Source organism: Streptomyces sp. NPDC048643, assembly GCF_040650615.1.
Classification (GTDB): Bacteria; Actinomycetota; Actinomycetes; order Streptomycetales; family Streptomycetaceae; genus Streptomyces.
Genome location: NZ_JBEZHO010000032.1, coordinates 1 through 56,438 on the forward strand (window position 1 = coordinate 1; position 56,438 = coordinate 56,438).

At 72.6% G+C, this 56,438-nt stretch carries 53 protein-coding genes and 1 riboswitch; of the genes, 22 read left to right on the top strand and 31 right to left on the bottom strand.

All coding sequences use genetic code 11. The annotated features are described in order from the left end of the window. Nucleotides 1–131: 131 nt before the first annotated feature. Together AB0C62_RS27020 and AB0C62_RS27025 are read right to left on the bottom strand one after the other, a co-directional pair. A complete protein-coding gene (locus AB0C62_RS27020) occupies nt 132–1,583 on the bottom strand; it encodes a penicillin-binding transpeptidase domain-containing protein (protein ID WP_362977361.1) in 1,452 nt (483 codons plus the stop codon). Between the two features lie 96 nt (nt 1,584–1,679). Continuing rightward, entirely contained in the window at nt 1,680–2,453 is a 774-nt protein-coding gene (locus tag AB0C62_RS27025; RefSeq protein ID WP_081223720.1) for an IclR family transcriptional regulator, read from the bottom strand. Between the two features lie 132 nt (nt 2,454–2,585). Here AB0C62_RS27025 and AB0C62_RS27030 point away from each other — a divergent pair, with 132 nt between their 5' ends. The 5 genes from AB0C62_RS27030 to AB0C62_RS27050 all read left to right on the top strand — a co-directional run bounded on the left by AB0C62_RS27030 (nt 2,586) and on the right by AB0C62_RS27050 (nt 7,406). Further along, nucleotides 2,586–4,115, top strand: a complete 1,530-nt coding sequence (locus tag AB0C62_RS27030) for an aldehyde dehydrogenase (NADP(+)) (protein WP_362977363.1) — start codon at nt 2,586–2,588, stop codon at nt 4,113–4,115. Between the two features lie 99 nt (nt 4,116–4,214). Next, the gene (locus tag AB0C62_RS27035; RefSeq protein WP_362977365.1) at nt 4,215–4,823 is read left to right on the top strand and encodes a DUF1349 domain-containing protein; all 609 of its coding nucleotides are present in this window, start codon (nt 4,215–4,217) and stop codon (nt 4,821–4,823) included. A gap of 125 nt (nt 4,824–4,948) precedes the next feature. Further along, complete coding sequence (locus tag AB0C62_RS27040) at nt 4,949–5,452, top strand: GNAT family N-acetyltransferase (RefSeq protein WP_362977367.1); 504 nt, start codon at nt 4,949–4,951, stop codon at nt 5,450–5,452. 78 nt (nt 5,453–5,530) lie between these two features. Next, complete coding sequence (locus AB0C62_RS27045) at nt 5,531–6,259, top strand: DsbA family oxidoreductase (RefSeq protein ID WP_362977369.1); 729 nt, start codon at nt 5,531–5,533, stop codon at nt 6,257–6,259. 97 nt (nt 6,260–6,356) lie between these two features. Beyond that, on the top strand, nt 6,357–7,406 hold the full coding sequence (locus AB0C62_RS27050) for an aminotransferase class V-fold PLP-dependent enzyme (protein ID WP_362977371.1): 1,050 nt from the start codon (nt 6,357–6,359) through the stop codon (nt 7,404–7,406). Nucleotides 7,407–7,499: 93 nt separating this feature from the next. Here AB0C62_RS27050 and thpD read toward each other — a convergent pair whose 3' ends face one another. The 5 genes from thpD to AB0C62_RS27075 form a co-directional block, all read right to left on the bottom strand. After that, complete coding sequence (thpD, locus tag AB0C62_RS27055; protein ID WP_362977373.1) at nt 7,500–8,387, bottom strand: ectoine hydroxylase; 888 nt, start codon at nt 8,385–8,387, stop codon at nt 7,500–7,502. Between the two features lie 7 nt (nt 8,388–8,394). Further along, complete coding sequence (locus AB0C62_RS27060; RefSeq protein ID WP_362977375.1) at nt 8,395–8,799, bottom strand: ectoine synthase; 405 nt, start codon at nt 8,797–8,799, stop codon at nt 8,395–8,397. Nucleotides 8,800–8,849: 50 nt separating this feature from the next. Further along, nucleotides 8,850–10,121 (bottom strand): diaminobutyrate--2-oxoglutarate transaminase, encoded by a 1,272-nt coding sequence (ectB, locus tag AB0C62_RS27065; protein ID WP_362977377.1) that lies wholly within the window; start codon nt 10,119–10,121, stop codon nt 8,850–8,852. Between the two features lie 58 nt (nt 10,122–10,179). Beyond that, the gene (gene ectA, locus AB0C62_RS27070) at nt 10,180–10,719 is read right to left on the bottom strand and encodes a diaminobutyrate acetyltransferase (protein ID WP_356174017.1); all 540 of its coding nucleotides are present in this window, start codon (nt 10,717–10,719) and stop codon (nt 10,180–10,182) included. A 493-nt stretch (nt 10,720–11,212) separates the two neighbouring features. Then, complete coding sequence (locus AB0C62_RS27075) at nt 11,213–12,313, bottom strand: aminotransferase class V-fold PLP-dependent enzyme (RefSeq protein WP_362977379.1); 1,101 nt, start codon at nt 12,311–12,313, stop codon at nt 11,213–11,215. A 174-nt stretch (nt 12,314–12,487) separates the two neighbouring features. On the opposite strand from AB0C62_RS27075, the gene AB0C62_RS27080 reads away from it, so the two are divergent. The 5 genes from AB0C62_RS27080 to AB0C62_RS27100 all read left to right on the top strand — a co-directional run bounded on the left by AB0C62_RS27080 (nt 12,488) and on the right by AB0C62_RS27100 (nt 17,340). Next, on the top strand, nt 12,488–13,336 hold the full coding sequence (locus tag AB0C62_RS27080; protein ID WP_362977381.1) for a basic amino acid ABC transporter substrate-binding protein: 849 nt from the start codon (nt 12,488–12,490) through the stop codon (nt 13,334–13,336). Continuing rightward, nucleotides 13,333–14,163: an amino acid ABC transporter permease gene (locus tag AB0C62_RS27085; protein WP_362977383.1), complete on the top strand. Its 831-nt coding sequence runs from the start codon at nt 13,333–13,335 to the stop codon at nt 14,161–14,163. Before AB0C62_RS27080 ends, AB0C62_RS27085 begins: the two co-directional genes overlap by 4 nt. Further along, nucleotides 14,160–14,948, top strand: a complete 789-nt coding sequence (locus AB0C62_RS27090) for an amino acid ABC transporter ATP-binding protein (protein WP_362977385.1) — start codon at nt 14,160–14,162, stop codon at nt 14,946–14,948. Before AB0C62_RS27085 ends, AB0C62_RS27090 begins: the two co-directional genes overlap by 4 nt. A 78-nt stretch (nt 14,949–15,026) precedes the next feature. Then, on the top strand, nt 15,027–16,118 hold the full coding sequence (locus AB0C62_RS27095) for an amidohydrolase family protein (RefSeq protein ID WP_362977387.1): 1,092 nt from the start codon (nt 15,027–15,029) through the stop codon (nt 16,116–16,118). A 286-nt stretch (nt 16,119–16,404) separates the two neighbouring features. Continuing rightward, nucleotides 16,405–17,340, top strand: coding sequence for an SCO1860 family LAETG-anchored protein (locus AB0C62_RS27100; protein WP_362977389.1), 936 nt, complete (start codon nt 16,405–16,407; stop codon nt 17,338–17,340). A gap of 100 nt (nt 17,341–17,440) precedes the next feature. Here the strand turns inward: AB0C62_RS27100 and cobC are convergent, their stop codons facing one another. From cobC to cobM, 6 genes are all read right to left on the bottom strand, one after another. Beyond that, nucleotides 17,441–18,520: an Rv2231c family pyridoxal phosphate-dependent protein CobC gene (gene cobC, locus AB0C62_RS27105; protein WP_362977391.1), complete on the bottom strand. Its 1,080-nt coding sequence runs from the start codon at nt 18,518–18,520 to the stop codon at nt 17,441–17,443. After that, a complete protein-coding gene (locus AB0C62_RS27110; RefSeq protein WP_362977393.1) occupies nt 18,510–19,442 on the bottom strand; it encodes a sirohydrochlorin chelatase in 933 nt (310 codons plus the stop codon). The genes cobC and AB0C62_RS27110 overlap by 11 nt, the downstream gene beginning before the upstream one ends. Beyond that, nucleotides 19,439–20,092: a precorrin-8X methylmutase gene (locus AB0C62_RS27115; protein ID WP_362977395.1), complete on the bottom strand. Its 654-nt coding sequence runs from the start codon at nt 20,090–20,092 to the stop codon at nt 19,439–19,441. The genes AB0C62_RS27110 and AB0C62_RS27115 overlap by 4 nt, the downstream gene beginning before the upstream one ends. Then, entirely contained in the window at nt 20,089–21,795 is a 1,707-nt protein-coding gene (gene cobJ / locus AB0C62_RS27120; RefSeq protein WP_362977397.1) for a precorrin-3B C(17)-methyltransferase, read from the bottom strand. The genes AB0C62_RS27115 and cobJ overlap by 4 nt, the downstream gene beginning before the upstream one ends. Then, complete coding sequence (gene cbiE, locus AB0C62_RS27125) at nt 21,792–23,051, bottom strand: precorrin-6y C5,15-methyltransferase (decarboxylating) subunit CbiE (RefSeq protein ID WP_362977534.1); 1,260 nt, start codon at nt 23,049–23,051, stop codon at nt 21,792–21,794. Before cbiE ends, cobJ begins: the two co-directional genes overlap by 4 nt. 62 nt (nt 23,052–23,113) lie before the next feature. After that, nucleotides 23,114–23,950 (bottom strand): precorrin-4 C(11)-methyltransferase, encoded by an 837-nt coding sequence (gene cobM / locus AB0C62_RS27130; RefSeq protein WP_362977399.1) that lies wholly within the window; start codon nt 23,948–23,950, stop codon nt 23,114–23,116. 108 nt (nt 23,951–24,058) lie between these two features. On the opposite strand from cobM, the gene AB0C62_RS27135 reads away from it, so the two are divergent. Further along, nucleotides 24,059–24,787 carry a ZIP family metal transporter gene (locus tag AB0C62_RS27135; protein ID WP_362977401.1) on the top strand — a complete coding sequence of 243 codons (729 nt, stop codon included), beginning with the start codon at nt 24,059–24,061 and terminating at the stop codon, nt 24,785–24,787. A 50-nt stretch (nt 24,788–24,837) separates the two neighbouring features. Here the strand turns inward: AB0C62_RS27135 and cobI are convergent, their stop codons facing one another. From cobI to AB0C62_RS27185, 10 genes are all read right to left on the bottom strand, one after another. Further along, nucleotides 24,838–25,569 carry a precorrin-2 C(20)-methyltransferase gene (gene cobI, locus AB0C62_RS27140; RefSeq protein ID WP_362977403.1) on the bottom strand — a complete coding sequence of 244 codons (732 nt, stop codon included), beginning with the start codon at nt 25,567–25,569 and terminating at the stop codon, nt 24,838–24,840. Further along, nucleotides 25,566–26,987, bottom strand: a complete 1,422-nt coding sequence (locus tag AB0C62_RS27145; RefSeq protein ID WP_362977405.1) for a cobyrinate a,c-diamide synthase — start codon at nt 26,985–26,987, stop codon at nt 25,566–25,568. Before AB0C62_RS27145 ends, cobI begins: the two co-directional genes overlap by 4 nt. Beyond that, nucleotides 26,981–27,580, bottom strand: a complete 600-nt coding sequence (gene cobO / locus AB0C62_RS27150; protein WP_362977407.1) for a cob(I)yrinic acid a,c-diamide adenosyltransferase — start codon at nt 27,578–27,580, stop codon at nt 26,981–26,983. Before cobO ends, AB0C62_RS27145 begins: the two co-directional genes overlap by 7 nt. Next, on the bottom strand, nt 27,580–29,610 hold the full coding sequence (locus AB0C62_RS27155; protein WP_362977409.1) for a putative cobaltochelatase: 2,031 nt from the start codon (nt 29,608–29,610) through the stop codon (nt 27,580–27,582). The genes cobO and AB0C62_RS27155 overlap by 1 nt, the downstream gene beginning before the upstream one ends. After that, on the bottom strand, nt 29,607–33,260 hold the full coding sequence (cobN, locus tag AB0C62_RS27160) for a cobaltochelatase subunit CobN (protein WP_362977411.1): 3,654 nt from the start codon (nt 33,258–33,260) through the stop codon (nt 29,607–29,609). Before cobN ends, AB0C62_RS27155 begins: the two co-directional genes overlap by 4 nt. Continuing rightward, nucleotides 33,257–34,819, bottom strand: coding sequence for a cobyric acid synthase (locus tag AB0C62_RS27165; protein ID WP_362977413.1), 1,563 nt, complete (start codon nt 34,817–34,819; stop codon nt 33,257–33,259). Before AB0C62_RS27165 ends, cobN begins: the two co-directional genes overlap by 4 nt. Continuing rightward, a complete protein-coding gene (locus tag AB0C62_RS27170) occupies nt 34,816–35,787 on the bottom strand; it encodes a cobalamin biosynthesis protein (RefSeq protein WP_362977415.1) in 972 nt (323 codons plus the stop codon). Before AB0C62_RS27170 ends, AB0C62_RS27165 begins: the two co-directional genes overlap by 4 nt. A 103-nt stretch (nt 35,788–35,890) precedes the next feature. Next, a riboswitch (cobalamin riboswitch) is annotated at nt 35,891–36,035 on the bottom strand. A gap of 137 nt (nt 36,036–36,172) precedes the next feature. Then, nucleotides 36,173–36,391, bottom strand: a complete 219-nt coding sequence (locus tag AB0C62_RS27175; RefSeq protein ID WP_081223696.1) for a hypothetical protein — start codon at nt 36,389–36,391, stop codon at nt 36,173–36,175. Nucleotides 36,392–36,411: 20 nt separating this feature from the next. After that, the gene (locus AB0C62_RS27180) at nt 36,412–37,650 is read right to left on the bottom strand and encodes an inorganic phosphate transporter (RefSeq protein WP_362977417.1); all 1,239 of its coding nucleotides are present in this window, start codon (nt 37,648–37,650) and stop codon (nt 36,412–36,414) included. A gap of 178 nt (nt 37,651–37,828) precedes the next feature. Continuing rightward, nucleotides 37,829–38,638 (bottom strand): lysozyme, encoded by an 810-nt coding sequence (locus tag AB0C62_RS27185; RefSeq protein WP_362977419.1) that lies wholly within the window; start codon nt 38,636–38,638, stop codon nt 37,829–37,831. Nucleotides 38,639–38,983: 345 nt separating this feature from the next. On the opposite strand from AB0C62_RS27185, the gene AB0C62_RS27190 reads away from it, so the two are divergent. From AB0C62_RS27190 to AB0C62_RS27200, 3 genes are all read left to right on the top strand, one after another. Further along, nucleotides 38,984–39,787: a class II aldolase/adducin family protein gene (locus tag AB0C62_RS27190; protein ID WP_362977421.1), complete on the top strand. Its 804-nt coding sequence runs from the start codon at nt 38,984–38,986 to the stop codon at nt 39,785–39,787. 230 nt (nt 39,788–40,017) lie between these two features. Further along, the gene (locus tag AB0C62_RS27195) at nt 40,018–41,157 is read left to right on the top strand and encodes an alpha/beta fold hydrolase (RefSeq protein ID WP_362977423.1); all 1,140 of its coding nucleotides are present in this window, start codon (nt 40,018–40,020) and stop codon (nt 41,155–41,157) included. 224 nt (nt 41,158–41,381) lie between these two features. Further along, on the top strand, nt 41,382–42,785 hold the full coding sequence (locus AB0C62_RS27200; RefSeq protein WP_362977425.1) for a hypothetical protein: 1,404 nt from the start codon (nt 41,382–41,384) through the stop codon (nt 42,783–42,785). 150 nt (nt 42,786–42,935) lie between these two features. Here the strand turns inward: AB0C62_RS27200 and AB0C62_RS27205 are convergent, their stop codons facing one another. Both AB0C62_RS27205 and AB0C62_RS27210 read right to left on the bottom strand, forming a co-directional pair. Next, the gene (locus tag AB0C62_RS27205) at nt 42,936–43,349 is read right to left on the bottom strand and encodes a VOC family protein (protein ID WP_362977427.1); all 414 of its coding nucleotides are present in this window, start codon (nt 43,347–43,349) and stop codon (nt 42,936–42,938) included. Between the two features lie 140 nt (nt 43,350–43,489). Next, entirely contained in the window at nt 43,490–44,380 is an 891-nt protein-coding gene (locus AB0C62_RS27210) for a neutral zinc metallopeptidase (protein ID WP_362977429.1), read from the bottom strand. Between the two features lie 323 nt (nt 44,381–44,703). Between AB0C62_RS27210 and AB0C62_RS27215 the strand changes: the two genes are divergently transcribed. From AB0C62_RS27215 to AB0C62_RS27225, 3 genes are all read left to right on the top strand, one after another. Further along, the gene (locus AB0C62_RS27215; RefSeq protein ID WP_081223691.1) at nt 44,704–46,302 is read left to right on the top strand and encodes an ABC-F family ATP-binding cassette domain-containing protein; all 1,599 of its coding nucleotides are present in this window, start codon (nt 44,704–44,706) and stop codon (nt 46,300–46,302) included. Between the two features lie 361 nt (nt 46,303–46,663). Continuing rightward, entirely contained in the window at nt 46,664–46,885 is a 222-nt protein-coding gene (locus tag AB0C62_RS27220; protein ID WP_006123601.1) for a helix-turn-helix domain-containing protein, read from the top strand. 143 nt (nt 46,886–47,028) lie between these two features. Next, nucleotides 47,029–47,832, top strand: coding sequence for an enoyl-CoA hydratase/isomerase family protein (locus AB0C62_RS27225; RefSeq protein WP_362977431.1), 804 nt, complete (start codon nt 47,029–47,031; stop codon nt 47,830–47,832). A gap of 123 nt (nt 47,833–47,955) precedes the next feature. On the opposite strand, the gene AB0C62_RS27230 is transcribed toward AB0C62_RS27225, so the two are convergent. Beyond that, entirely contained in the window at nt 47,956–48,705 is a 750-nt protein-coding gene (locus tag AB0C62_RS27230) for a nucleopolyhedrovirus P10 family protein (RefSeq protein WP_362977433.1), read from the bottom strand. 88 nt (nt 48,706–48,793) lie between these two features. Here AB0C62_RS27230 and AB0C62_RS27235 point away from each other — a divergent pair, with 88 nt between their 5' ends. The 5 genes from AB0C62_RS27235 to amaP all read left to right on the top strand — a co-directional run bounded on the left by AB0C62_RS27235 (nt 48,794) and on the right by amaP (nt 51,234). Further along, nucleotides 48,794–49,276: an Asp23/Gls24 family envelope stress response protein gene (locus AB0C62_RS27235; RefSeq protein ID WP_362977435.1), complete on the top strand. Its 483-nt coding sequence runs from the start codon at nt 48,794–48,796 to the stop codon at nt 49,274–49,276. Between the two features lie 88 nt (nt 49,277–49,364). Then, a complete protein-coding gene (locus AB0C62_RS27240) occupies nt 49,365–49,550 on the top strand; it encodes a hypothetical protein (RefSeq protein WP_362977437.1) in 186 nt (61 codons plus the stop codon). A gap of 45 nt (nt 49,551–49,595) precedes the next feature. Next, nucleotides 49,596–49,976: an Asp23/Gls24 family envelope stress response protein gene (locus AB0C62_RS27245; RefSeq protein ID WP_362977536.1), complete on the top strand. Its 381-nt coding sequence runs from the start codon at nt 49,596–49,598 to the stop codon at nt 49,974–49,976. Then, entirely contained in the window at nt 49,973–50,650 is a 678-nt protein-coding gene (locus AB0C62_RS27250; RefSeq protein ID WP_362977439.1) for a DUF6286 domain-containing protein, read from the top strand. Before AB0C62_RS27245 ends, AB0C62_RS27250 begins: the two co-directional genes overlap by 4 nt. After that, the gene (gene amaP, locus AB0C62_RS27255) at nt 50,647–51,234 is read left to right on the top strand and encodes an alkaline shock response membrane anchor protein AmaP (protein ID WP_362977441.1); all 588 of its coding nucleotides are present in this window, start codon (nt 50,647–50,649) and stop codon (nt 51,232–51,234) included. The genes AB0C62_RS27250 and amaP overlap by 4 nt, the downstream gene beginning before the upstream one ends. Before the next feature lie 9 nt (nt 51,235–51,243). Here the strand turns inward: amaP and AB0C62_RS27260 are convergent, their stop codons facing one another. From AB0C62_RS27260 to AB0C62_RS27280, 5 genes are all read right to left on the bottom strand, one after another. Beyond that, on the bottom strand, nt 51,244–51,999 hold the full coding sequence (locus AB0C62_RS27260; protein ID WP_362977443.1) for an SDR family oxidoreductase: 756 nt from the start codon (nt 51,997–51,999) through the stop codon (nt 51,244–51,246). A gap of 68 nt (nt 52,000–52,067) precedes the next feature. Further along, nucleotides 52,068–53,891, bottom strand: coding sequence for a glycoside hydrolase family 15 protein (locus AB0C62_RS27265; protein ID WP_362977445.1), 1,824 nt, complete (start codon nt 53,889–53,891; stop codon nt 52,068–52,070). Nucleotides 53,892–53,974: 83 nt separating this feature from the next. Then, on the bottom strand, nt 53,975–54,772 hold the full coding sequence (locus AB0C62_RS27270; RefSeq protein ID WP_362977447.1) for an SURF1 family protein: 798 nt from the start codon (nt 54,770–54,772) through the stop codon (nt 53,975–53,977). An 88-nt stretch (nt 54,773–54,860) separates the two neighbouring features. After that, the gene (locus AB0C62_RS27275; protein ID WP_362977449.1) at nt 54,861–55,094 is read right to left on the bottom strand and encodes a hypothetical protein; all 234 of its coding nucleotides are present in this window, start codon (nt 55,092–55,094) and stop codon (nt 54,861–54,863) included. Between the two features lie 117 nt (nt 55,095–55,211). Beyond that, nucleotides 55,212–56,210, bottom strand: coding sequence for a DEDDh family exonuclease (locus tag AB0C62_RS27280; RefSeq protein WP_362977451.1), 999 nt, complete (start codon nt 56,208–56,210; stop codon nt 55,212–55,214). Between the last annotated feature and the right edge of the window lie 228 nt (nt 56,211–56,438).

Consider the following 56,438-nt stretch of genomic DNA (forward strand, 5'->3'; position numbering starts at 1 on the left):
GGCGGGGTGTTCCCAGTTGAAGTCGGGCTGCTCGGGCGCGAAGAGGTGCAGGTACCACTCGCCCCGCACCAGGAGGTGCGGGGCCGTCCTGTCGTCGGAGGGCCTGTCGTGCGCCGGCCGTGGCCGTCGGCTCAGTTCCTCAGGGCCGCCTGCATCATCGCCTTGGCGACCGGGGCCGCCAGGCCGTTGCCGCTGACCTCGGAGCGGGCCGCGTCCGACTGCTCGACGATCACCGCGACGGCGACCTCCTTGCCGGTCGAGTCGGACTTCCCGAACGAGGTGAACCAGGCGTACGGCGTCTTGCTGTTCTTCTCGCCGTGCTGGGCCGTACCCGTCTTGCCGCCCACGGTCGCGCCGGGGATCCGGGCGTTCGTGCCCGTGCCCTGCTCGATGACCGTCTGCATCGCCGACTGGAGCCCCTGGGCGGTGTCCGAGCTGACGATCCGCCTGCTCTCGGTGTCGTCGTCGTAGTTCTTCAGCACGTCGCCGTCGGCGTCGCTGGTCTGCGCCACCATGTGCGGCGAGACGAGCTTGCCGTCGTTGGCGATCGCGGCGGACACCATCGCCATCTGGAGCGGGGTCGCGGTGACGTCGTACTGGCCGATGCCGGTCAGGGCCGTCGACGACTTGTCCATGTCCGAGGGGTACACGCTGGTGTAGGCGCGCACCGGCACGTCCTGCTGCGTGTCGTTGAACCCGAACTTCTCCGCCATCGCCTTCACCTTGTCCTGCCCGAGGTCGACGGCCATCTTGCCGAAGACGTTGTTGCAGGAGTACTGGAGGGCGACCCGGATCGAGGCGTTCTCGCACGGGGCTGACGCGCTCTCGTTCTTCAGGGGGGTGCGCGTGTTCGGCAGGGTGTACGGATTCGGGCTGTCCGTCTTCGCGTCCACGTCGTCGTACAGGCCGCTCTCCAGCGCGGCGGACGCCACGACCAGCTTGAACGTCGAACCCGGCGGCAGCGGCTGCCGCAGCGCGCGGTTGACCAGCGGCTTGTCGGGGTCCTCGGTCAGCTTCTTCCAGAGGCTGCCGTTGCCCGCGCTGATCGACGTCGGGTCGTACGACGGGGTGGAGACGACGCCGAGGATCTTGCCCGTCTTCGGGTCGATCGCGACGGCCGCGCCCTTCTTGTCCCCGAGGGCCTCGAACCCGGCCTTCTGCACCGCCGGGTCGATCGTCGTGACCACGTCACCGGGGTCGGCGCGCTTGTTGGTCAGGCTGTCCAGGGGGTTCTTCAGCTGGATGTCCGAGCCGTCCAGGAGGTCCTGGTAGATGCCCTCCAGCTGCGTCGCCCCGTACACCTGCGAGCTGTAGCCGGTGACCGCCGCGTACAGGCTGCCGTCCTTGTACGTCCGCTTGTACTTGAGGTCGCTGCCTTTCGTCTGTGTGGAGCCGGTGATCGCGTCGCCGGCCACGATGATGTTCCCGAGCGGGTTCGCGTACAGCGAGATCGCGTTCCGTCGGTTGTCCTTGTCGTCCGCCAGTGCCTTGCCGTCGTAGAACTGCACCCAGGTCGCCCTCACCAGCAGGGAGAGGACGAGCAGCAGTGTGAAGACGGCGGCACGCCTGATCGTCTTGTTCATGCCGTACGGAAAGACGAGCGGAAGGGCGTGATTCGTTCCCTCCCGCACCCATTTCTCATGCGCCCTTCATCGAACGGGCACACGCGCGCGGAGCCGTCAGAGCCGGCGGGTGGCCAGGGTGAGCCGGTCACGGGCGTCGAACAGGGCGTCCTTGACCATCTGCTCGTGCGCGGGTGTGAGCCGGGCCACCGGCACCGAGCAGCTGATCGCGTCACGGGCCGGCGTGCGGTACGGAATCGCCACGCCGAAGCAGCGCAGCCCCAGCGTGTTCTCCTCGCGGTCCACGGCGAAGCCCTGCTCGCGCACCTGGCGCAGCTCCTCGATGAGCTTCTCCCGGTCCGTGATCGTGTGCTCGGTCAGCGCGGGCAGCGTCTCGGGCAGCATCTTGCGGACCTGCTCGTCGGTGTGCGTGGCCAGCAGCGCCTTGCCGAGCGAGGTGGAGTGGGCGGGGAGCCTGCGGCCGACCCGGGTGAAGGGGCGCAGGTAGTGCTGCGACTGGCGGGTGGCGAGGTAGACGACGTTCGTGCCGTCCAGGCGCGCGAGGTGGATGGTCTCCGTGGTGTCGTCGGAGAGGCGGTCGAGGGTGGGGCGGGCCGCGGCGACCACCTCGTCGCCGTCGATGTACGAGGTGCCGACCAGCAGGGCCCGGACGCCGATGCCGTACCGCGTGCCCGTCGCGTCCGTCTCGACCCAGCCGAGCTCGACGAGCGTGCGCAGCAACATGTACAGGCTGGACTTGGGGTAGCCGACGGCCTCCTGGACCGCGGCGAGGGAGTGCATTCCGGGGCGGCCGGCGAAGTACTCGAGCAATTCCACGGTCCGTACCGCGGACTTGACCTGTGCCCCGCCGCCTGTCTCGCCTGCCGACATCGCCCTTGACCCCTTCGTTGGACGGGAAATAGTCTCCAACAGCATATTCACCATCAGAGACAGCGTTCAGCATATCGAACGCCCCTGGTGAGTGACACAAGAAGTGCGGCATCACATCTGGAGGGACCCGCGGTGGCAGCAGCACCAGTCTGGAGTGTCGACCCCCGTACCGGGAAGCAGCGGGAACAGGTTGCGGTGGAGGCCACAGCCCAGGAGGTGGACGAGGCCGTCCGTGCCGCACACGCCGTGCGCCCCGCCCTCGCCGACCGCACCGTCCGCGCCGCGTTCCTGCGCACCGCCGCCGACCTGCTCGAAGGCTCCAAGGAACACCTCGTCGAGGTCGCCGACGCGGAGTCCGCGCTCGGCCCCGTCCGGCTGAACGGCGAACTCGCCCGCACCTGCTTCCAGTTGCGCGCCTTCGCCGGGATCGTCGACGAGGGCGCCTTCCTCGACGTCGTCATCGACCACCCCGACGCCACGGCGACCCCGCCCATCCCGGACCTGCGCCGGTACAAGGTGCCCCTGGGCGTCGTGGCCGTGTACTCGGCCTCCAACTTCCCCTTCGCCTTCTCCGTCGCGGGCGGCGACACCGCGAGCGCGCTGGCCGCGGGCTGCCCCGTCGTCGTCAAGGCGCACCCCGACCACCCCGCCCTGTCGGAACTGGTCGCCTCCGTGCTGCGCCGGGCCGCCGCCCGGCACGACATCCCCGCCGCGGTCGTCGGACTCGTCCACGGCTTCGAGGCGGGCGTCGAACTGGTCCGGCACCCGCTGATCGCGGCGGCCGGGTTCACCGGCTCGGTGCGTGGCGGCCGGGCCCTCTTCGACGCGGCCGCACAGCGCCCGGTGCCGATCCCGTTCCACGGCGAGCTGGGCTCCCTCAACCCCGTCGTGGTCACCGAGGCCGCGGCCGCCGAGCGCGCCGAGGAGATCGGCGCCGGCCTCGCCGGCTCGATGACCCTGGGCGTCGGACAGTTCTGTGTGAAGCCGGGCCTGGTGCTCGCACCGGCCGGCGCGGCGGGTGACCGGTTCCTGAAGTCCCTGACCGACGCGGTGAGCGACACCGACGCCGGGGTCCTGCTGGACCACCGGATGCGGGACAACTTCATCGCCGGGGTCGCCGAGCGGGCCGGGCTGCCGGAGGTCGAGTCGCCCGTCACCCCGGGCGCCGGCGGCCGGCACACGGTGAGCCCCGGTTTCCTGACCGTGCCCGCCGAGCGGCTCACGACGGAGGGCGAACACGACCTGCTCCTGGAGGAGTGCTTCGGGCCGCTCACGGTCGTGGCGCGCTACACCGACGCGGCCGAGGCGGGCGCCGTCCTGTCCCGGCTGCCCGGCAACCTCACGGCCACGGTGCAGCTCTCCGCCGAGGAGGCGGCGGGCGAGGGCCGCGGCGCCGAGATCCTCGCCGAGCTGACGCCGCTCGCGGGCCGGGTGCTGGTCAACGGCTGGCCGACCGGCGTCGCCGTCGCGCCCGCCCAGCACCACGGGGGTCCCTACCCCGCGACGACCTCGACGTCCACCTCGGTCGGCGGCACCGCCATCGAGCGGTGGATGCGGCCGGTGGCCTACCAGGGCGTGCCCGAGGCACTGCTGCCGCCGGAGCTGCGCGACGACAACCCGCTGGGCCTGCCCCGGCGTTACGACGGACGCCTGGAGCGCTGAGAACCACGCGGGGACGGGCCGAGCCCGTCCCCGCACCTCTGCCCGCCCCTCCCCGCCACCCCTTCCCCGGCGCCGCGGCCCACCTGAGAGACTCGGACCATGGACGTCTCACTCCCCGAACTGCCCTTCTCCCTGCGCACGTACGGCCCCGACGGGCACTGGTCGTACGAGGACGACGTGCTCACCGGCTGGGCCGGCCCGCGACAGGACCGCTTCGTGCCGCCCACCGGCGAAGGGCTCGACCCGGCGTCGGACGCGCCCCGGCTGCTCGGCGCCCCGGAGGGCGACTTCCAGCTCATCGCCCGCGTGACGGTCGGCTTCGGGGCCTCCTTCGACGCGGGCGTGCTCTACGTCCACGTCGGCGAGCGCGCCTGGGCGAAGCTCTGCCTGGAGTACTCCCCGGACGTGGCCACCGTCTGCACGGTCGTCACCCGCGGCCACTCCGACGACGCCAACTCCTTCACCGTGGACGGCAGTTCCGTCTGGCTCCGGGTGAGCCGCACGGGCCGCGCCTTCGCCTTCCACGCCTCACGCGACGGCAAGCGCTGGACCTTCATCCGCCTCTTCACCCTGGCGGACGAGAAGGAGAGCGGGGCGGCACTGGTGGGCTTCATGACGCAGTCCCCGATGGGGGAGGGCTGCGTGGTGACGTACGACGACATCGAGTTCCGCCCGACCTGGCCCCGCGACCTGCGCGACGGAAGCTGAGGGCCGCCCCCGCAGCCGCCCCCGACTCACCGCCCCGACTCACCGCCCGGGCTCACCTCCGACGTGTACCGCGTGCGGTTCGGACGACGCGGAACCGCGTCGTCCGCCGAGACGTCCTCCGCTGTGTGATCGAGGACCGTGTGCGCCCCGGGCGTCGGATGATCAGGACCGTGCTGCCCGCCGAGGCGGACGTCGTCGCCGGGTTGCACGCGAGGTCCCGGGCGACCTACCACCCCGACGGCTTGCCGGAGGACGGCACGGACCGGGTCGCGGCCTGGCGGGGTGCGATCGAGCGGCGCGAGGGGCATGTGCTGTGTCTCGTGCTGGACGGCCGGATCGTCGGCGTCGCCGCGTTCCGTACGGCCGAGGGCGCGCCCTCCGACACCGTCAGGCTCTTCCAGTTGCACATCGAGCCCGGCCGCCGGCGGGCCGGCCTCGGCTCGGCGCTGCACGCGGCCTGTGTGGAGGAGTGGCAGGCGGACGGGAAGCGCACGGCGACGCTCGACGTCCATGGCGACAACGGGCGCGCGCGGGCCTTCTACGCCCGCCTCGGCTGGCTCCCGGACCCGGAGCACCGGCCCGCCGAGGACGGGCGCCACCTGCCGCTGCGGTACACGGTCGGGGAATGAAGCCCGCAGATTGAACGTTCACACACCGACGACCCCGGAGGGTGTCCCGTATCCGCACGACCTGGAGAGAGCCGAAGAATGCGCGTCGAGATCTGGTCCGACATCGCCTGCCCGTGGTGCTACGTCGGGAAGGCCCGCTTCGAGAAGGCGCTCGACGCCTTTCCGCACCGTGACGAGGTCGAGGTCGTGCACCGCTCGTTCGAGCTGGACCCCGGCCGCGCCAAGGGCGACATCCAGCCCGTGCTCACCATGCTCACCAAGAAGTACGGCATGAGTGAGGCGCAGGCCCAGGCAGGCGAGGAGAACCTGGGCACCCAGGCCGCCGCCGAGGGCCTGGACTACCGCACCCGGGACCGCGACCACGGCAACACCTTCGACATGCACCGCCTGCTCCACCTCGCCAAGGAGAAGGGCCGCCAGGACGAGCTGATCGGCCTGTTCTACCGCGCCAACTTCGCCGAGGAGCGCAGCGTCTTCGGGGACGACGAGCGGCTCGTCGAGCTGGCCGTCGCCGCCGGACTCGACGCGGACGACGCCCGTCGCGTCCTCGCCGACCCGTCCGCCTACGCCGACGAGGTCCGCACCGACGAGCGCGAGGCCGCCGAGCTGGGCGCGAACGGCGTCCCCTTCTTCGTCCTCGACCGGACGTACGGCGTCTCCGGCGCCCAGCCCGCCGAGGTCTTCAGCCAGGCGTTGGCCCAGGCGTGGGGCGAGCGTCCGCAGCTCACCCTCATCCAGGACGGGAAGAGCGCCGAGGACGGTGCCGAGGTCTGCGGCCCGGACGGCTGCGCCGTACCCCAGAACTGAAAGACGCAGGTCGGGGGCGATCCATAAGCGCCTCTTGGGTGAACCACGCAGAAATCAGCAATGGACCTGGACATCCTCCGGGCCCAGAGTGGTCCCCATGGAGACCTTCGAGACCCTCGTCCGTGCCGAGTTCGCCGCGAAGAACACCTATCTGAACACCGCGAGCACCGGTCTGCTTCCGGCCCGCACGGTGACCGCGATGCGGGCCGCCGTGGACTCCGTGGCGGCCGGGCAGCCCGCCGACATGTTCGCCGATGTCGAGGCCGCCCGCGCGTCGTTCGCGCGGCTCGTCGGCGTGCCCGGCCGCCGGGTCGCGGCGGGCGCCTCGGTCGCGGTGTACAGCGGACTGATCGCGGCCTCCCTGCCGCCGGGCGCCGAAGTCCTCACCGCCGAGGCCGAGTTCAGCTCGGTCGTGACCCCCTTCCACGTCCGCGGTGACCTCAAGGTCCGGGCCGTACCGCTGGAGCGGATGGCCGAGTCCGTGCACTCCGGCACCGCGCTCGTCGCTGTCAGCGCGGCCCAGTCCGCCGACGGCCGGACCGCCGACCTGGACGCGATCCGGGAGGCCGCACGGGAACACGGCGCCCGGACCTACGTGGACGCCTCCCAGGCCGCCGGATGGCTGCCGCTGCGCGCCGGCGCCTACGACTTCGTCTCGTCCGTCGCCTTCAAGTGGCTCGTCTGCCCGCGCGGAGTCGCCTTCCTCGTCGTCCCCGAGGACTTCGGCGGACTCACCCCGGTGTTCGCCGGCTGGGTGGCGGGCGAGGCACCCTGGGACAGCTGTTACGGCCCGGTCGAGGAACTGGCCCACTCCGCACGGCGGTTCGACGAGAGTCCCGGTCTCTTCGCGTACGCGGGGGCCCGGCACTCGCTGGAACTCCTCGAACAGCTGGGCGTGGAGCGGATCCACGCGCACGACCTCGCGCTCGCCGACCGGTTCCGCGCGGGACTGCGGGAGCGCGGACACACGCCGATCCCGGCCCCCGATTCCCCGATCGTCTCGGTGTCGGGACTCGGCCGCCTCCAGGGCGAGTTGAGCCGCGCCGGGGTGGAGGTCTCCGACCGCGCGGGCAACCTGCGGGCCGCGTTCCACCTCTACAACACCCCGGCCGACGTCGACCGGCTCCTCGACGTACTGCCCGGCTGACCCCGCGCGCGGCGAGGGCCGGGGCCCCTCCTCCCGTACGTGATCCGTACGTGGGGGAGTGGCCCCGGCCCATGACCCGAGCGGCGAAGGAGGTCAGCGCACCGGGGTGAAGTCCCGGGCGCCGATGAACTCAGGCCTGCGCACCGGAGCAGCGAAGGGCTCCACCGCGGCGTTCTCGACGCTGTTGAACACGATGAAGACGTTGCTGCGCGGGAACGGCGTGATGTTGTCGCCCGAACCGTGCATGCAGTTGCAGTCGAACCAGGTCGCCGAACCGGCCTTGCCCGTGAAGAGCTTGATGCCGTGCCGGGTGGCGAGCTGCGTGAGCGCCTCGTCGGACGGCGTGCCGGCGTCCTGCATCTGCAGCGACTTCTTGTAGTTGTCCTTCGGCGTGGCCCCCGCACACCCGAGGTACGTCCTGTGCGACCCCGGCATGATCATGAGACCGCCGTTGGTGTCGTAGTTCTCGGTCAGCGCGATCGAGACGGACACCGTCCGCATGTTCGGCAGACCGTCCTCGGCGTGCCAGGTCTCGAAGTCCGAGTGCCAGTAGAAGCCGCTGGCGCCGAAGCCGGGCTTGACGTTGATCCGCGACTGGTGCACGTACACGTCGGAGCCGAGGATCTGCCGGGCGCGGCCCACGACGCGCTCGTCACGGACGAGCCCGGCGAAGATCTCGCTGATCCGGTGCACCTCGAAGACGGACCGGATCTCCTGCGTCTGCGGCTCGATGATCGAGCGGTCGTCGGCACGGATCGCCGGGTCGGTCACGAGCCGTTCCAGCTCCTGCCGGTAGACGGCGACCTCGTCATCGGTGATCAGTTCCTCGACGGGGAGGAAGCCGTCGCGCTCGTACGTCTGGAGTTCGGGCACGGTGATCGGGCCGGGTTCGCCCGGCGCGCCCCACAGGACCGGGTCCTGTCGGGGCACGGCCACTTCGGTGGCGCCTCGGCTGGGGTACAGATCGGTGAGCGTGGTCATCGGTGTGTCACACCTCCTCGGGTTCGGTGAGCAGCGGGTAGACGCCGTTCTCGTCGTGGTCCTCCCGTCCGGTGACGGGCGGGTTGAAGACGCAGACACAGCGGAAGTCGGTCTTGGGACGAACGGTGTGGCGCTCGTGGCCGTTCAGCAGGTACATCGTCCCGGGCGTGATCCAGTGCTCCTCGCCGGTCTCCCGGTTGACGAGCTGGGCCTCACCCTCCACGCAGAGCACGGCCTCGATGTGGTTCGCATACCACATGTCCGTCTCCGTACCCGCGTACAGGATCGTCTCGTGCAGGGAGAAGCCGACCTTCTCCTTGGCGAGGACGATGCGCTTGCTCTCCCAGGTGCCGGTCGCCGCCTTCACATGCCGGTCGGTGCCTTCAACATCCTTGAACGAACGGACTATCACGGTGGTGCGATGCCTCTCTCTCGTGTTTCTCGTGGTGTGCGGCGGTCTGGTCAGACGGTCTCGCGGACGGCCCGGGCGAGGGTGCGCAGACCCTCGTCGAGCTCGTCGGGGGTGATGGTGAGCGCGGGCAGCAGTTTCACGACCTCGCTCTCGGGGCCGGACGTCTCGATGAGCAGGCCGAGTTCGAAGGCGCGCTTGGCCACGCGTCCGGCGCGGTCCTTCTCCTTGAACTCCAGGCCCCAGACGAGCCCGCGGCCCCGGTACTCCTTGACGTCGGCGAGGTTCTCCTCGGTGATGGAGATCAGCGCCTGCTCGACCTGCTCGCCGCGGGAGCGGGTCTGCTTCTCCATGGCGGAGCCGTCGGCCCAGTAGGCCTCCAGGGCGGCGGCGGCCGTGACGAACGCCGGGTTGTTGCCGCGGAAGGTGCCGTTGTGCTCGCCCGGCTCCCAGATGTCCAGCTCCGGCTTGAACAGGCACAGCGACATCGGCAGGCCGTAACCGCTGATGGACTTGGACACCGTGACGATGTCGGGCACGACACCGGCCTCCTCGAAGGAGAAGAACGCGCCGGTCCGGCCGCAGCCCATCTGGATGTCGTCGACGATCAGCAGCATGTCGCGGCGCTTGCACAGCTCGGCGAGGGCACGCAGCCACTCGGGCCGCGCGACGTTGATGCCGCCCTCGCCCTGCACGGTCTCGACGATGACCGCGGCGGGCTGGTTGAGGCCCGAGCCCTGGTCCTCCAGGAGCCGCTCGAACCACAGGAAGTCCGGGACCTGGCCGTCGAAGTAGTTGTCGAACGGCATCGGGGTGCCGTGCACCAGCGGGATACCGGCGCCGGCCCGCTTGAAGGCGTTGCCGGTCACGGCGAGCGAGCCGAGCGACATGCCGTGGAACGCGTTGGTGAACGACACGATCGACTCGCGGCCCTTCACCTTCCGCGCGAGCTTGAGCGCGGACTCGACGGCGTTGGTGCCCGTCGGGCCGGGGAACATCACCTTGTAGGGCAGGTCACGCGGGCGCAGCACCAGGTTCTGGAAGGCCTCCAGGAAGCCGCGCTTCGCGGTCGTCGACATGTCGAGACCGTGGGTGACCCCGTCACGCTCCAGGTAGTCGATCAGGGCCCGTTTGAGCACGGGGTTGTTGTGCCCGTAGTTCAGTGACCCGGCACCGGCGAAGAAGTCGAGGTACTCGTGGCCGTCCTCGTCGTACATGCGGCTGCCCTGGGCGCGGTCGAAGACGGTGGGCCAGTTGCGGCAGTAGCTGCGGACCTCCGACTCCAGGGTCTCGAAGACGCTCAGATCGGGCTGGGTGATGGTCACGAATCGCTCCTCGAAGCGTGGGGGGCGGAAGAAGAAGGGGGCGAAGGGGAGAAGAAGTTCAGAGGGAGAACGGGCCGATGCGGTACAGCACCTCGGGGTCGTGCGGTCCGTCGGGGAACTGGTCCGTCTCGAACAGCACCTCGCGCTCGACGGCCGCGCCATGACGCTGTGCGTACGACAGGAACAGGCGCTCGGAGGCGGTGTTGCCCGGGGAGATGGTCGTCTCCAGGACGGACAGTCCGCGCTCGGCGGCCACCCGTGCCGTCAGCCCGTCGAGCAGCCGCGCGGCCAGTCCGCGTCCGCGGTACGCGGCGTCGACGGCCACCTGCCACACGAGCAGGGTGCGCGGACGCTCCGGGCGTACGTACGCGGTCACGAAACCGACGGGGCGCCCTTCGGCGTCGCGGGCCACGGCCGAGGTGCCGGCGAAGTCACGGCACCACAGCAGGTAGCTGTACGAGGAGTTCAGGTCGAGAGTTCGGGAGTCCTTGGCGATGCGCCAGAGGGCGGCCCCGTCGGCCACCTCCGGACGGTCGATCCGAAGGCCCTCCGGCATTTCCAGGAATTCCGCTGACAGGTCTGGGTGTGCGGCGGTCATGCGGATTGAATTTACCGATGGAAAGCTGAAATTGCATCGTCGGACCGGGTTACGTGCGGCGTCCTCGTGTGTTATCGCGCGCCTGTGAGAACGTGGCAGCGCACACAGCTTTATGACCGCTTTTGCGCGGAAAATACCGGAGAAAACGGGCGGGTTGTGGAGTGCGTCACAGCAACGTAACGTGCTGGAGATCCGCCCGAATTACGTCGGTTGGCGTTCGCGAAATCTTTGCGTTTAGGTACGGAGATCGCGGGCAGAAGAATGCGGGAAGCTATTCCGAAGCAATTCGGCATTCGAATGAACAGCAGGATAGGCGCGTGGAGAGGATGTGCAATTCCCGGGGCGCCGGTGATGCGGGCGGCCTCGTGCGGCCCGCCGGCGCGCGCCCGCCCCGACCGCGGGTCACGGAGCCCGCGGGTGACGCCCGGAGCCGTCGGAGCGCCGGCGGAGACGCGCACGCCCCCCGCCGGTCGACTCCGACGCGGCGCCGGGATCAGCCCCAGGCCTTCGCCACCGCGCGGCGCGCGGCCTCCAGGTCCACCGGGAAGCCGGACTCGGCCAGTGCGGCGCCCAGGCCCGCGAGGCTGGAGTGGACGGCGCCCCGGGTGGCGTCGGGCCCGTAGTGGTTCACGCGGATCATCGACTGCGCGAGCGCGCCGCCGCCCGCGGCGAGCGGCAGCACAGGATCGGCGGCCAGCGCCCTGGCGACCAGCTCGGACGCGTCCGCGCCCTCCGGCACCCGCAGCGTCGTGGCGACGGGGGCGGCGTCGGAGGCCTCGTGGACGTACGGCTCCAGGCCGCCGCCGAGGGCCACGGCACCCGCGCGGGTCGCCGCGGCCGCCGAGGCGTGGCGGGCCATCACCGCGTCGAGACCCTCACCCTCGATCCGCTCGACACACGCTTCCAGGGCCAGCATCTCCAACTGTGCCGGCGCGTGCAGCAGCGCCTTGCGTCCCGCGTCGACCCAGCGCTCCTTCCAGTCCAGCAGGGAGAGGTAGGAACGACGCGGCGCCGCCGGGTTCGCGGCCATCCGCGCCCACGCCCGCTCGCTCACGGACACCGCGGACACGCCCGCCGGGCCGCCCATCGCCTTCTGCGCCCCGATCACGCACAGGTCGACGCCCCAGGCGTCCGGCAGGACGGGCTCCGCGCCGATCGACGCGACGGCGTCCAGGTAGAAGAGCGCGCCGTGCTCCCGTGCGACCTCGCCGATCTCCGCGACCGGGTTGGTGTTGCCGGTGGCCGCCTCGGCGTGCACGAGCGACACGAAGTCGATCTCCGGGTGCTCGGCGAACGCGTCACGGATCTGCGCGGCGGTGACCGCCGTGTGGAAGGGCACCGCCAGATCGATCACGATGGCCCCGCAGTCCCGCAGCCAGTTCCCGAAGGTCTGCCCGTACGGGCCGGTGGCGACGTTGAGGGCGGTGGTGCCGGCGCCGGCGGTGCCGCGGATGGCACCTTCCAGGGGCAGCAGCGCCTCGCCCTGCATGATCACGACGTCCTGCTCGGTGGAGAGCAGCCGGGCGACGCGGTCCTCGATCGACGCGAAGTGCGCGGCGCTCAGCGGCGCCAGGTCAAGAAAGGGGTGGGTCACGGCGGTGCTCTCTTCGCTCTCAGGGGTCGGTGATCAGAGCGTATCCGGCGGCGGTCGGAGCCCTCGGACCGGAGAGTTCCGAGGCCGGACGGCCCAATGGCCATCGGATTGATTTGAGGAACCCAAACATCTCCTTATAATCGGAACCCTCCGCTCCCCCCACAGGAGGTCCCCGTGAACCCCGTCCTCGGGCGCAGGCCCCGCATTCTGGCCGCCACCACCGCCACGGCAGGGCTGCTGCTCGTGGCCGGCTGCTCCTCGGACAGCGGGGGCGGCAAGACCACCACCGCCTCCGGCGGGGTCCCGCTGGTCAAGGCAGGTCAGCTCACCACCTGCACCCACCTGCCGTACCCGCCCTTCCAGTCGGAGATCGACGGGAAGGTGCAGGGCTTCGACGTGTCGCTCATCGACCTGGTCGCCAAGGACCTGGGTGTGAAGCAGGACATCGTCGACACCCCCTTCGAGAACTTCAAGACGGGCGCCTTCCTCAACTCCGAGCAGTGCGACCTCGCCGCGGCCGGCATGACGATCACGCCCGAGCGCGCGAAGAACGTCGACTTCTCGGACCCGTACTTCGACGCCACCCAGGCCGTCCTCGTCGACAAGAAGAGCGGCATCGGTTCCTTCGCGGACCTCAAGGGCAAGAAGGTCGGCGCCCAGGCGCAGACCACCGGCGAGGAGTACGCGAAGAGCAAGGGGCTCGACCCCGTCTCCTTCGAGTCCTCCGACGCCGTCCTCAACGGCCTGCGCACCGGCCAGGTCCAGGCCGTCGTCATCGACTACCCGGTCGTCCAGGGCTGGCTCAAGGACAAGGCCAACGCGGACGCCTTCAAGGTGGTGGACAACCTCAACACCGGTGAGCAGTACGGCTTCACGGTGAAGAAGGGCAACACCGAGCTGGTCGCCGCCATCAACAAGGCGATCAAGGACGCCAAGGCCGACGGAACCTACAAGAAGCTGTACGAGAAGTGGATCGGCCCGTACGACGCGGCCGCGGCCTCCGCTTCGCCCTCCGCCTCATGAGTGATACCGACACCTCGGTCCAGCCCCGCCGCTCGGGCATGAGCAGGCGGCAGAAGCGCTCGCTTTCGCGCGGCGCGCAGTACGTGGTCTTCGTCGCCGTCGTGGTCCTCTTCGCGGTCACGGCGGACTGGGGCCGTCTGAAGAACCAGTTCGCCCAGTGGGACCTGGTCAAGCAGATGTTCCCGGACGTCATCACGCTGGCGCTGAAGAACACCGTCCTCTACACGGTGTCCGGCTTCGCCGTCGGACTCGTGCTCGGCATGGTCATCGCCCTGATGCGACTGTCGTCGGTGGGTCCCTACCGCTGGGTCGCCGGGATCTACATCGAGATCTTCCGCGGCCTGCCGACCCTGCTGATCTTCGTCTTCGTGGGCGTCGCGGTACCCCTCGCGTTCCCGGGCACGGAGATCCCCGGCGGAACGTACGGCAAGGTCGCCATCGCGCTCGGTGTGGTGGGGGCCGCGTACATGGCGGAGACGTTCCGCGCGGGCATCCAGGCGGTGCCCAAGGGGCAGATGGAGGCGGCCCGTTCGCTGGGCTTCTCGCACGCCCGGGCCATGGTCTCGATCATCATCCCGCAGGCGTTCCGGATCATCCTCCCGCCGCTCACCAACGAACTCGTGACCCTCTTCAAGGACTCCTCGCTGGTGCTGATCCTCGGCGTCACACTGGAGGAGCGCGAACTGTCCAAGTTCGGCCGCGACCTGGCGAGCACGTCGGCCAATTCCACGCCCATCCTCGTCGCCGGCCTGTGCTACCTGCTGGTGACCGTGCCGCTCGGATTCGTCGTCCGGCGACTTGAGGCCAAGGCCGGGGAGGCCAAGTGAGCACACCCGAGATCCAGGTCAAGGACCTCCACAAGTCCTTCGGCGACAACGAGGTCCTGCGCGGCATCGACCTGGAGGTCGGACAGGGCGAGGTCATCTGTGTCATCGGTCCGTCCGGCTCCGGCAAGTCGACCCTGCTGCGCTGTGTGAACCTCCTGGAGGAACCCACCAAGGGCCAGGTGTTCGTGGGCGGCGCGGAGGTCACCGACCCCGATGTCGACATCGACGCCGTACGCCGCCGTATCGGCATGGTCTTCCAGCAGTTCAACCTCTTCCCCCACCTGTCGGTGACCGAGAACCTCACGCTGCCGCAGCGCCGGGTGCTCCGCCGGGGCAAGACGGAGGCGGCCCGTGTCGCCGCCGAGAACCTCGACCGGGTGGGGCTCGCGGCGAAGGCCGACGCCTACCCGGCCTCGCTCTCCGGAGGCCAGCAGCAGCGCGTCGCCATCGCCCGGGCGCTCGCCATGGGTCCCCAGGTGATGCTCTTCGACGAACCGACCTCCGCCCTCGACCCGGAACTCGTCGGGGAGGTGCTCGCCGTCATGCGGATGCTCGCGAACGACGGCATGACGATGATGGTCGTCACCCACGAGATGTCGTTCGCGCGCGAGGTCGCCGACCGCGTCGTCTTCATGGACGGCGGCGTGATCGTCGAGGACGGCACCCCGGCACAGGTCATCGGCAACCCGGCCCACGAGCGGACGCGGCACTTCCTGTCCCGGCTGCTCGGCCCGTCGATGGCCGAGGTCGAGGAGGACACGAAGGACTCGTCGGACACGCCCTGACGAGAGCCGTCCCGCGGAAGCGGACACTCCCGGGGGCGACCCGCCTCGCCGGGATTCCGCTTCACTAGGGTGCGGTGCATGAGCGAAGACGCTGTGCTGCACGTGAAGGGGCGGGTCCTCGTCGGACCGGAGGACGTCCGCGACGAGGTGTGGGTCGTCGGCGGCCGGATCTCGTACGAGCGTCCCGGCGGCGCCCGTGACGTCCGCGCGGTCGAGGGCTGGGCCCTGCCGGGTCTGGTCGACGCGCACTGCCACGTCGGGCTCGACGCGCACGGCCCGGTCCCGGACGAGGTCTCCGAGAAGCAGGCGCTGACCGACCGCGACGCCGGCACCCTGCTCGTGCGCGACGCCGGCTCGCCCTCCGACACCCGCTGGGTCGACGACCGCGAGGACCTTCCGAAGATCATCCGGGCCGGGCGGCACATCGCCCGCACCCGCCGCTACATCCGCAACTACGCCCACGAGATCGAGCCCGAGGACCTCGTGGCGTACGTCGCCCAGGAGGCCCGGCGCGGCGACGGCTGGGTGAAGCTCGTGGGGGACTGGATCGACCGCGGCACCGGCGACCTGAGCGCCTGCTGGCCGCGCGAGGCCGTCGAGGCGGCCATCGCCGAGGCCCACCGGCTCGGCGCCCGTGTCACCGCCCACTGCTTCGCCGAGGACTCCCTGCGTGACCTGGTCGAGGCCGGCATCGACTGCGTCGAGCACGCCACCGGCCTCACCGAGGACACCGTCCCGCTCTTCGCCGAGCGCGGCGTCGCGATCGTGCCCACCCTCGTGAACATCGCCACGTTCCCGCGGCTCGCGGACGGCGGCGAGTCCAAGTTCCCCACGTGGTCGGCCCACATGCGCCGCCTGTACGGACGCCGCTACGACACCGTGCGCGCCGCCTACGACGCCGGGATCCCGGTCTACGTCGGCACCGACGCGGGCGGCACCCTCCCGCACGGCCTCGTCGCGGCCGAGGTCGCCGAACTCGTCACCGCCGGCATCCCGCCCGTCGAGGCGCTGTCCGCCACCGCGTGGGGAGCGCGCCGCTGGCTCGGCCGTCCGGGACTCGACGAGGGCGCGCCCGCGGACCTCGTGGTCTACGGCGAGGACCCGCGTGCCGACGTGCGGGTCTTGGCGGCTCCCCGACGGGTGGTCCTCAACGGACGGATCGTCGGCTGACGGGGTTCATGTGAACGACGTGCGAGCGCGGTTGACGGAACGTGACGATCCGGACGCCGCGCTCGTTACGCACTTTTAGCCGCTCCGGCGCGTGGCGCGGCGCGTCAACCAGCGCGTTCCTCCAGTGCCGTTGACCGAGTGACGACGGGGAACAACCGTGCCGTCGGATTCGAAGGCGTGCGCGGGAAACCCACGTACGGGTGAACTCACGCCAGGTTGCTGACTGTTCACTCTCAGTGCGTAATTCTTTCGGGGTCCCAGGCTTTCTCTTATGGGGGTCCCACCCTTGAACAGCACCAACTACCGTATGCCCGCACGCCGTTTCGCCGTCACGGCGGCGGCCACCGTCCTCGTCGCGGGTCCCACCGCGCTGGCCGGTGCGGGATCCGCCCACGCGACCACCGACCAGGGTCGCGCGAGCGCCGTCGTGCTCCGCACCGGACTCGACGTCTCCCTCCTCAACAAGACCGTGAACGTCCCGCTCGCGGTCTCGCTGAACGAGGTGCAGGCACCGCGGAGCGCCGAGAAGACCGCGCTCACCGCGCAGTTGGACGGCGTCGACCGCGGCCGCCCGTTCAGTGTGCTGCGCGCGGACGTCGCCAGCGCCAAGGCCACCGTCGCGGACGGGAAGGCCGAGGGCTCCACTCGCCTCGCCCACGCCGCGGTCCATGTCCCCGGACTGCCGCTCCTGTCGCTCATCGAGCTGGAGGCCGTCTCCTCCAAGGCGACCTGCGAGGTGGGCAAGAAGCCCGTCGCCACCGCCAACCTGCTGGGATCGGTCAACGTCCTCGGCAAGAAGGTGACGTTGACCGCGGGCGGCCCGACGGAGGTGAAGGTGCCCGGTGTCGGCGAGGTGCGGCTCGACCTGTCCAAGACGGAGACCACGACCCGTACGGCCGCCGCGTCCGCGCTCGAACTCAAGGTGTCCATCAACCCGTTGAAGCTGAACGTGGCCGAGGTCGAGGGCACCCTGACACTGGCCGGGGCCACCTGCGAGACGCCGGCGGCGCCGGCCGCCGAGCAGGCGGAGCCGTCCGAGCCCGCGAAGCCCGCGGACTCCGCCGAGCCGGTGACCGAGGTGAAACCGCAGGGCGCCCCCGCGGAGGCAGGCCTCGCCGAGACCGGTGGCAGCTCGACGACGCCCTACATCGCGGGTGGCGCGGTGGCGCTGCTCGCCGCGGGCGGCGGAGCGGTCGTCCTCTCCCGCCGTCGGCGCGGCTGACCTCTCCCGAACGGGGCCCGGCCCCGGACCCCGCTCCTCGACTGCCGGAGAGGCCGAGTCCCCGCCTCCGCGGTGGTCGGGGTGCGGGAACCGTCCAGGATCAGTCCCCGCCGGCCGTCACCGCCCGGTCCAGGGCCTGGAGGAAGCGGTTGACCGTCGCACGGTCGCGCACCGCGATCCGCAGCCACTCCTCGCCGAGCCCGGGAAACGTGTCCCCGCGACGCACCGCGAACCCGAGGTGGCGAAGACTCCGCCGCACCCCCGCGGCGCGCGGCAGCCGGATCAGCACGAAGGGACCCTCCGCGGGCTCCACCACCCGCAGTCCGTCGGAGCAGCCGAACTCCCGCAGCCCCGCGACGAGATGGGCCCGGTCCGTGGCGATCCGGTGCGCCGCGTGCGCCGCCTCCGCGAGCGCCTGCGAGGACATGCACGCGTCGGCCGCGGCGAGCGCCGGGGTGGACACCGGCCAGAGCGGCTGCGCACGTTCCAGCGCGTCGATCGTCTCGGGATCGGCGAGCGCGTACCCGATCCGCAGGCCGGCCAGCCCCCAGGTCTTGGTGAGGCTGCGCAGCACGACGAGGCCGGGCACGTCGGTGCGTCCGGCCAGCGCCTCGCGCTCCCCGGGCACCGCGTCCATGAACGCCTCGTCGACCACCAGGACCCGCCCGGGACGCGCCAGTTCGGCGACGGTCGCGGCCGGGTGCAGCACCGACGTCGGATTGGTGGGGTTGCCGATCACGACGAGGTCGGCGTCCTCGGGGACGGCGGCCGGGTCGAGACGGAAGCCGTCCTCCGCGCGCAGCAGGACGCGGCCGACCGTGTGCCCGGCGTCCCGCAGGGCGGCCTCCGGCTCGGTGAACTGCGGGTGCACGACGACCGGCCGGCGTACCTTCAGGGCGCGGGCGAGCAGCACGAACGCCTCGGCGGCGCCCGCCGTGAGCAGCACCCGTTCCACCGGCAGAGCGTGCCGCGCGGCCACCGCGGCCCGCGCGGCCCGTCCGTCTGGGTAGGCCGCGAGCCCGGTCAGGGAATCGGCGATCCGCTCACGCAGCCACCGGGGCGGGGTGTCCGCCCGGACGTTCACCGCGAGGTCGGTGAGCGCGGAGCCGTCGTCGCGCACCTCGGCGTCCCCGTGGTGCCGCAGATCGTGCCCGCCCTCGGCGGCCTCGTCAGTGCGCATGGGAGTGTGCGTGGCCGCCGTGGTGGTGCCCGTGGCCGTCGTGGTGGCCGTCGTCGTCCGGGTGGAAGTGCGGCTGCTGGGGGAGCCCCACCTTGTCCTCGAAGCCGGGCAGCGCGATGCGGTAGACGCAGGAGTCGCAGTTCATCCGCAGGTCGCCCTGGACGGCCTCCCGGTAGCGCTCCATGACCAGGTCCAGGAGCTCCGGCTCGGGGCCGATCACGTCGGCGGAGCGCACCTCGACGTCCGGGTGGGCGGCGGCCCAGCCCTCGGTCTGCTGCCGCACGCGCTCCGGGAGGATGCCGGTGAACAGGAAGTAGGGCAGGACCACGATCCGGCGCGCCCCCAGCTTCACGCAGCGGTCGAGGCCGGACGGCACGTCCGGGGCCGCCAGCGACACGAACGCCGTCTCGACGCCCGCGTATCCGCGGCCCTCCCACAGCAGCCGGGCCGCCTTGTGCACCTCGGCGTTGGCGTCCGGGTCGGTGGAGCCGCGGCCGACGAGCAGCACCGTCACGTCGGCGCGGTCCGCGGGCGTGCGCGCCGCACCGCCGAGCGCCTCGTCCAGCCGCCGTTCCAGGACCGCGAGCAGCGAGGGATGCGGGCCCAGTGGACGCCCGTAGGTGTACGAGATCCCCGGGTGCCGTTCCTTCTCGCGGTTCAGGGCCGCCGGGATGTCGCCCTTGGCGTGCCCGGCGGACACCAGCATCAGCGGGACGGCGGCGAAGCGGCGCACCCCCCGCTCGACCAGTTCGGTGACGGCGTCGCCCAGCGGGGGCGGCGACAGCTCGATGAACCCGCCGGCGACCGGCAGTTCGGGGTGGCGGCGGCCCAACTCCCGTACGAAGGACCGGAACGCCTCGGCTCCGGCCTCGTCCCGGGTGCCGTGGCCGGCGATGAGCAGCGCGGGGGGAGGGGTGGTCACGATGTCTCCTTGACGGGCGCGGGGGCCTCGGTGGTCGTCGAGGCCTCGGCGGCCAGGGGGGTGGGGGTGGGGTGGTACAGCAGGGCGTTGAGAGCGGCGGCCGCGACCGCGGAACCGCCCTTCTCGGACACGTTGCTGACGGCGGGCAGCCCGCTCGCGCGAAGCGCCGCCTTGGACTCGGCCGCACCGACGAAACCGACGGGCAGACCGATGACGAGCGCGGGGTCGGCGTCCAGCCGGAGCAGTTCCTCCAGCGCGGTGGGCGCGCAGCCGATCACCCACAGCGCGCCGGGCCCGACCTGTTCGTACGCGAGCCGCACGGCGTGCGCGGAGCGCGTCAGACCGGGGCCCGACACGGCCTTGCTGAGCCGGCAGACGGTGGCGCGGCGGGTGATGCCGGCCGCGACCATCTCGACGTCCACGACGACGGGTGCCCCCGCGTGCAGCGCGGCGTGCGCGTGCCGCAGGGCGTCCTCGTCGGTGACGAGGTCGCCGGCGTACTCCAGGTCGGCGGCGGAGTGGATCACCCGCTCCACCACCGCGCGGGTCAGCGGCGGGAGGTGCGAGGTGTCCAGCCGCGAGCGCAGCCGCCGGAACGACTCCTGCTCGATGGGGTGCACGACCCGGCTCTCCGGGAACACCTGGCTCACTCCGACTCCTCCTGCCAGCGGTAGCCGCGCGGCGTGACCATGCGCCCGGCGATCTCACGGGTCGCCGTGTTGCCCACGGTCACCACGGTCATCATGTCGACGATCGCCGGATCCAGGGACCCCAACGTCGTCACCCGGCTCGACTCGTCCGGCCGGGAGGCGTTGCGGACGACCCCGACGGGCGTCACCGGCTCCCGGTGCTCGGCGAGGATCGCGAGGGCCTTCGGCAACTGCCAGTCCCGGCCCCGGCTGCGCGGGTTGTAGAACGTCACGACGATGTCGGCCTCGGCCGCCGCGCGGACCCGGCGCTCGATGACCTCCCACGGGGTGTGCAGGTCGGAGAGGCTGATCGACACGTGGTCGTGGCCGAGCGGAGCGCCGAGGATCGCTCCCGCGGCCAGCGCCGCGGTCACCCCGGGCACCCCGACCACGTCGATGTCGTCGGACGCCTCGGCCAGCGCGGGCGACGCCATCGCGTAGACGCCCGCGTCGCCGCTGCCGATGAGCGCCACGCCCTGACCGCGCCGGGCCTCGGCCACCGCCGTGCGCGCCCGCTCCTCCTCGGCGCCGAGCCCCGACTCCAGGACGAGGGTGCCCGGCCGCAGCAGATCGCGGATCTGGTCGACGTACTGGTCGAGCCCGACGAGCACCGACGCCCGGCGCAACTCCCTTGTGGCGCGCGGGGTGAGCAGGTCGCGGGCACCGGGGCCGAGACCGACGACGGCGAGCCGTCCACGGGCCGGCCTGCGCACCACCGCGACGGTCGCCATCGCGGGCGAGCCGTCCGCACGGACCGACTTCCGCTTGGGGACGAGGAGTTCGCCGCCGCCCACGAGTGCGGCGGCCTCCGCGACCGAGGGGGTGCCCACCGCGGCGAGGGGTGCGTCGGAGGGGTTCGGGACCGCGACCGCCGCCAGTTCCCCGGCGCTGTGGGTGACGACCGGCACGCCGAGCCGGGCGGCGGCTCCGAGGATGCCGGGCTCCTCCGACTTGGCGTCCACGGTGGCGAGTTCGGCGACCGACCGGAGGGAGAGACCGGCGTCCGCCAAGGCCTCCTCGACGAGCCCGAGGACCTCTTCCACGGGCGCGCCCCGCGAGGCGCCGACACCGACGACGAGGGACGGCGGGCGCAGGACCACCTCGCGCGCGGCGGGTCCCTGGGCGCGGTCGGAGACGCGGATCACGGCGGCCCCTTCCCGGGCCGGAGCGCCGACGTTGGGCGGCAGCGCCGGCAGCGGCCAGACCGTCTCCGTGTCCAGCACCACCGGCTCGCCGTCGAGCACGGCCCGCGAGACCCCGGCGACGTCACCCTCCACGGGCAGGCCGAGCGTGTCCAGGCCCGGCATCCCGACCGCGTCGGTCGCCGTCGTCACCACTGGCTCGGCACCGAGCAACTCGCCCACTTCACAGGAGAGTTCGTTGGCTCCGCCCGCGTGGCCGCCGACCAGCGACACCGCGAACCGGCCCGCCTCGTCGACGCACACCACCCCGGGGTCGGACGCCTTGTCCGCGAGCAGCGGCGCGACGAGCCGGACGACCGCGCCGGTGGCGAGGAAACACACCAGCTGGTCGCACTCGGCGAAGGCCCGCCGTACGGCGTCCGCCACGGTCCCCTCGTACACCCGGGTGCGCGCGGGCCATGCCGCGGCCAGCCGGTCACGGGCCGCCGCGCCCGCCGCCGTGGCGGAGATCAGGCCGATCACTGGGGAACTCCTTCGGTACGGGCCGGGGGCCGGACGCCCCACAGCACGAAAACGGGATTGGTCGCCGCGAGCCGGGACACGTCCCCCGGCAGCGGGGCGAGCCGCGACGACTGGAGCAGCACGCCGTCGCAGTCGAACCCGGCGGCGGTCAGGGCGTCGCGGGCGGCCGGCACCCGATCGAGCGAGGCCATCGCGACGACGACGGCGCGCCGCGCCCGGCGGGCCGACGCCGCGACGATGGCGGGCAGTTCGCGTCCGCCGCCGCCGATGAAGACGGCGTCCGGATCGTCGAGGTCGGACAGCACGGTGGGCGCGGCGCCGTGCACGACGTGCACGTCGACGCCGTGCGCGGCGGCGTTGGCGCGGACGCGTTCGCAGCCGTCCAGGGTCTTCTCGACCGCGGTCACGGCCGCGCCGAACCGCGCGCACTCGACGGCCACGGAACCGGAGCCCGCGCCGACGTCCCAGACCAGTTCGCCGAGCCGCGGCCCGATCCGGGCGAGGGCCAGCGCGCGGACCTCGAACTTGCTGATCATCGAGTCGCGGTGGGCGAACTCACTCTCCTCCAGGGCCCATCGGGCGGGCCCGGCCGGCGGACCGGCGACGGTCCGCACGGCGGCCAGGGCACGCGCCGGGTCCAGGCACAGGACGACACTCACCGCCGTACCCCAGTCGCGGGCGGCCGCCTCGGCGGGCGTGACCCGCTCGACGCGCTCGCGCTCCGGGTCGCCGAGCGCGCTCGCCACGACCAGGACGCGGTCGGCGCCCCGGTGGACGAGGGCGGCGCCCAGCTCCGCGGGCCCGGCCCCGGGGCCGGTCAGCACGCCCACCTTCGGCTGCGACCGGCAGACCTGGACGGCCGTCCGCAGGTCACGGCCGTGCGCGCTGACGACCACCGCGTCGTCCCAGGGCAGAGCGACCCGCGCGAAGGCGGTCGCCACCGAGGAGACGCCGGGCCGCACGTCCAGCCTCCCGGCCCCGAAGCGTTCGGCCAGCGCCCGGACGATCCCGAAGAACCCGGGGTCGCCCGAGGCGAGCACCACCACCGGACCGTCCGGCGCCCCGGCGTCCGTGTACCGCTCGATGCCGTCGAGCGCCGGTGCCAGCGGGCCGAGCACGATCCGCCCGGTCCGCCCCGCGAGCGGGGCCGCCGCCAGATGCCGCCGGCCACCCACGACCAGCCCGGCCCCGGCGAGCACCGCCAGCGCCTCCTCGGGAAGCGGCGCCCCCGTGCCCGTACCGACGACGGTGATCACCGCGGATCGGTCCGCCGGCGCGGCACGCACGGCTCCGTCCTCCGCGCCGACGATCTCCACGCTCACGACGCGGGTCCCTGCGCGGCGCTCCGGCGGGCCGCGCGCAGCTCCGCGCGGGCCTGCGGGTCGGCCTTGCGGAACCCGTGGAAGTGGCCGGGGTGGTAGAGGTGCGAGCGGGTCCCGCTCGCGTCCAGCGCCGGGCCGACCAGGAAGAGGGTGTGCTTCCAGAGCTTGTGCTCCTTGACGGTCTCCTCCAGCGTGCCGATCGTGCACGTCACGATCAGCTCCTCCGGCCAGGTCGCCTGGTGGGCGACGACGACCGGCGTGGACGTTGGATAACCGCCCTCCAGCAGTTCCCGTACGAGCTGGCCGCTGCGGGCCGCCGACAGGAACAGCGCCATCGTCGTGCCGTGCTTGGCGAACTCCCGGACCTCCTCGCCGGGCGGCATCGGCGTCTTGCCGCCGCCGAGCCGGGTGAGGATCACCGACTGCGCGACCTCGGGGATCGTCAGCTCGCGTCCCGCGAGCGCCGCCACCGCCGAGAAGGACGAGACGCCCGGCACGATCTCCGTCGCGATGCCGAGGTCCGCGCACCGGTCCATCTGCTCCTGCGTACCGCCCCACAGCGCCGGGTCGCCGGAGTGGATCCGCGCCACCCGCAGACCGTGCTCACGGGCCCGCTCGTACACGGCGACGACGTCCTCCAGCGACATCGTGGCCGAGTCGAGGATCTCGGCGCCCTCGCGGGCGTGGTCGAGGACCTCGGCCTGCACCAGGCTCGCCGCCCAGATCACCACGTCGGCCTCGGCGATGGCGCGCGCGGCACGGAAGGTCAGCAGGTCGGCGGCGCCGGGGCCGGCACCGACGAAGGTCACTTTGCCGGTGGGGGCATCGGCCATGGGAATCGGTCCTCTCCTACGGAAAAACTGGGGTGATGTGGCACATCAGTGGGCACGGGGCCGTCGCCGAAGGTGCGCGAACGGGGGTTGATCGGATAGCAAGGGCCTATGGCGGTCCTCGTCGCGCTCGGCGCGTTCCTGATGACGCTGGCCGGCGGCTGGACGGCACAGCGGGTGACCGACCGTCGGCATCTGGTCCTCGGACTGGCCGGCGGTCTGATGCTCGGCGTGGTCGGCCTCGACCTGCTGCCGGAGGCACTCGCCACGGCGGGCCGGGAGGTGTTCGGCGTACCGGCCGCGCTGCTGCTGTTCGTGGCCGGCTTCCTGCTGGCCCATCTGGTCGAACGGCTGCTCGCGCACCGGCAGGCCGCGCACGGCGGTGACGAGCGCGACGGCCGCGCGCCCGAGGTGGGTCTGACGGCGGCGGGCGCCATGGTCGGGCACAGCGCGATGGACGGCGTCGCGATCGGCGCGGCCTTCCAGGTCGGCGGCGGCATGGCCCTCGCGGTCGCCCTCGCCGTCGTCGCCCACGACTTCGCGGACGGCTTCAACACCTACACGATCACCAGCCTGTACGGGAACGCCCGCCGCAAGGCCCTGTTCATGCTGTTCGCGGACGCGGCGGCCCCGGTGCTCGGTGCGGCCTCCACGCTCCTCTTCACGATCCCGGAGGGGCTGCTCGGCGGCTATCTCGGGCTCTTCGGCGGCGTGCTCCTCTACCTCGCGGCCGCCGAGATCCTCCCCGAGGCGCACCACGAGCACCCGGCCCGCTCGACCCTGCTGTTCACGGTCGCGGGCGTGGGCTTCATCTGGCTGGTGGTGGGCATCGCGAGCTGAGCCCGCGCCGCCCGCCGGACGGGCCGCGGGAGGTGCCGGAGAGGTGCCGCTCACAGCTTCCCGCCGCGTTTCCCGTCGCGGGGCGCGGGCGCGATGAGCGTCGAGAGGTACGGCAGCGGCTCACCGTCGAGGTCGCTCGCCCGCCGGATCGACTCGCCCTCCAGACCGAGCGCCGACCCCCACACCGCGTCGTCGATCCGCCCGCTGTCCCGCAGCGCCTCGGCGACCTCGTGCGCCTGCCGCCCGAACTTGTACGCGACGACCGTGCCCGGCCCGTTCAACGCGTCCTTCAGCACGGCCGCGCCCGCCGTCACCGGGACGAGCGTGAGGGGCTCGGTGCCCTCGGTGAGTACGGCGCCCGAGCGGGCGGCGAGGTCCTGCATGGCGGTGATGCCGGGCACGCTCTCCACGACCGTGCCCGGGACCAGCTCGCCGATGGTGTGCGCGAGATAGGTGAACGTCGAGTACACGTTGGGGTCGCCGATGGTCGCGAAGGCGACCGTGGCGTGCCGGGCGAGGAGGTCCGCGACCCGAGCGCCCGCCGCGTCCCAGGCGGCCTCGCGCCGCGCGTGGTCGCTCCGCTCGTTGAGCGCGAAGACCACCCGCAGGACCTTCTCCTCGGGCACGTAGTGCAGGACGGTCGCCTCGGCACGGCCCCGCTCGCCGGTGTCCATCACCGGGACGACGACGACCTCCGCGGCCCGGAGTGCGTTGACGCCCTTGACGGTCACCAGCTCGGGGTCGCCGGGGCCGACCCCGACTCCGATCAGCTTGCTGCTCATGACGTCAGGCACCTCTCCACGAACCGACGGGCCACACCGGGCTCGGACGCCCAGTGCGTGTGCAGATAACTCGCGTGCACACCGCGCTGCACGAAACCTTCGACGCGCCGCTCCGGCGCGCGCACCCCCCAGGCGGGGTCCGGACCGGCACCGGGCTCGACGACGGTCCGGTGGAACTCGTGCCCGCGCATCCGTGTACCGGCCGCCGCGAGCACGCTGTCGGCGACGGCCACGGCGTCCCGGTAGCCGAGGGTGAGCCGCTCGTGCATCCGGGCCGTGGCGTCGATCACCCCGCACATGGGCTGCCCGTCGAGTTCCCGCGCCAGGTAGAGCAGCCCGGCGCACTCGGCCGCGACCGGTGCCCCGGCGAACGCCAGCTCGGCCACCGCCTTGCGCAGCGGCTCGTTGGCGGACAGCTCGGGCGCGTACACCTCGGGGAAGCCGCCACCGATGACCAACCCGACCGTTCCTTCGGGGAGTCGCTCGTCCCGGAGCGGGTCGAAGACGACGACCTCGGCTCCGGCCGCGGTGAGCAGTTCGGCGTGTTCGGCGTAGGAGAAGGTGAACGCGGGACCACCGGCGACGGCGACGCGCTTCACTCCGCCCAAGGCTTCCGGCGCGGTCGAGGAGCGAGCCGCTCCGCCCGGCGCGGTGCGGTCCGCGGCGGCCGACGAGCGGACCGCCTCGGCCGCGTCCCACGCGACGCCCGGCAGATCGCCCGCACCGCGCGCCAGCGCGAACAGCGCGTCCAGGTCGCATCCGGCACGTACCTGCGCGGCCATCGCGGCGACCGCCTCGACCGCCTCCGTGCGCCGCTCGGCGACCGGTACGAGCCCCAGGTGCCGTGACGGGGTGCCGACCTGCGGGGCCCGCCGCAGCGCGCCGAGAACCGGCACTCCCGAGGCGTCCAGCGCCTCGCGGAGCATGGCCTCGTGCCGGTCGGAGCCCACCTTGTTGAGGATCACCCCGGCGACCCGCACCTCGGGGTCCCAGGATGCGAAACCGTGCACCAGCGCGGCCACCGAGCGCGACTGCGAGGACGCGTCGACGACCAGCACCACGGGCGCGCGCAGCAGCTTCGCCACCTGCGCCGTGGACGCGAGTTCACCCTCCCCGGCGGCGCCGTCGTAGAGGCCCATCACGCCCTCGACGACGGCGAGGTCGCAGCCGCGCGCGCCGTGCGCGAACAGCGGCCCGACCAGCTCGGTGCCGCACAGGTAGGAGTCCAGGTTCCGTCCCACGCGCCCGGTGGCGAGCGCGTGGTAGCCGGGATCGATGTAGTCGGGCCCCACCTTGTGCGGGGACACGGCGAGCCCCCGCGCGGCGAAGGCCGCCATCAGCCCGGTGGCCACGGTGGTCTTGCCGCTGCCCGAGGAGGGCGCGGCGACGACCAGCCGGGGGACGGAGGACCTCACCACTCGATGCCCCTCTGGCCCTTCTGGCCCGCGTCCATCGGGTGCTTGACCTTCGACATGTCCGTCACCAGGTCGGCGACCTCGACGAGCTTCTCCGGGGCGTTGCGGCCGGTGATGACGACGTGCTGGGTCCCGGGCCGGTCCCGCAGCACCTCCACCACCTCGTCGGTGTCCACCCAGCCCCAGTGCATGGGGTACGCGAACTCGTCGAGCACGTACAGCTTGTACGTCTCCGCGGCGAGGTCCCGCTTGACCTGCTCCCAGCCCTCGCGGGCCTTCTCCTCGTTGTCCATCTGCGCGTCGCGCTGGACCCAGGACCAGCCCTCGCCCATCTTGTGCCAGTCGACGGTGCCGCCCTCGCCGGAGGCCCCGAGCACGCGCAGCGCGTTCTCCTCGCCGACCTTCCACTTCGCCGACTTGACGAACTGGAACACCCCGATGGGCCATCCCTGGTTCCAGGCGCGCAGCGCGAGCCCGAACGCGGCCGTCGACTTGCCCTTGCCGATCCCCGTGTGCACGACGACCAGCGGCCGGTTCCGTCGCTGACGGGTCGTCAGTCCGTCGTCCGGTACGACACTCGGCTGTCCCTGCGGCACTACGCGGCCCTCCTCGACGTCCCCTGCACATCCCGCACCAGCCCGGCGAGGGAGTCCGCGCGCAACGCGTCCAACGTCACCGCCGTACCGCCCAGTTCACCCGCGAGCTGCCCCGCGAGCCCAAGCCGGACCGGCCCCGACTCGCAGTCGACGACCACCGAGGCGACCCCGTCGGCCGCGAAGAGTCGCGCCGCGCGACCGGCCGTCGCGACCGGCTCCGGGCCGCCCGTGGCGCGCCCGTCGGTCACCACGACGACCAGCGGCCGCCGCGCGGAGTCCCGCAGGCGCTCGACGCGCAGCACCTCATGCGCCCGCAGCAGCCCGGCGGACAGCGGAGTGCGGCCACCCGTCGGCAGCGACTCCAGCCGGACCGCCGCCGCGTCCACCGACGAGGTGGGCGGCAGCGCGACCTCGGCGGCCGACCCGCGGAAGGTCACCAGACCCACCTTGTCGCGCCGCTGGTAGGCGTCGAGCAGCAGCGACAGCACCGCGCCCTTGACGGCGCTCATCCGCTGCCGCGCGGCCATGGAACCGGAGGCGTCCACGACGAACAGCACGAGGTTGCCCTCGCGGCCCTCCCGCGTCGCCTGCCGCAGATCGTCCCGCCGCACGACCAGACCGCGTCCCGACCGTCCGCGCGCGAGTTGGTGCGGTGCGGCGGCCTGGACGGTCGCCGCCAGATGCAGCTTGGTGAGCGCCCCCCGGGGCCGCCGCGAGCCGGTCGTGCGGCCGTGTTCGGTCCGCGCGCGCGAACGCCGGCCGGCCGCGCCCTCACCGAGGCCGGGCACGCTCAGCACCTTGGTGCGGAACGGCTCGGCCGCCCGGACGGGCGACTGCTCCGCGGCGCCCTGACCGGCCGGGGCCTGCCCGTCCTCCGACGGCTCGCCCTGCGCGGGCACGTCACCGGCGGGGGAGCCGTCGTCCGGCCCCTCCCGCGGAGGCTGACCACCGCCGCCGGGCCCGTCCGGGTCGGGGTCCGGGTCGTCGTCCGGGCCACCGCCGTCGCCCTCGCCGTCCGAACCGCTGAACTCCTCCAGCGTGTCGTCGAGTTTGTCCTCGTCGAGCCCCGGCGCGTCGAAGGGATTGCGCCGCCTGCGGTGCGGCAGGGCCAGCAGGGCCGCCTGCCGGACGTCCTCGGCGAGCACGTCGGTGCGTCCCGCCCACGCGGCGAGCGCGGTCGCGGTTCTGGCCATCACGATGTCGGCACGCATGCCGTCCACCTCGAAGGCGGCGCAGGTCGCCGCGATCTGCCGCAGCGGGCCGTCCCCGAGCCGCACGGACGGCAGCAGCGCGCGGGCCGCCACGATCCGGGCCCGTACCTGGGCCTCCTCGTCCGCCCAACGCGCCACGAACGCCGCCGGGTCGTCGTCGTGGGCGAGCCGGCGGCGTACGACCTCGACCCGCTGGTCCGGCTCCCGCGACGCGGCGACCTCGACGGTCAGCCCGAACCGGTCCAGCAACTGCGGCCGCAGCTCGCCCTCTTCGGGGTTCATCGTCCCGACGAGCAGGAACCGCGCCGCGTGCCGCACGGACACGCCCTCACGCTCGACGTACGAGGCGCCCATCGCGGCCGCGTCGAGCAGCAGGTCGACCAGATGGTCGTGCAGGAGGTTGACCTCGTCGACGTAGAGGATGCCGCGGTGCGCGTCGGCGAGCAGGCCCGGCTCGAAGGCCTTGACGCCCTCGGAGAGCGCCCGCTCGATGTCCAGGGCGCCGACCAGCCGGTCCTCGGAGGCGCCGACGGGCAGTTCGACCATCCGGGCCGGACGGGTCGTGGACGCCTCCACCTCGTGCGGCCCGTCGGGGCAGGCCGGGTCCGGGGCGGCCGGATCGCAGGAGAAACGGCAGCCGGTGACCACCTCGACCGCCGGCAGCAGCGCCGAAAGGGCGCGCACCGCCGTCGACTTGGCGGTGCCCTTCTCGCCGCGGACGAGCACACCGCCCACGGCCGGGGACACGGCGTTCAGCAGCAGTGCGAGCCGCAGGTCGTCCTGGCCGACCACCGCCGTGAACGGGAACGGAGTACTCACTGGTCGTCGCCCTCCAAGTCGCCTTCGAGCTCCAGATAGGTGGTGCGCAGCCGCTCCAGCGTGTCCGCGTCCGGCTCGGCCCACAGACCGCGGTCCGCGGCTTCGAGGAGCCGCTCGGTGATACCGCGCAGCGCCCACGGGTTGGACTTCTTCATGAAGTCCCGGTTCTCCGCGTCGAAGACGTACTCCGCGCTGAGCTTCTCGTACATCCAGTCGTCCACGACACCGGCCGTGGCGTCGTACCCGAACAGGTAGTCGACCGTCGCCGCCATCTCGAAGGCGCCCTTGTAGCCGTGCCGCCGCATCGCGGCCATCCAGCGCGGGTTGACCACCCGGGCGCGGAACACGCGGTGCGTCTCCTCGCCGAGCGTGCGGGTCTTCACCTGGTCGGGCACCGCCGAGTCGCCGACGTACGCCTCCGGGCTGGTGCCCGTCAGATGGCGCACCATCGCGACCATGCCGCCGTGGTACTGGAAGTAGTCGTCGGCGTCGACGAGGTCGTGCTCGCGGGTGTCGACGTTCTTCGCCGCGACCGAGATGCGCTTGAACGCGGTCTCCATGTCCCCGCGCGCCGCGCGCCCGTCGAGCCCGCGCCCGTAGGCGTAACCGCCCCAGACCGCGTACACCTCGGCGAGGTCGGCGTCCGAGCGCCAGTTGCGGGCGTCGATCAGCGGCAGCAGCCCGGCCCCGTACGCGCCCGGCTTCGAACCGAAGATACGGGCGGTCGCGCGCCGCCGGTCACCGTGCTCGGCGGTGTCCTCGTCGGCGTGCCGGCGCACGTAGTTGCGGTCGGCGGGCTCGTCCAGGTCGGCGACCGTGCGCACCGCGTCGTCGATGAGACCGACGACGTGCGGGAACGCGTCCCGGAAGAAGCCCGAGATGCGGACCGTGACGTCGATGCGAGGACGGCCCAGCTCGTCGAGCGGGACCACCTCGAAGCCGGTGACGCGCCGCGAGGCGTCGTCCCACACCGGGCGACAGCCCAGCAGCGCGAGGATCTCCGCGATGTCATCGCCCTGCGTGCGCATGGCGGACGTGCCCCAGACCGTCAGCCCGACGGACGTCGGATAGGCGCCGGTGTCCTGGAGATAGCGCTGCACCAGCGAGTCCGCGAGGGACTGGCCGACCTCCCAACTCAGCCGAGACGGAATGGCCTTGGGGTCGACGGAGTAGAAGTTCCGGCCGGTCGGCAGCACGTTGACGAGTCCGCGCGTCGGGGAACCCGACGGACCCGCGGGGACGTAACCGCCGTTCAGCGCCTTGAGGATGTGCCCGATCTCGTCCGTCGTCCGGGCGAGCCGCGGCACGACCTCGCGGCACGCGAACTCCAGCACCGCCACGGCGTCGGGGAGTTCGGCGCCCAGCACCTCGCGCGCGAGGGCCGGTACGGCGGCCGCGTCCCAGCCGCGCTCCTCCATGCCCAGCGCAGCCCGCCGGCACAGCTGCTCCAGCAGGTCGATCGCGTCGGCCGCCGTGCGGTTCGGGCCCGCGACGAGGTCGCTCAGCTCCACCGGCACCTTCACCGGGGCACCCGGCTCGGCCAGCAACTCCTTCTCCACCAGGCCGAAGTGCTCGGCGAGAGCGGCCCGCAGACCGGGCAGCGCGTTCGCCGCACCGCCCCACACCTGTGAGGCGCGCAGCACGGCCAGCACCAGGTTGACCCGGGGCTCCGCCTCCGGGCCGCCGCCCAGGATGTGCAGGCCGTCGCGGATCTGCACGTCCTTGATCTCGCACAGATAGCCGTCGATGTGCATGACGAAGGAGTCGAAGTCGCCGTCGTCCGGCTGCTCGTCGACGTGCAGGTCGTGATGGAGTTCCGCCGCCTTCACCAGCGTCCAGATCTGCGCGCGGACCGCCGGGGCCTTCGTCGGGTCCAGGTCGGACACCAGCGCGTACTCGTCGAGGAGCTGCTCCAGCTTCGCGAGGTCCCCGTAGGTGTCCGCGCGGGCCATCGGCGGCACGAGGTGGTCGACGACGGTGGCGTGCCCGCGCCGCTTGGCCTGTGTGCCCTCACCGGGGTCGTTGACGATGAACGGGTAGACCAGGGGGAGTTCACCGAGGACCGCGTCGGGCGCGCAGCCGCCGCTGAGCCCGAGCCCCTTGCCCGGCAGCCACTCCATCGTGCCGTGCTTGCCCATGTGCACGACGGCGTCCGCGCCGAAGCTGTTCTCCAGCCAGCGGTAGGCCGCCATGTAGTGGTGGGAGGGCGGCATGTCCGGGTCGTGGTAGATCGCGATCGGGTTCTCGCCGAAGCCGCGCGGCGGCTGGATCATCACCACGACGTTCCCGAACTGCAGGCACGCCAGCACGATGTCCTCGCCGTCCACGTAGAGCGAGCCCGGCGGTTCGCCCCACGCCTCCAGCATCCCCGCGCGCAGGTCGGGGTCGAGCGTGTCGAACCAGGCCCGGTAGTCGGCGAGCGGCACCCGCGCCGGGGCGGCGGCGAGCTGCTCCTCGGTCAGCCACTCCACGTCGTGACCGCCGGCCGCGATGAGCCGGTGGATCAACTCGTCGCCGTTGTCCGGGTATTCGGTGAGGGCGTAGCCCGCGTCGCGCAGCGCGTCGAGCACCCGCACCGCCGAGGCCGGGGTGTCCAGACCGACCGCGTTGCCCACCCGTGAGTGCTTGGTCGGGTAGGCCGTGAAGACGATCCCGAGCTTCTTCTCCGCGTTCGGCTTGTGCTTCAACAGGGCGTGCCGCAGTGCGATCCCGGCGACCCGCGCGGCCCGCTCGGGATCGGCGACGTACACCGGGACGTCGTCCGGGCCCTGCTCCTTGAAGGAGAACGGCACGGTGATCAGACGGCCGTCGAACTCCGGGATCGCGACCTGCATCGCGGCGTCCATCGGGGACAGGGCCGCGTCGGACGCCTCCCAGGCGCTCTTCGACGAGGTCAGACAGAGCCCCTGGAGGACGGGGATGTCGAGGTCGGCGAGCGCCCCGATGTCCCAGGCCTCCTCGTCGCCGCCCGCCGACGCCTGCGAGGCGTGGGTGCCGCCCGCCGCGAGGACGGTGGCGACGAGCGCGTCGGCCCGGCCGAGGATCTCGTACAGGCCCGTGTCCGCGCCGCGCAGCGAACCGCAGTACACGGCGAGGGCGTTGGCGCCGCGCGCCTCGATCGCGTCGCACAGCGTGTCCACGAAACCGGTGTTCCCGGACAGCTCGTGCGCCCGGTAGAACAGCACCCCGACGGTCGGCCGGCCCTCGACGAACACGCGTGCGCCGCTGATCCCGAACTCGGCGGTCTTGTGCGGCTCCTCGAACCCCTCGCCCGTCAACAGCACGGTGTCGGACAGGAACCGGGCCAGCTCGGCGAGGTTCGCCGGGCCGCCCTCCACGAGATAGCGCAACGCCTCCGCCACCACACCGGCGGGCACCGACGACTCGGCCATCAGCTCGGCGTCCGGGACGGACTCGCCGCCCAGCAGCACGGTCGGAATGCCGGACGCCTTCAGGAAGGCCAGTCCGTCCTCCCAGGCCCGCTTCCCGCCGAGCAGCCGTACGACGGCGAGGTCGGCGCCCTCGACGAGCGCGGGGAGTTCGTCCGTGACGTCCACCCGGGTCGGATTGCCGATCCGGTAGGCGGCGCCGGAGGCGCGGGCCGCCAGCAGGTCCGTGTCGGCGGTCGACAACAACAACACTGTGCTCATGCGGGCGCTCCCGGTGGAATGAAAGGCAGTCCTTGCGGCGCGCCCGACTCGATGAGCCGCCACAGCGCGTCCGTGTCCGCGTGTTCCTCGATCAGGTCGCCGAGCCGGTCCAGCTGCTCCTCGCGCAGCGCCGCGAACGACGTGTCGGCCGCCGGCACGAAGCGGCGGCCCGCGGCGGCGGCCACCTCGCGCAGGAAGGCCCGGCGGAAACCGTCCGACTCCAGTGAGCCGTGCCAGTGCGTGCCCCAGACGGCGCCGACCCGGCACCCGTCCAAGAAGGCTTCTCCACCGGTCACTTCGGCGACACCGTGATGGATCTCGTACCCCTCGACGCTCTCGCCGAGGGCCTCGCCGACCGGCCGGGTCAGCGTCTTCTCCCGCGCGAACCGCACGCGGACGGGGAGGAGTCCGAGCCCGTCGACGTGCCCGGCCCGCGACTCGACCTCGTCCTCGATGTGCTCCCCGAGGAGCTGGAAGCCACCGCAGATCCCCAGCACCGGGCGCCCCTCGGCGGCCCGCCGGGCGATCGCGCCCGCGAGGCCCCGCTCGCGCAGCCACGCCAGCGCCTTCACGGTGCCCCGGGTCCCCGGTACGACGACCAGGTCCGCGTCGGCCAGCTCCTCGGCCCGGTCCACGAACCGCACGACGACGCCCGGTTCGGCGGCCAGCGCGTCCACGTCGGTGAAGTTCGACATCAGCGGGACCGCGCACACCGCGACCCGCAGGATGTCCGCGCCGACGGGGTCGGAGACCGCCGACTCACGGACCGTGCCGCGCAGCGAGACGCGCAGGCCGTCCTCCTCGTCGATCCCCAGCCCGTGCCGGAACGGCAGCACGCCGTAGGTGCGGCGCCCGGTGAGACCGTGCAGCATCTCGAGCCCGGGCTCCAACAGGCTCACGTCGCCGCGGAACTTGTTGACGAGGAACCCGGCGACGAGCGCCTGGTCCTCGGGCGACAGCAGGGCGACCGTTCCGAAGAAGGAGGCGAAGACCCCGCCCCGGTCGATGTCGCCGACGACGAGCACGGGCAGCCCCGCGTTCCGCGCGACCCCCATGTTCACGATGTCGGTGCGCCGCAGATTGATCTCGGCCGGACTGCCGGCCCCCTCACAGATCACCGCGTCATACGTGCCCCGCAACCGCTCCAGACAGTCGAGAACGGTCCCGAGGAGTGCTTCCCGGCCGCCCCCGCGCAGGTCGCCCCCTGAGGGCGCGCCGGCGGCCGACGGATCCCCCGGTGTCCCGAAGAAGCCACGGGCGCTCATCTCGCCCACCGGCCTGCCCATCAGCACGACCTGGCTGGTGCGGTCGCCGCCCGGCTTGAGCAGCACGGGGTTCATCAGCGCCGTCGGCTCCACGCGGGCGGCCTGCGCCTGCATGGCCTGCGCCCGCCCGATCTCGGCTCCCTCCCGCGTGACGAACGAGTTCAGGGACATGTTCTGCGCCTTGAACGGGGCGACCTTCACCCCCTGGCGCACCAGCCACCGGCAGATCCCGGCGGTCACCACGCTCTTGCCCGCGTCCGAGGTGGTCCCGGCGATCAGCAGTCCGCCGCTCATACGGTGCGTCCCTTCCTGGTCGACGTTCCGGTCGGCTTTCCGGTCAGCAGTACGCGTGCGGCGGCACTCACGCCGAGCGCCAGCCAGCCGACGCGACGGGAGAGCCGTACGGCCCGCTCGATGTCGGCGACCCGTACGGCACGCCCGGCGTCGTTGAGCACGGGCCGGTGCTCGACCCGGCCCCCGTACGAGAGGGTCCCGCCGAGCCGCACCCCGAGCGCGCCGGCGAAGGAGGCCTCCACCGGCCCGGCGTTGGGGCTCGGATGCCTGCGCGCGTCGGCACGCCAGGCCCGGACGGCGCCCCGCGGGTCGGACCCGGCCACGGTCGCGAGAACGGCGGTCAGCCGGGCTCCGGGCCAGCCCGCGACGTCGTCGAGTCGTGCGGAAGCCCAGCCGTAGCGCCGGTACTTGGGGGACCGGTGCCCGACCATCGCGTCGAGCGTGTTCACGGCGCGGAAGGCGACCAGTCCGGGTACGCCGGCGGCGGCGCCCCAGACGAGGGCGCCGACCACGGCGTCGGAGGTGTTCTCGGCGACCGACTCGACGACGGCCCTGGCGATCCCGTCGGCGTCCAGCGCCTGCGGGTCGCGTCCGCACAGATGCGGCAGTCGCTCGCGGGCGACGTCGATGTCCCCGGCCGCGAGCGCGCCGCCGATCGCCCGTGCCTCACGGCCGAGGGAGGTCCCCCCGACGACGGCCCAGGTGGCGGCGGCGGTCAGAGCGAGGGACGCGGCGTCCGAGGAACGCAGGGAACGGCCGGCGAGCGCGGCGAGGCCGGTGGCCCCGCCCACGCACACGGCTGTGTGCAGCGCGCCCCACCCGCGGTGGTCGCGCCACAGGGTGCGCTCGACGGCCGTGGCCGCCCGCCCGAACGCGGCGACCGGATGAGCCCGGCGGGGATCGCCGAGGAGCAGGTCGCCGAGGAGGCCGGCGGCGGCGCCGTACGCGAAGACGCGATCGGCCCGCACGGGGTCAGCCCGCCGTGGGGTGCGGCAGAACTCTCTTGCACATCAGGACCGGCAACGGGCAGCCGCGCATGGCGATATGTCCTCACTCAGGGTGTCCACGCCCTGGTTCGACGAGACCGGCGGCGAGAGTTCCTGGCTCCCGGGGAGTTTCCTCCCCGATGACAGTGGCGGGACCGCGCCGGATTCGCACCGGCTTCCTCTCATGCCGCCGTACTTGGCTCCGGCAGTCCACCACGGGGTGAGAACGGCCGTCAACTTGCTGTTGACCTGCGGAGGGAGAGTGTGCGAAGCCCCACACAGCAGTGGGGTGCGGGACGGAGATCCGTCCCGCACCCCACGGTGAAGTGCTGCCCGGGAACGGCCCGTTCGGGGCCGTTCGTCCGGGTTACTTGCTCATGATGAGCGAGATGCCGTACGCCACCGCCGCGGCGCAGGCCGCGAAGCAGACGTAGGCGCCGGTGGCCGCCGCGACGGCGGAACCACCCTGGGCCGACTCCTTCTTGGAGAGGCCGGCGACGCCGAGGGTGAAGAGGCCGACGAGGACGACGGTGGCTCCGAGACTGACCCCGAAGACGGACCCGAGGGCTGACCAGTCGATGTGCATGCTGCTTCTTCCTTCGGTTCTCAGGCCACGCGCGACGGCGCCGACGGGTTCGCCGTGGGCTCGGCGGGTGCGGGGATGGTGGCCGTGAGGTCCTCGGCCACGGTGCCGGCCGGGGGCGGGGTCACGGCGGCGATGGCCGTGGTGACCACGCCGGCGGGCTCCTCGGCGTTCACGTTGGTGTGGTCGATGACCTCGCGGCGCGAGCGGCGCCAGATCGCGAAGCTGGAGACGACCAGGAAGACGGCGACGAGGGTGGTGCCCCAGGCGCCGAAGCCGGTGACCCACTCGGCGAGCGCGCCGACCAGGGCGGCGGCGGGCAGGGTGAGCGCCCAGGCGACGAACATCCGGGTGGCGGTGGACCAGCGGACCACGCCGCCCTTGCGGCCGAGGCCGGCACCCATCACGGAGCCGGAGACCGCGTGCGTGGTGGAGAGGGAGAAGCCGATGTGCGCGGAGGCGAGGATGACCGTCGCGGCGCTGGTCTGGGCGGCGAAGCCCTGCTGCGGCTGGAGGTCGGTCAGGCCCTTGCCCATGGTGCGGATGATGCGCCAGCCGCCCAGGTAGGTGCCGAGCGCGATCGCGAGACCGGCGGAGAGGATGACCCAGACCGGCGGGTCCGAGTCGGGAGCGACGGCGCCACCGGCGACCAGGGCCAGGGTGATGATGCCCATCGTCTTCTGCGCGTCGTTGGTGCCGTGGGCCAGCGAGACCAGGCCCGCGGAGGCTATCTGGCCGGCGCGGTACCCCTTCTCGGTGGCCTTGCCACCGGCGTTCCTGCTGAGCCTGTACGACAGCCGGGTGGCCAGCATCGCGGCCAGACCGGCCACGATCGGGGCGGCGACGGCGGGTATGAGCACCTTGCCGACCAGGACGTCCCCGTGCACCGCGCCGGTGCCGGCCGAGGCGATGGTGGCGCCGACCAGGCCGCCCATGAGGGCGTGCGAAGAGCTGGACGGGAGTCCGATGAGCCAGGTCACCAGGTTCCAGAGGATCGCGCCCACCAGGGCGGCGAAGATCACTTCGGGCTGGATGCCGGACTCGTCGACGAGGCCTTTGGAGATCGTGTTGGCGACCTCCACCGAGAGGAAGGCGCCGACAAGGTTCAGCACGGCGGACATGGCCACCGCGACCTTGGGCTTGAGTGCGCCGGTCGAGATGGTGGTGGCCATCGCGTTGGCGGTGTCGTGGAAACCGTTCGTGAAATCGAACACGAGAGCGGTAACGATCACGATTCCGAGGAGGAGCGTGATGTGTTCCATTTACCCAGGCTTCTGTTGGACGTCAGTGGCAGGTGGACCGTAAGCAACCTGGATGAACGGAAGATGAACTGGGACGGGCTTTGTGGTGTCCCGATCGGCGAATCCACGTTCCGCTTGTCTCCGGGGAGAGATGCGGGAGTTCGAACGGAGGCGGAATGCCGGGCTCCAGTACGGATCGCTATCCGCGCGCGAGTCGTTCGAGACCGGCCGGGGAGCCGTGGAAGAGATCCTGGTCACCCGGCAGGCTGCCGGTGGTGGCGTGCTGCCAGAAGGTCCAGGTGGACCAGCCCGCGGGCAGCGCCCCCGGGTCGGCCGCGTCGTAGCGGGCCAGCCAGAGGGCGTGCCGGGCGGCGAAGGTGCGGCTGGAACCGGTGCACGTGTTCCACCAGTGCGTGGTCGTGTAGATGACCGGCGTCCGGTCCGTCTCCCGCTCGACCTCGTCGCTGAACTCCCTGATCCAGCGCACCATGGCGGCCGGGCTCAGGCCGTAGCAGGAGCGGTGCCGGGCGTACGGGTTGTACTCGATGTCCAGCGCGGGCGGCAGCGTCCGGCCGTCCGCGCTCCAGGATCCGCCGTTGCGGACGAAATACTCGGCCTGGGCGGTGCCGGACGACTTGTCCGGCACCGCGAAGTGGTAGGCGCCGCGCAGCAGCCCGGCCGCTCCCGCTCCGTCGTACTGCCGGGCGAAGTAGGGGTTGCGGTAGGCCGTGGACTCGGTCGCCTTCACATAGACGAATCCGGCGCCCTTCGACTTCGCGCGCCGCCAGTCGACGTCCTTCTGATGCGAGGAGACATCGTGCCCCTTGACGCCGCCGACGGGCTGCTTCGGGCTCTGGGGCCGGCCCTCGGCATGGGCATGGGCGCGGACGGGGGCCTGGGCCTGGGCGGGAAGGGCGGCGAGAGCGGCACCGCCGACGGTGAGCGCCGCCGCGACGGCGGTCACGACGGCACGGGCACGTCGGCGGAACAGGTGGTGGTCACGGGCCATGCGTCGTCCCCCGGAACGGCTGCGTACGCGGCAACCCCCCGGAGATTACTGGAAGATCGGACGATGCCCGCCATCCCGGTCGATCTCGGATGATCTCCTTCGATCCCCCTCTCTCGGCCCTCACGGCGTGGTGAACGGAGCACGAGCACCTGCTCGGCCTCCTGAACGGGCGAACGCCCTTCACTCCGAAGTGGATCCGCCCGCGGGGCGTTGACGCCCGCGACTGGCAGGATCGGCGGGATCGCGGCATGCCCGAACGGACCGGCCGGGCGACGGACGGGACGGCAGGGTGGACGGCGCGGGTGCTGCGGGCCATGCGGGCGGGACGTGAGGGAGGACGTACGGATGACGGACGGGCGCGACCGGCGGGACGGGCAGGACCGGCGTGATGAGGCCGGGCGCGGTGCGGGTGACGCGCACGGTCAGCGGTACGAGCGAGGAGATGAGCGGGACGACCCGCACCCCGGGGGCGCCGGGGCGGCCTGTGTCGCGGGGGAGGGGCGGGACGCCGTGATCGCGGCGGCGTGGGACGACCTCGTCACGACGGCCCGCCGCACGGTGACCGACGGGCTCGTGGTCGGAACCTCGGGGAACGTGTCCGTCCGCGTCGGGGACACCGTCCTGGTCACCCCCACCGGTGTGCCCTACGACCGGCTGAAGCCCTCCGACGCCGTCGGCGTCGACCTCGACGGCCGCCAGGTGCTCGGGTCGCTGCGTCCGACCAGCGAGCTGCCGATGCACCTCACCGTCTACCGCGATACCGACGCCCGGGCCGTCGTCCACACCCACGCCGCGCACGCCACGGCCGTGTCGACCCTCGTCCCCGAACTGCCCCTGATCCACTACATGGCCGGTGCCGTCGGCGGCCCGGTCCGCGTCGCCCCCTACGCGACGTACGGCACCCCGGAGCTGGCCGCGAACGTGCTCCGGGCGCTGGACGGCCGCACCGCCTGCCTCCTGCAGAACCACGGCACGCTCGCCCACGGCGCCTCACTGGACCAGGCGTACGACCGCACGGCCCAGCTGGAGTGGATGTGCCGCGTCTGGCTCCTGTCCTCCTCGGTCCCGGGCCTGACCCCCCACCTGCTCTCACCCGCCCAACTCCAGGAGGCGGGGAAGCGCCTGCGGGGCTACGGGCAACCGGGCTAGAGACGCCCTCGCGACGCCGGAGGACACGAGGCGGACGAGGGCAGAAGGGGTCGGCGAGCACGCGCCGGGTCCCGGGCCACAGGGTGCGGACTGTCCCGCGAGGCAAGGGCGCCAAGGGCTGGAAGCGCCCTCGGGACGAATCGTTCGCCGCGGGGGTGCCTCCGAGGGGCTCTCACCGCCGCGGCCCCCTCCCACTGGCCGATGGCGGGCTCCACCGGGAGACTGGTCGGGTGCGCACCCTAAGAGCGACGGCCGCGGCCGTAACTGTCGCCACAGCCGTCGCCACAGCCGCCGGCGCGGCCTCCGTGGCCGCGGGCCGGTTCGCGAGCGACGCCGCGCTGAAGACGCGTCCCGGCAAGCCCCTGCCCACCGAACCGCGGCTCACCGTGCACGCCACGACGGCCGGCGGGATCACCCTGACCCGCGCCCTGGCCTCGCGGCGCCCCGGCACCTACGGCCTCGCGGGCGACGGTACCCACGCCGTCGTCGGCCCGGTCCAGGACGCCACCCCGCACACCGCCGACACCGTCGTCCGCCGGCTGGACGGCGTCACCCACGGCTCCCTGGAACCCGGCGACAAGGTCTGGCTCGTCCCGAACCTGTACGTGGGCGACCCGCAGTCCGCCCTCGGCCTTGAGCATGCCGACGTCGACGTACCCGGAGAACTCGGCGCGCTGCCGGCCTGGTTCGTCCCGGCCGTGCGCGACACCTGGATCATCACCGTGCACGGCCTGGGCGCCACCCGGGAACACCCCATGAACGTGATGAGGTTCCTGAACCAGCGGCACTTCCCGGTGCTCGACCTCGCCTACCGCGGCGACCTCGGCGCCCCCCGCTCACCGGACGGCCTGAACCACCTCGGCGAGACCGAGTGGCGCGACCTCGACGCGGCCATCCGCTACGCCGTGCGATACGGCGCCCGGCGGATCATCCTGTACGGCTGGTCCACCGGCGCCACCATGGCACTGCGCGCCGCCGCCCACTCCGCCCTCCGCGAGCGGATCTCCGGCCTGATCCTGGATTCCCCGGTCCTCGACTGGGAGGCCACGCTGCGCGCCCTGGCCGGCGCCCGGCACACCCCGAACTTCCTGCTGCCGCTGGCCGTGCGCGCCGCCCAGGGCCGCACCGGCGTACGCGGCGACCGCATCGCGCACGCCGCACACCCCGACCGGCTCACCGTGCCGACCCTGCTGGTGCACGGCCCGGACGACACCATCGCCCCCTGGGGCCCGTCCCGCCGCCTCGCGGCGAGCCGCCCGGACCTGGTCACCCTGTACACCGTCCCGAAAGCCCCGCACGCCGCGATGTGGAACGCCGACCCGACCGGCTACGAAGAGGCGCTCCGCCGCTTCCTCACCCCGCTGATGTGACCCCGGCGGCGATCCGGAGCAGCCGCTGACGCGCCCGGGTCCGGGCTCCTGCGGCCGCCCCGACCGGGTGCTTCCGGCGCCCTTCCGGTTCTGTCCCGGACAACTCCCCGCGGCGCACTTTCCGGTGCGTCGAGCGCCCCGGCGAGCCCGCTCCCGGAGCGCCCCCGGCACCCGCGAGGGCATTCCGTTTGGGTTTTCGGACCGTCAACCGGAAGACTGCACCCGTGACGTCCCGTAACCCGCGCGACTCCAGGCTCCGACTCGTCAGCCCGCGGCCCCTCGCGGCCGCTCCCCGAGCGGTGACCCAGCGCCGCACATCGCGCCCCGCGCCGCGACCGCCGGAGGGCACACCGCCGCCCGCGGAACTCGCCCGCATGGCCCGCACCGGCCTGTCCGACGCGGCCCGCGTCGCCCGCTGGGCCGACGCCGCACTGCGCCCGGGACGCGACGACGCGACCCCCGACGGCAAGGGCGCGCTCTCCGACGCGACCGCGGAACGGGCCGCCACCGAACTCGGGCTGACCCCGGCTCAGGTCCGCGCGGACTGGGACACCGCCCGGCTGGCCGGCCTCATCGAGGTGCACGGCGACAGCGCCCGCCCCGGCTGGCGGCTGCGCGCCTGGAGCCGCGACGACAGCGCCGTGCTGCGCGGCTGGGTCGCCCTCTTCGACGCATGGTCCCTGGCCCACCCCGAACCCACGGACCGGGAACCGGCCACCGTCGCCGAGGTCGTCTCCGCGATGCCCCAGGTGCTCTCCTTCCTCCAGCTCTCCGCCGGGCCCGTCCCCGTGGAGCAGCTCCTCGACCTGCTCGAACAGCGCGTCACGGAACTGCGCACCGAGCGCTGCGAGGTCGCCTACGGTCCCCGGCCCGAGCCCGCCCCGGAACCCGTCGAGATCCCGGACGCCCCGCTCGCCCCCCTCCTCGAATGGGCGCTGGGCGCCCTCGCCTCCGTCGGCGCGCTGACCTACGGCGACGCACAGGCCACCCTCACCCCGCTCGGCAGCTGGGCGGTCTGGGTCAAGCTGGAGCAGATCTGCGTCGCCGCGCAGAGCCCCGCCGGGAACATCGAGCAGTCCGCCGAGGACATGCTCCGCGGCTGCGCGCAGCTCCGCCCCAACGCGGCCCGCGCCGAGTACCGCGCCTGGCTCGCCGCCCGCCCCGTCGGCAGCGCCGTCACCGAGCTGCTCGCCGCCGCCCGGGGCGAGGACGCCCTCACCCGCGGCCTCGCCTTCGAGGCGCTGCGCGTGGTCGGTGCCCCCGCCGAGCCGGACGTACGCGCCGTGGCCGACGAGTCGTGGCTGCGCCCCTACGCCCTGCTGTGGCTCGCCGAGCACGACGGCCACGACCCCGAGGACGCGCACGAGGTGCTCACCCGTGCCGAGTCCACCTGGCTGTGGGTCGACACGGCCGCGGCCGTCGCCGACCACGGCGACGCCCCGCTCCTCGTCCGCCACCTGGAGTCCGCGGTGCAGCCGACCGTGCCCGCGCTCCTCGACGAGGTGCGCGCGGTCGGACATCCGCGCACGGTGCAGGTGCTCGTCGCCCTCGCCGCCGCCCACCCGGATCCGGCCCTCGCCAAGGCCGTACGCCGGGCGGCCTTCCAGGTGCACACCGGCGGGAGCTGACCCCGGGAGCCGGGGCAGCGGCACGCGCCCGTCGGACCGCGCGGGGCGCCGCCCGACGGGAGCGCCGCGCGGGCTCCGCAAGCGGCGGCCCCACGGCGGAGGTCTGGCGTCCGCCCGACGGCCGGGGAGCGACGCTTGGGAGCGCGGCTCCTAGGCGCTTATCTCCGGGGCGTACGTGCCGAAGCTCCAGATGTTGCCCTCGACGTCCCGGGCCATGTAGTCCCGCGAGCCGTAGTCCTGGTCGGCCGGGGCCATCAGGATCTCCGCGCCGTGGTCCACGGCCCGCTGGTGGTGGGCGTCGACGTCGTCCACCACGATGTACACCCCGCACGGGCCCGCGTTCTTCATCGCCTCGTCGAAACGGCCGCCGCGGCCCTTGGAGCCGAGCATCACCGCGCCGTTCCCCTGCACCAGCTCGGCGTGCATCACCGAGCCGTCCTCGCCTTCGTAGACCGACAGCTCGGTGAAGCCGAAGGCCTCCGTGAGCTGCCTGATCGCCGCCTTCGCGTCGGTGTACAACAGCGAGGGATAGATGCTCGGGCGTCCGCCGTCCGTACCAGCCATGCCGATCACTCCGTCTCGTCACATCGCCGGAATCCGATCCGCTGCCCAGTCTGGCACCGGCCACTGACAACGCCCCGTCGACCGGAGAACGCCCACCGCGGCCCGTCCGGTGACCGGGGTGGTCCCCGGGAGGCCTGTCCTCACCGGAACGTGTCGCACTGCGCCATGTCGCCGCTGCTGAAGCCCTGGTAGAACCACTGCTGCCGCTGCTGGGCCGACCCGTGCGTCCAGGTCTCCGGCGTCACCCGGCCCTGGTACCGCTGCTGGATCCGGTCGTCCCCGACCGCCGCCGCCGCGTCCAGACCGTCGCGGATGTCGGCGTCCGTCAGCGAGGTCAGCAACGGCTTGCCCGAGGACGCGGACGGGGTGGTCGTCGCGTGCCGCGCCCAGACGCCCGCGTAGCAGTCCGCCTGGAGCTCCACCTTGACCGCGTTGCTGTTCGCGCCGGTCACCCCGTCCTGGGACCTGGCCAGCGTGCCCATCAGGTCCTGCACGTGGTGTCCGTACTCGTGCGCCACCACGTAGGCCTGCGCGAAGGGGCCGCCGCTGGAGCCGAACTTGGTGCGCAGCTCGTCGAAGAAGCCCAGGTCCAGATAGACCTTGCGGTCCCCGGGACAGTAGAAGGGGCCCACGGCCGAGGAGGCGGTCCCGCAGGCCGTGCCCACCTGGCCGCCGAAGACCACGGTGGGGGAGCGGGTGTAGGTGCCGCCCCGGCGCGTGAACTCCTGCGTCCAGTACGTCTGGATGCTGTTGACCACCGCGATGACGCGGCAGTCCTCCTGGGCGTTCGCGTCCCGCCCGGTCCGGCAGGTCTGCTGCAGCTGCGCCAGGGAGGAGGAGGCCGGCGCGGGCTGGTCGCTGCCGGAGGACAGGCCGAGCTGGTCGGGACCGACCCCGAAGAACAGCCCGAGGAGCAGGGCGATCAGACCGGCGAGACCCCCGCCGATGGTTGCCCTGCCGCCGGGGATACGACTGCCGCGCACATCCTGGACCTCGGACGTGTCCAGGTCCGCGTCGTCGTCGAACTGCATGGACACCACCCTCTGCCTCGGCCGGTCGCTCGCTCCGTGGCGTCATCCTCGTACGCTCCCGGCCCGCGGGCCCCGGCCCGAGGGCCGAACGGACTACGCCCGCGCCCGGCGGCCCTCGCGGCGGGTTTCCCGGCCGGAGGCCCCCGCGCCTCCGCGCCCGCTCCGAGGCGCGCGGCGGGGCGAGCGTCACAGTGCCGGAGGCCCGCACACCGGAAAAGTGGTTGCACGGCCCCGTTAGACTTGGCCCATGGCCATTCTCCTCGCGCATTAGACGGCGGGAACGCCCTCAGCCGTCCACCGACCCCCAGCCCTGGAGTCTGTCCGTGATCTCCGCCTCCGGTATCGAGCTGCGCGCCGGCGCCCGCATCCTCATCGAGTCCGCCACCTTCCGCATCGCGAAGGGCGACCGCATCGGCCTCGTCGGCCGCAACGGCGCGGGCAAGACGACCCTCACCAAGGTCCTCGCCGGCCAGGGCCAGCCCGCCGCGGGCACCGTCACCCGCTCCGGCGAGGTCGGCTACCTGCCCCAGGACCCGCGCACCGGCGACCTCGACGTCCTGGCCCGTGACCGCGTCCTGTCCGCCCGCGGCCTGGACGTCCTGATCCGCAAGATGCGCGAGAACGAACAGCGCATCGCCAACGGCGCGGGCGCCACCCGCGACAAGGCCATGCGGCAGTACGAGCGCCAGGAGACGGAGTTCCTCACCAAGGGCGGCTACTCCGCCGAGGCCGAGGCGGCCACCATCGCGGCCGCGCTCAACCTGCCCGACCGGGTGCTCGGCCAGCCCCTGCACACGCTCTCCGGCGGTCAGCGCCGCCGTATCGAGCTGGCCCGCATCCTGTTCTCGGACGCCGACACCCTGCTGCTCGACGAGCCGACGAACCACCTGGACGCCGACTCCATCGTCTGGCTGCGCGACTACCTGAAGACGTACCGCGGCGGCTTCATCGTGATCTCCCACGACGTGGACCTCGTCGAGACGGTCGTCAACAAGGTCTTCTACCTGGACGCCAACCGCGCCCAGATCGACGTCTACAACATGGGCTGGAAGCTCTACCAGCAGCAGCGCGAGGCCGACGAGAAGCGCCGCAAGCGCGAGCGGCAGAACGCCGAGAAGAAGGCCGCCGCGCTGAACTCGCAGGCGGACAAGATGCGTGCCAAGGCCACCAAGACGGTGGCCGCGCAGAACATGGCCAAGCGCGCCGACAAGCTGCTCGCCGGCCTGGAGGCGGTCCGCGTCTCCGACAAGGTCGCCAAGCTGCGCTTCCCGGAGCCCGCGCCCTGCGGCAAGACCCCGCTCATGGCGGAGGGCCTGTCGAAGTCGTACGGCTCCCTGGAGATCTTCACCGACGTCGACCTGGCCATCGACAAGGGCTCCCGCGTCGTCATCCTCGGCCTGAACGGCGCCGGCAAGACGACCCTCCTGCGGCTGCTCGGCGGCGCCGAGAAGCCCGACACCGGCGAGGTCATCGAGGGCCACGGCCTCAAGCTCGGCTACTACGCGCAGGAGCACGAGACCCTCGACCCCGAGCGCACCGTCCTGGAGAACATGCGGTCCGCCGCCCCCGACCTGGACCTGGTCGAGGTCCGCAAGACGCTCGGCTCGTTCCTGTTCTCCGGCGACGACGTGGACAAGCCGGCCGGTGTGCTCTCCGGCGGTGAGAAGACGCGGCTCGCGCTCGCGACGCTCGTCGTGTCCTCCGCGAACGTCCTCCTGCTCGACGAGCCGACGAACAACCTCGACCCGGCCAGCCGCGAGGAGATCCTCGGCGCGCTGCGCACCTACAAGGGCGCCGTCGTCCTCGTCACCCACGACGAGGGTGCCGTCGAGGCGCTCCAGCCGGAGCGGATCATCCTGCTGCCGGACGGCGTCGAGGACCTGTGGGGTTCCGACTACGCCGACCTGGTCGCCCTCGCCTGAGCCCCTGCGGGGGTCCGCACACCGAGATCGAATGACTGATCCACTGCGTATGGATCATTCGGCCGATCCGTGATCCATCATCTGTGTGAGATCTCCTCGTACCGAGGTGTGTCCTACACGGATTTTCCGGCCGAGCCCTGGGGAACACGGGGCTCGGCCGTCTTGCGTCGCTGACCAGGTACTTCACGGAAGAACCCGTTCGGCGGTATGGAGCGCGTCGGCCGGAACCACAGATTCCACTCGTGGGGACGGGCTCCTGTCGTCAAAACCTTGTCTTACGGACCTTGCCGAATGGGTGGCCATGACGCCCGGGAGGGGTGATCATGAGAGTCCAGAGCGCACTTCCCATGAGGAGGCACGGGTGGCCGAGACTCTGAAGAAGGGCAGCCGGGTAACCGGCGCCGCGCGCGACAAGCTCGCGGCAGACCTGAAGAAGAAGTACGACTCCGGTGCGAGCATCCGAGCGCTGGCCGAAGAGACCGGCCGTTCGTATGGCTTCGTGCACCGGATGCTCAGCGAGTCGGGCGTCACGCTCCGAGGGCGTGGCGGAGCGACGCGGGGCAAGAAGGCCGCTTCGGCCTGAGGCCGGGCGTCCCCATCGGCTTCGGTGGTGACCACCCGGTCGGTCGGGTGACCGACCGGGTGGTTACTGTGCAGTCACTTAGGTGTGCCCTCGTGCTTCACGGAGTGCACACCTGATCCGACCGCACCCACCGGAGGCACCCCATGGCTTCGCCCGACAAGGATCTCGAACCGGTACTCGACAAGGACGGCGTACGGCTCACCGTCGACGACGCGATCGCCACGGTGACCCTGACCAACCCGGCCAAGCGCAACGCCCAGAGTCCTGCTCTGTGGCGGGCGTTGACGCAAGCCGGCCGGTCACTGCCGGGCTCCGTCCGGGTCGTCGTCCTGCGCGCCGAGGGCCAGTCCTTCTCCGCGGGGCTCGACCGGCAGGCGTTCACGCCCGAGGGCTTCGACGGCGAGCCGTCGTTCATCGACCTCGCGCGCGGCTCCGACGCCGAGCTCGACGCGACCATCGCCGAGTACCAGGAGGCGTTCACCTGGTGGCGCCGCAGCGACCTCGTGTCGGTCGCGGCCGTGCAGGGGCATGCCATCGGTGCCGGGTTCCAGCTCGCGCTCGCCTGTGACCTGCGCGTCGTCGCCGACGACGTGCAGTTCGCCATGCGCGAGACCAGCCTCGGCCTCGTGCCCGACCTCACCGGCACACACCCCCTGGTGGGCCTCGTCGGGTACGCCCGCGCCCTGGAGATCTGCGCGACCGGCCGGTTCGTCCTCGCCGAGGAGGCCGAGCGCACCGGACTCGCCAACCTCGCGGTGCCTGCGGCCCAGCTCGACGACGCGGTCCGTGACCTCACCGCTGCTCTGCTCGCCGCCCCGCGCGACGCCGTGATCGAGACCAAGGCCCTGCTGCGCGGCGCCCAGGAGCGTTCGTACGAGGACCAGCGCACCGCCGAACGCGCCTCGCAGGCCCGCCGGCTCCGGGACCTCGCCGGCGTCGGCGACTGACCACCCACGAGCGGGGCGCGTCCGTACGGTCCTGTCCCGCGGGCCGTGGTCGCGCCCCGGGGCGACGCAGCGAACCCGGGTGCCGACGGTCTGAACGACCCGGCCGCCCCCGCTCGCACCGCCTCAGCCGACGGCGGTCACCAGGACCGCCACGGACGGGGTGTCCCGAGCGGCCTCCGCGACCGCCGTCCTGACCGCGCGTGCCACCTCCACCGCCCGGAAGTCCGCGGAGACCGCGAGTTCCACGCGGACGTGACGTCGGGGCACGGCCGATTCCGTCGCGGCGGGCGTCGCGATGGCCACCGATCGGCCCAGTGCGTCCGTCAGACGGGTGACACCCGCGACGCCCCGCACGACGGCGGCGATCCGTGCCTCCTCCGGATCGTTCGGGACCTTCGGTTCCTCGGGCGCCGCACCGTCCCGTACGTCCTGCTCGTCCTTCCGGGACGTCACCTGCGGGTCCGTGAGCAGGTCCGTCACCTGGAGGTCCACCTCGCTCACGTCGAGGCCGAGCCGCTGCGTCGCCGCTGCCGACAGGGCGAGCCGCAGCCGCTCCGCGGTCGCCGGCAGCGAGTCTGCGCCCGGGGCCGTGGGATCCGCGGCCGCCGCGAACTCCGCTGTCACGCGCAGCGGACCGGGCGCCAGCGCACTGGGCGGAGCCGGTACGACGGCGGCGTACGGCCGGTCCGGATCGGCGAGCGCGATCCGCAGCGCGCCGAGGCGTACGCCGTCCACGGCCGTCGCCGCTCGCCGCAGCACGGCGTCCGCGGCGCTCTCCGTGATCCACGCGCCGTCACGCGAGAGGCCCAGCGGCAGCAGCCTGCCGAGTCCGAGCTGAAGCCGTACCACCTGCGCCCACCGGTCCGCCGTCATTGCCCCAGCCTGCCCCATCAGAGGGCGCGCGACCGCGCGACCCGACCTAATGTGGGCTCAGGAGGACGACCGAAAGGGACGTACGGCAATGACCGATATGACCGAGCGGAACCGGACGGACAGCCCCGACGCCGAGAAGGAGGCCGGCCGTAAGCCCACCAAGCGCGGCGGCGGGGACCCCGCGACGCGCGGACGGACCACCATCGCCGACGGTGTCGTGGAGAAGATCGCCGGGCTCGCCGCGCGTGACGTCGTCGGCGTCCACGCGATGGGCAGCGGGATGAGCCGGACCATCGGCGCGATGCGCGACCGGGTGCCGGGCACCAGCAGCAGCAAGTCCGTGACACGTGGGGTGAAGGCCGAGGTCGGCGAGGTGCAGACCGCGCTCGACCTGGAGATCGTCGTCGACTACGGCGTCTCGATCGCCGACGTGGCGCGCGACGTGCGCGAGAACGTCGTCGCGGCCGTCGAGCGGATGACCGGCCTCGAAGTGGTCGAGGTCAACATCGCGGTGAGTGATGTGAAGCTTCCCGACGAAGAAGACGAGGAACCGGAGTCACGTCTCCAGTGACCCCCGGGTCATCGGTACGTCCCGGACCACCACCCGGCCACCGCGTCACGCGTGATCACACGGCCGCCGAACCGCTGAGGAGCGCACCATGAGCTTGGCCGTAGTCGGCATGATCGCCGGTATGGCGCTGGCCTTCGCCGGGTACTTCGGCGGATTCGGCGCCTTTCTCCTGGTGGCCGCTCTGGGCGCCGTCGGGTACTTCGTCGGACGGTTCCTCGAGGGGGACCTGGACGTGGGCGACCTCTTCCGCGCCCGTGACGACCGGCGGCGGTGACCCGTGCCAGGTCAGGTCGACCGGCTCGGTGAGACCCGGCCGGGCGTGACGACCGTGGTGGCGCCCGAGCGGGGCGCCACCCGGATCGCCGACCGGGTCGTCGCGAAGATCGCCTCGCAGGCGGCGCGCGAGGCACTGCCGCCGCTGCCGCCCGACGCCGTGCCCCCGCACGCGACGGTCGTCGTCCGGCGGCAGTCGTCCGGCGCCGGTGCGGAGGGCGACCGCCCGACGCACAGCGCCCAGGTCCGGGTCAGTCTCGAACTCGGTTACCCCTCCGACATCGGTGGCCAGTGCAACGCTGTGCGTCGTCATGTCGCCGAGCGGGTAGAGGCGTTGGCGGGAATGGAAGTGCCGGAGGTGGCCGTCCAGGTGGAGCGGCTGCATCTGGCGCACGGGCCAGGCTCGGTACAGGAGAGGACGCGATGAGCGAGCCCCAGGGCTCCGAGAACACCCGGAAGCTACCGGTGCTGGAGAAGTCGGACGACGCCGGCGCGCTCGGCCAGTCCGCCTCGGCAGCCGCCTACGAACCGCTGGAGACCCTGGACGAAGAGGACGGCCGCCAGGGCCGCTTCTGGTCCGCGCGCCGCGTTCCGGCGTGCATTCTCGCGATCCTGCTCTTCGTGATCGCCGGATTCTTCCTCTACGACGTCGCGGCCGTCCGCGCCGGTCACTCCGCCCTCGAACTGCGCAAGTGGTTCGCCCGGCAGCTCGCCGAGCGGCCCCTCGACGACACCGCCGTCCTCGTGGGCGCCGGCATCGCCGCCGCGCTCGGGCTCTGGCTGATCCTCCTCGCCGCCACCCCCGGACTGCGCGACGTGCTGCCCATGCGGCGCACCCACCGCGACGTGCGGGCCGGACTGCACCGGGGAGCCGCCGCGATGGCCCTGCGCGACCGCGCCATGGAGGTCGCCGGCGTCCAGTCGGTCCGGGTCCGTGTGAAGCGGCGCAAGGTCGACGTCCGCGCGGTGTCGCACTTCCGCGAACTCGACGACGTCCGTGCCGACCTGGACACCACGCTCACCGACGGCATCCAGGGACTGGGGCTGTCCCGCTCACCGGGCCTCTCGGTGCGGGTCGCCCGTCCCGGACGGAAGGGGTGAGGTCCGTGCGCCGGACCGTCAACCGCGTACTGATCGGGCTGAGCGGACTCGTCCTGCTCGCCCTCGGCGGCTCCGTCCTCGCCATCGGGCTCGGCGTCAAGCCGCCCTCGTGGTGGATCCACGACGGGCGCCACGACGTGCTCCTCAGCACCGCCGAACGGACCAAGTGGCGCGACCAGGGCTGGTGGTGGCCCGTCGTCATCGCCGCGCTCGCGGTCCTCGTCCTGCTCGCCCTGTGGTGGCTGTTCGCCGACCTCCGGCGCCGCCGGCTCGCCGAGGTGCTCGTCGACACCGGCGACGGAGAGGGCGCCCTGCTGCGCGGACGGGCGCTGGAGAGCGTACTGGCCGCCGAGGCCGACCGGTTGGGCGGCGTGGACACGGCCCGGGTCCACCTGACCGGCCGGCGCACCCTGCCCGAGGCGCACGTGCGGCTCCGACTGGAACCGCACGTCGATCCCGGGCAGGCACTGCACCAGCTGACCGTCGAGGCCCTCGCGCACGCGCGGAACTCGGCGGGCCTGGCCGCGCTCCCGGCGGAGGTGCGGCTGCGCGGCGTCAAGCACCGCGCGGAGCGCGTGACCTGAGCGGGCCGGTCAGAACCCGCTGCGCATCCCGCCGTCGACCGGGACCATGATGCCGGTCAGGTACGAGGCGGCGGGGGAGAGCAGGAACGCGGCCGTCCGGCCGAACTCCTCCGGGGAGCCGTAGCGGCGCAGCGGGATACGCGACTCGTTGGCCGCTCGGGTGGCCTCCGGGTCGGCCGACAGACCGTCCAGCTCGCGGACCCGGTCCGTGTCGATGCGCGAGGGCAGCAGTCCGACGACGCGGATGCCGCGCGGGCCCAGCTCGTCCGCGAGGGACTTGGCGAAGCCCGCGAGGCCGGGACGCAGACCGTTGGAGATGGTGAGCCCGCCGATCGGCTCGTACACCGAGCCGGAGAGCACGAAGCCGACGGCGCCGCCCTCGCCGAGCTCCGCCGAGGCCGCGCGGGCCAGCCGCACCGCGCCGAGGAAGACCGACTCGAAGGCGGCCGTCCACTGCTCGTCGGTGTTGTCCGCGGCGAAGCCCGGCGGCGGGCCGCCGACGCTGATGAGGATGCCGTCGAAGGCGCCGAAGTGCTCCCGGGCGGCCGCGATCAGGCGGGCCGGGGCCTCGGGGTCGGCGTTGTCCGCCGCCACCCCGACCGCGTTCGGGCCGAGCGCGGAGGCGGCGTCGGCCGCGCTCTTCGCGTCGCGCCCGCTCAGGACCACCTTCGCGCCGTCGGCGACGAGTTCCCGCGCGGCGGCGTTGCCCAGGCCACGGGTGGCGCCCGTGACGACGTACACACGATCCTTCAGTCCAAGATCCATGGGAGCCATCCTCCCCCATGCCGTGCCCCGTCTCCAGGGTGGGCGCCGCCCGGGTGGCGCGGGCGGGCCTACGGCCGGTCGGGTGTGGCCCGGCCGTCCACCGGCGGCTTCGCGGGCTGCACCCCGAAGAGGCTGAGGGCGGTCACCACCAGGCCGATGTGGCTGAACGCCTGCGGGAAGTTGCCGAGCTGGCGCTCCGCGACGGGGTCGTACTCCTCGGACAGGAGCCCCACGTCGTTCGTGAGACCGACCAGGCGCTCGAACAGCTCGCGCGCCTCCTGGGTACGGCCCGTCAGATACAGCGCGTCCGCGAGCCAGAACGAGCAGACGACGAAGGCGCCCTCGTCACCGGGGAGCCCGTCGACATCGGTCGTCGCGGCGCTGTAGCGGCGCACCAGCAGGCCGTCGGGGGCGAGTTCGGCACGGACCGCGTCCACGGTGCCGACCACCTTCGGGTCGTCGGCGGGCAGGAAGCCGACCCGGGGGATGAGCAGCAGGGCGGCGTCGAGTTCGACCGAGCCGTAGGACTGGGTGAACGTGTTGCGCTCGGCGTCGAAGCCGCGCTCGCACACCTCGCGGTGGATCTCGTCGCGCATCGTCCGCCAGCCCTCCAGGTCGCCTTCGAGCGACGGGTCCTCCTCCAGCGTGCGCACGGCACGGTCGGCGGCCACCCAGGCCATCACCTTGGAGTAGACGAAGTGCCGGCGCGGGCCGCGGATCTCCCAGATCCCCTCGTCCGGCTGCCGCCACGCCACCCGCAGGAAGTCGATCATGGCGCACTGCACCCGCCACATGTGCGGCCTCGACGGCAGGCCCGAACGCCGCGCGAGCCACAGCGAGTCGATGACCTCGCCGTACACGTCGAGCTGCAGCTGCTCCACGGCGCTGTTGCCGACCCGGACCGGCGAGGAGCCCGCGTATCCGGACAGCCACGGGATCTCGTACTCCGACAGCCGGCGTTCGCCCGACAGGCCGTACATGATCTGGAGGTCCGCCGGGTCGCCCGCGACCGCGCGCAGCAGCCAGTCGCGCCAGGCCTCGGCCTCCTCCTGATAGCCGGCCGCGAGCAGTGCCCCCAGGGTGAGCGTGGAGTCGCGCAGCCAGCAGTAGCGGTAGTCCCAGTTGCGGACACCGCCCAGTTCCTCGGGGAGCGAGGTGGTCGGAGCGGCCACGATGCCGCCGGTCGGCGCGTAGGTGAGGGCCTTCAGCGTGAGCAGGGAGCGCACGACGACGTCCCGGTGCGGTCCTTCGTAACGGCAGCGGGCCGCCCACGCCCGCCAGTCCTTGACGCTCGTCTCCAGCGACTCGAAGGGATCGCTGAGCGGCGGGCGCGGGCGGTGCGAGGGATGCCAGGTCAGTACGAAGGCGACCTTCTGGCCCGCCTCGACGGTGAACTCGGAGTAGGTGCGGAAGTCCTTGCCCCAGGTGGGGACGGGCGGCTCGCTGCGCAGCCACACCGAGTCCGGGCCGGCGACGGCCACCCGGTGCCCGTCCGACCTGCGCATCCAGGGCACGACCGAGCCGTAGTCGAACCGCAGCTGGAGCCGGCTGCTCATCTTCACCCGGCCGCTGAGTCCCTCGACGACGCGCACGAGATCGGGGGCGTGCTCGCGCTGCGGCATCAGGTCGGTCACCCGGACGGACCCCTCGGCGGTGTCCCACTCGGTGTCGAGCACCAGGGTGTCCGGGCGGTACGCGCGCCGGGTGCACCCGTCCGCGCCGTCGGGCGCGATCCGCCAGTGGCCGTTGTCCTCGTCGCCCAGCAGGGCCGCGAAGCAGGCGGCGGAGTCGAAGCGGGGAAGGCACAGCCAGTCGACGGACCCGTCGCGGCCCACCAGAGCGGCGGTCTGTTCGTCCCCGATGAGCGCGTAGTCCTCGATGCGTCGGTGCACGGAGGACGGGTTCCCGACCGGGGCGAACGCCAATCGGGCCGCGAGAGTGGCAGGGCGGCCACGGTGACCTCGGGAGGGCGTCTCTAGACGCTCGCCGGTTCGGCTTCCTCTTCCGGCGCCGTCTCCGCGGCCGCGGTCTCCGCGCGGTCGCGGCGCTCACGACGGACCAGGACCACCCAGCCGAAGGGGACGCCCGCGGAGAACAGCCACCACTGGATCGCGTACGCCATGTGGGGGCCGATGTCGCTGTGCTCGGGGTCCGGGATGAGTTCGGGGGAGTCGCCCTTGGGGTGCGGCGCGGTCTGCTCGACATAGCCGCCGAGGACCTGCTTGCCGAGCCGCTGCGCCTGCTGCTCGCTGTTGATCAGCATGACCTGACGGTCGGGCAGGCCGCGGACGTTCTTGATGCCGCTGTCGGCCGTCGTCTGGTCGGCCATCAGCCGGCCGGTGACGGTGACCTCGCCGCGCTCGGGGGCGGGGATCTTCGGGAAGGCGGTCTGCGCGCCGTCCGCCGGGACCCAGCCCCGGTTGACCATCAGGACGCGGCCGTCGGTCAGCACGAACGGCGTCAGGACGTGATAGCCGACCTCGCCGTCGGAGTTGGTGCGGCGGCGGACGACCTCTTCGTGCGCGGTGTCGAAGTGGCCCTCGGCGCTGACCCGGCGGTACAGGTCGTCGTGCCGGATGTGCCGTCCCGGCGCGGTGAGCGTCTCGGCGGGCACCGGCTTCGCCGCCAGCGAGTCGGAGATCACCGTGTTCAGGGCGACCTTGTGCTCATGCCGGTGCAGCTGCCAGAAGCCCAGCTTGATCATCGTGGGGATGAGCACGAGGGCCACGAGGGTGAGGATCACCCACTGCCGGGACAACAGGAAGCGGTACACCCCATTGACGGTACTCGGCACGGTTTCGGCCCCCGACGGGAGGGTCCCGCCGAGGGCCGCGTGGCCTGCTCCCGAGGTGGTCCGGGGCTCAGGCCTTGTCGACGACCCCCGTCCTCCCCTCCGCGCGGGCGCAGTGCGCGCCGCAGTACCAGTGGCCCTCGACCTCGACGCCCTGGCCGATGACCTGCACCCGACAGTGCTCGCAGATCGGGGCCATCCGGTGGATCGCGCAGGAGAAGCAGTCGAAGACGTGCACCGCGCCCTGCGCGTGCACCTCGAAGCTCATTCCGTAGTCATTGCCGCATACTTCGCATCTCGCCATGCGCCACAGGGTGGAGTGCCGTGGCGGCGCGGGCGAGCGGGGGCCGGGCGAGTCGCGCGTCAATCACCCGTACGCCCGTCACCCTCCCGCGCGCGTAATCGGTCACCCGTGCGTCCGTCACCCGCGCGACGCGGGCTCGACGTCGCGCAGCAGTTGTCCGAACGCGGCCTCGTCGATGACCGGCGTCCCGAACTGCCGGGCCTTGACGACCTTCGACGTGGCGGCGTCCGGGTCGTTCGTCACGAGCAGGCTGGTGAGCCGTGACAGGCTCGTCGCGACGTGCAGTCCGGCCTCGACGGCGCGGTCCTCCAGCAGTTCGCGGTCGACGGAGGTGTCCCCGGAGAACGCCACGCGCATGCCCTGCTTGAGCGGTTTGCCCGACTCGTACCGTCCTGGGTTGGGGTAGGGGCATGCGGGGCGCTTGCGAGAAGGGCGCCAACTCCCCGAGGGATAACCGCCCGACGCGTAGCCTCCGGCCTGGCGTCCGATCCGGGGTGCCGAGGGGCTGCCGGACCACTCCTTGAGCGGCAGGCATTCGAGAAGGGGCAGGCGCACCCCGTCGCGGGCCGCGGCCCGCAGGCTCGGCCGGAACGCCTCGGCCAGCACGCGAGCGTCGTCCAGCGCGTGGTGCGCGCGCTGCTGGACGACCCCGAAGTGCGCGGCCAGCGACTCCAGCTTGTGGTTGGGCAGCGGCAGGCCCAGCTCCTTGGAGAGGGCGATGGTGCACAGCCGCTGACGCACCGGCGCCTCGCGCTCCGCGCGCGCGTACTCGCGGGCGATCATCGACCAGTCGAAGACCGCGTTGTGCGCGACGAGGACGCGGCCGTCGAGCCGTGCGGCGAACTCCTCGGCGATCTGAGGGAAGAGGGGCGCCCCTTCGAGCATGTCGCTGGTGAGCCCGTGGATCCACACCGGGCCCGGATCGCGCTCGGGATTGACCATCGTGTACCAGTGGTCCTCGACCTCACCGCGCGCGTCCAGCCGGTAGACGGCGGCGGAGATTATCCGGTCGTCGCGGGCCAGTCCTGTGGTCTCCACGTCAACGACCGCGTATCCCTGCGGATACGCGGCCGGCCAGGAGGCTGGGGACGCTGCGGTCGTGAGGTCTTCGAGCATGGTCACTGAGGATACGGGCCGTGACTGACAGCTCCGCTGCCGCCTTCCCGGAAAGCGGGGCTCCCCGGGGCCTCGGACGTGGCGCCGCGCGCAGGGCCTCCCGCACGGGTGCCGCACGGCCCGGAGTTGACGCCGTCGGCCTCGCGCGCCGGCCCCCGGAACGGGCGCTGGAGCGGCCACGCGGCCCGGCGTCGCCACGAGGCCCCGGCCGTCGGCGGCTCGCTCCCA

Excerpts from the sequence above, each read along its gene's own strand:
- AB0C62_RS27020 (WP_362977361.1), bottom strand. The coding sequence starts at position 1,583 with ATGAACAAGACGATCAGGCGTGCCGCCGTCTTCACACTGCTGCTCGTC.
- AB0C62_RS27025 (WP_081223720.1), bottom strand. The coding sequence starts at position 2,453 with ATGTCGGCAGGCGAGACAGGCGGCGGGGCACAGGTCAAGTCCGCGGTA.
- AB0C62_RS27035 (WP_362977365.1), top strand. The coding sequence starts at position 4,215 with ATGGACGTCTCACTCCCCGAACTGCCCTTCTCCCTGCGCACGTACGGC.
- AB0C62_RS27045 (WP_362977369.1), top strand. The coding sequence starts at position 5,531 with ATGCGCGTCGAGATCTGGTCCGACATCGCCTGCCCGTGGTGCTACGTC.
- AB0C62_RS27050 (WP_362977371.1), top strand. The coding sequence starts at position 6,357 with ATGGAGACCTTCGAGACCCTCGTCCGTGCCGAGTTCGCCGCGAAGAAC.
- thpD (WP_362977373.1), bottom strand. The coding sequence starts at position 8,387 with ATGACCACGCTCACCGATCTGTACCCCAGCCGAGGCGCCACCGAAGTG.
- ectA (WP_356174017.1), bottom strand. The coding sequence starts at position 10,719 with ATGACCGCCGCACACCCAGACCTGTCAGCGGAATTCCTGGAAATGCCG.
- AB0C62_RS27085 (WP_362977383.1), top strand. The coding sequence starts at position 13,333 with ATGAGTGATACCGACACCTCGGTCCAGCCCCGCCGCTCGGGCATGAGC.
- AB0C62_RS27095 (WP_362977387.1), top strand. The coding sequence starts at position 15,027 with ATGAGCGAAGACGCTGTGCTGCACGTGAAGGGGCGGGTCCTCGTCGGA.
- cobC (WP_362977391.1), bottom strand. The coding sequence starts at position 18,520 with ATGCGCACTGACGAGGCCGCCGAGGGCGGGCACGATCTGCGGCACCAC.
- cobM (WP_362977399.1), bottom strand. The coding sequence starts at position 23,950 with ATGGCCGATGCCCCCACCGGCAAAGTGACCTTCGTCGGTGCCGGCCCC.
- AB0C62_RS27135 (WP_362977401.1), top strand. The coding sequence starts at position 24,059 with ATGGCGGTCCTCGTCGCGCTCGGCGCGTTCCTGATGACGCTGGCCGGC.
- cobI (WP_362977403.1), bottom strand. The coding sequence starts at position 25,569 with ATGAGCAGCAAGCTGATCGGAGTCGGGGTCGGCCCCGGCGACCCCGAG.
- cobN (WP_362977411.1), bottom strand. The coding sequence starts at position 33,260 with ATGAGCACAGTGTTGTTGTTGTCGACCGCCGACACGGACCTGCTGGCG.
- AB0C62_RS27165 (WP_362977413.1), bottom strand. The coding sequence starts at position 34,819 with ATGAGCGGCGGACTGCTGATCGCCGGGACCACCTCGGACGCGGGCAAG.
- AB0C62_RS27175 (WP_081223696.1), bottom strand. The coding sequence starts at position 36,391 with ATGCACATCGACTGGTCAGCCCTCGGGTCCGTCTTCGGGGTCAGTCTC.
- AB0C62_RS27180 (WP_362977417.1), bottom strand. The coding sequence starts at position 37,650 with ATGGAACACATCACGCTCCTCCTCGGAATCGTGATCGTTACCGCTCTC.
- AB0C62_RS27185 (WP_362977419.1), bottom strand. The coding sequence starts at position 38,638 with ATGGCCCGTGACCACCACCTGTTCCGCCGACGTGCCCGTGCCGTCGTG.
- AB0C62_RS27190 (WP_362977421.1), top strand. The coding sequence starts at position 38,984 with ATGACGGACGGGCGCGACCGGCGGGACGGGCAGGACCGGCGTGATGAG.
- AB0C62_RS27205 (WP_362977427.1), bottom strand. The coding sequence starts at position 43,349 with ATGGCTGGTACGGACGGCGGACGCCCGAGCATCTATCCCTCGCTGTTG.
- AB0C62_RS27210 (WP_362977429.1), bottom strand. The coding sequence starts at position 44,380 with ATGCAGTTCGACGACGACGCGGACCTGGACACGTCCGAGGTCCAGGAT.
- AB0C62_RS27225 (WP_362977431.1), top strand. The coding sequence starts at position 47,029 with ATGGCTTCGCCCGACAAGGATCTCGAACCGGTACTCGACAAGGACGGC.
- AB0C62_RS27230 (WP_362977433.1), bottom strand. The coding sequence starts at position 48,705 with ATGACGGCGGACCGGTGGGCGCAGGTGGTACGGCTTCAGCTCGGACTC.
- AB0C62_RS27235 (WP_362977435.1), top strand. The coding sequence starts at position 48,794 with ATGACCGATATGACCGAGCGGAACCGGACGGACAGCCCCGACGCCGAG.
- AB0C62_RS27240 (WP_362977437.1), top strand. The coding sequence starts at position 49,365 with ATGAGCTTGGCCGTAGTCGGCATGATCGCCGGTATGGCGCTGGCCTTC.
- AB0C62_RS27250 (WP_362977439.1), top strand. The coding sequence starts at position 49,973 with ATGAGCGAGCCCCAGGGCTCCGAGAACACCCGGAAGCTACCGGTGCTG.
- AB0C62_RS27260 (WP_362977443.1), bottom strand. The coding sequence starts at position 51,999 with ATGGATCTTGGACTGAAGGATCGTGTGTACGTCGTCACGGGCGCCACC.
- AB0C62_RS27275 (WP_362977449.1), bottom strand. The coding sequence starts at position 55,094 with ATGGCGAGATGCGAAGTATGCGGCAATGACTACGGAATGAGCTTCGAG.
- AB0C62_RS27280 (WP_362977451.1), bottom strand. The coding sequence starts at position 56,210 with ATGCTCGAAGACCTCACGACCGCAGCGTCCCCAGCCTCCTGGCCGGCC.